General features: G+C 67.3%; 52 protein-coding genes, 1 pseudogene and 1 riboswitch (1 of these 54 cut by a window edge). Of the genes and pseudogenes, 34 read left to right on the top strand and 19 right to left on the bottom strand.

The features are described 5' to 3' along the window. Positions 1-60 carry the 5' end (the start) of a hypothetical protein gene (locus tag AB0N05_RS18215; protein ID WP_364694996.1) on the bottom strand. 2,325 nt of this gene lie to the left of the window's left edge, so 60 of the gene's 2,385 nt are visible here — the first part of the coding sequence; its start codon is at positions 58-60; its stop codon lies off the left edge, out of view. Positions 61-140: 80 nt separating this feature from the next. Here AB0N05_RS18215 and AB0N05_RS18210 point away from each other — a divergent pair, with 80 nt between their 5' ends. Beyond that, positions 141-575, top strand: a complete 435-nt coding sequence (locus tag AB0N05_RS18210) for a DUF3151 domain-containing protein (protein WP_364694993.1) — start codon at positions 141-143, stop codon at positions 573-575. Between the two features lie 35 nt (positions 576-610). Continuing rightward, complete coding sequence (locus AB0N05_RS18205) at positions 611-1,738, top strand: FUSC family protein (protein ID WP_364694990.1); 1,128 nt, start codon at positions 611-613, stop codon at positions 1,736-1,738. 223 nt (positions 1,739-1,961) lie between these two features. Here AB0N05_RS18205 and AB0N05_RS18200 read toward each other — a convergent pair whose 3' ends face one another. Both AB0N05_RS18200 and AB0N05_RS18195 read right to left on the bottom strand, forming a co-directional pair. After that, positions 1,962-2,744, bottom strand: a complete 783-nt coding sequence (locus AB0N05_RS18200; protein ID WP_364694988.1) for a site-2 protease family protein — start codon at positions 2,742-2,744, stop codon at positions 1,962-1,964. A 136-nt stretch (positions 2,745-2,880) separates the two neighbouring features. Then, positions 2,881-3,543, bottom strand: a complete 663-nt coding sequence (locus tag AB0N05_RS18195) for a hypothetical protein (RefSeq protein ID WP_364694985.1) — start codon at positions 3,541-3,543, stop codon at positions 2,881-2,883. A gap of 273 nt (positions 3,544-3,816) precedes the next feature. On the opposite strand from AB0N05_RS18195, the gene AB0N05_RS18190 reads away from it, so the two are divergent. Then, positions 3,817-5,106, top strand: coding sequence for an adenylosuccinate synthase (locus AB0N05_RS18190; RefSeq protein ID WP_364694982.1), 1,290 nt, complete (start codon positions 3,817-3,819; stop codon positions 5,104-5,106). Positions 5,107-5,367: 261 nt separating this feature from the next. Here AB0N05_RS18190 and AB0N05_RS18185 read toward each other — a convergent pair whose 3' ends face one another. After that, the gene (locus AB0N05_RS18185) at positions 5,368-6,867 is read right to left on the bottom strand and encodes a PLP-dependent aminotransferase family protein (RefSeq protein ID WP_364694980.1); all 1,500 of its coding nucleotides are present in this window, start codon (positions 6,865-6,867) and stop codon (positions 5,368-5,370) included. A gap of 61 nt (positions 6,868-6,928) precedes the next feature. On the opposite strand from AB0N05_RS18185, the gene AB0N05_RS18180 reads away from it, so the two are divergent. Both AB0N05_RS18180 and AB0N05_RS18175 read left to right on the top strand, forming a co-directional pair. After that, on the top strand, positions 6,929-7,231 hold the full coding sequence (locus tag AB0N05_RS18180; protein WP_364694977.1) for a hypothetical protein: 303 nt from the start codon (positions 6,929-6,931) through the stop codon (positions 7,229-7,231). A 178-nt stretch (positions 7,232-7,409) separates the two neighbouring features. Continuing rightward, positions 7,410-7,970: a methylated-DNA--[protein]-cysteine S-methyltransferase gene (locus tag AB0N05_RS18175; protein ID WP_364694975.1), complete on the top strand. Its 561-nt coding sequence runs from the start codon at positions 7,410-7,412 to the stop codon at positions 7,968-7,970. Positions 7,971-8,104: 134 nt separating this feature from the next. On the opposite strand, the gene AB0N05_RS18170 is transcribed toward AB0N05_RS18175, so the two are convergent. From AB0N05_RS18170 to AB0N05_RS18150, 5 genes are all read right to left on the bottom strand, one after another. Next, entirely contained in the window at positions 8,105-8,965 is an 861-nt protein-coding gene (locus AB0N05_RS18170; RefSeq protein ID WP_364694973.1) for a hypothetical protein, read from the bottom strand. 329 nt (positions 8,966-9,294) lie between these two features. Continuing rightward, complete coding sequence (locus AB0N05_RS18165; RefSeq protein ID WP_364694970.1) at positions 9,295-9,621, bottom strand: hypothetical protein; 327 nt, start codon at positions 9,619-9,621, stop codon at positions 9,295-9,297. Then, a complete protein-coding gene (locus AB0N05_RS18160) occupies positions 9,618-10,625 on the bottom strand; it encodes a hypothetical protein (RefSeq protein ID WP_364694967.1) in 1,008 nt (335 codons plus the stop codon). The genes AB0N05_RS18165 and AB0N05_RS18160 overlap by 4 nt, the downstream gene beginning before the upstream one ends. 247 nt (positions 10,626-10,872) lie before the next feature. After that, positions 10,873-13,488, bottom strand: coding sequence for a LuxR C-terminal-related transcriptional regulator (locus tag AB0N05_RS18155; protein ID WP_364694964.1), 2,616 nt, complete (start codon positions 13,486-13,488; stop codon positions 10,873-10,875). Between the two features lie 65 nt (positions 13,489-13,553). After that, positions 13,554-14,375, bottom strand: coding sequence for a helix-turn-helix transcriptional regulator (locus AB0N05_RS18150; protein WP_364694961.1), 822 nt, complete (start codon positions 14,373-14,375; stop codon positions 13,554-13,556). Between the two features lie 102 nt (positions 14,376-14,477). Between AB0N05_RS18150 and AB0N05_RS18145 the strand changes: the two genes are divergently transcribed. Next, positions 14,478-15,020, top strand: coding sequence for a YceI family protein (locus AB0N05_RS18145; protein ID WP_364694958.1), 543 nt, complete (start codon positions 14,478-14,480; stop codon positions 15,018-15,020). Positions 15,021-15,124: 104 nt separating this feature from the next. On the opposite strand, the gene AB0N05_RS18140 is transcribed toward AB0N05_RS18145, so the two are convergent. Then, a complete protein-coding gene (locus AB0N05_RS18140; protein WP_364694955.1) occupies positions 15,125-16,222 on the bottom strand; it encodes a CaiB/BaiF CoA-transferase family protein in 1,098 nt (365 codons plus the stop codon). Positions 16,223-16,390: 168 nt separating this feature from the next. Here AB0N05_RS18140 and AB0N05_RS18135 point away from each other — a divergent pair, with 168 nt between their 5' ends. Continuing rightward, a complete protein-coding gene (locus tag AB0N05_RS18135; RefSeq protein WP_364694952.1) occupies positions 16,391-16,873 on the top strand; it encodes a DUF456 domain-containing protein in 483 nt (160 codons plus the stop codon). On the opposite strand, the gene AB0N05_RS18130 is transcribed toward AB0N05_RS18135, so the two are convergent. Beyond that, entirely contained in the window at positions 16,870-17,808 is a 939-nt protein-coding gene (locus AB0N05_RS18130) for an amidohydrolase family protein (protein ID WP_364694949.1), read from the bottom strand. The two genes, AB0N05_RS18135 and AB0N05_RS18130, sit on opposite strands and share 4 nt — an antisense overlap. 80 nt (positions 17,809-17,888) lie before the next feature. Next, positions 17,889-19,304 carry an FAD-dependent oxidoreductase gene (locus tag AB0N05_RS18125; RefSeq protein WP_364694946.1) on the bottom strand — a complete coding sequence of 472 codons (1,416 nt, stop codon included), beginning with the start codon at positions 19,302-19,304 and terminating at the stop codon, positions 17,889-17,891. Positions 19,305-19,597: 293 nt separating this feature from the next. Here AB0N05_RS18125 and AB0N05_RS18120 point away from each other — a divergent pair, with 293 nt between their 5' ends. The 5 genes from AB0N05_RS18120 (at position 19,598) to AB0N05_RS18100 (ending at position 23,207) form a co-directional block, all read left to right on the top strand. Next, complete coding sequence (locus AB0N05_RS18120; protein ID WP_364694943.1) at positions 19,598-20,035, top strand: DUF4878 domain-containing protein; 438 nt, start codon at positions 19,598-19,600, stop codon at positions 20,033-20,035. A 92-nt stretch (positions 20,036-20,127) separates the two neighbouring features. Then, positions 20,128-20,243: riboswitch (SAM riboswitch) on the top strand. A gap of 14 nt (positions 20,244-20,257) precedes the next feature. Beyond that, complete coding sequence (locus tag AB0N05_RS18115) at positions 20,258-20,680, top strand: rhodanese-like domain-containing protein (protein ID WP_364694940.1); 423 nt, start codon at positions 20,258-20,260, stop codon at positions 20,678-20,680. A gap of 55 nt (positions 20,681-20,735) precedes the next feature. Then, the gene (locus tag AB0N05_RS18110) at positions 20,736-21,950 is read left to right on the top strand and encodes an O-succinylhomoserine sulfhydrylase (RefSeq protein WP_364694937.1); all 1,215 of its coding nucleotides are present in this window, start codon (positions 20,736-20,738) and stop codon (positions 21,948-21,950) included. Between the two features lie 119 nt (positions 21,951-22,069). After that, the gene (locus AB0N05_RS18105; protein WP_364694934.1) at positions 22,070-22,714 is read left to right on the top strand and encodes a type 1 glutamine amidotransferase family protein; all 645 of its coding nucleotides are present in this window, start codon (positions 22,070-22,072) and stop codon (positions 22,712-22,714) included. A gap of 46 nt (positions 22,715-22,760) precedes the next feature. Then, positions 22,761-23,207 carry a helix-turn-helix domain-containing protein gene (locus AB0N05_RS18100; protein ID WP_364694931.1) on the top strand — a complete coding sequence of 149 codons (447 nt, stop codon included), beginning with the start codon at positions 22,761-22,763 and terminating at the stop codon, positions 23,205-23,207. 7 nt (positions 23,208-23,214) lie between these two features. Here AB0N05_RS18100 and AB0N05_RS18095 read toward each other — a convergent pair whose 3' ends face one another. Then, on the bottom strand, positions 23,215-23,973 hold the full coding sequence (locus tag AB0N05_RS18095; RefSeq protein ID WP_364696444.1) for an HAD-IIA family hydrolase: 759 nt from the start codon (positions 23,971-23,973) through the stop codon (positions 23,215-23,217). A 320-nt stretch (positions 23,974-24,293) separates the two neighbouring features. On the opposite strand from AB0N05_RS18095, the gene fgd reads away from it, so the two are divergent. The 3 genes from fgd (at position 24,294) to AB0N05_RS18080 (ending at position 28,765) form a co-directional block, all read left to right on the top strand. After that, the gene (fgd, locus tag AB0N05_RS18090) at positions 24,294-25,301 is read left to right on the top strand and encodes a glucose-6-phosphate dehydrogenase (coenzyme-F420) (protein ID WP_364694928.1); all 1,008 of its coding nucleotides are present in this window, start codon (positions 24,294-24,296) and stop codon (positions 25,299-25,301) included. A gap of 186 nt (positions 25,302-25,487) precedes the next feature. Further along, complete coding sequence (gene pta / locus AB0N05_RS18085; RefSeq protein WP_364694925.1) at positions 25,488-27,572, top strand: phosphate acetyltransferase; 2,085 nt, start codon at positions 25,488-25,490, stop codon at positions 27,570-27,572. Beyond that, complete coding sequence (locus AB0N05_RS18080) at positions 27,569-28,765, top strand: acetate kinase (protein WP_364694922.1); 1,197 nt, start codon at positions 27,569-27,571, stop codon at positions 28,763-28,765. The genes pta and AB0N05_RS18080 overlap by 4 nt, the downstream gene beginning before the upstream one ends. A gap of 187 nt (positions 28,766-28,952) precedes the next feature. Here AB0N05_RS18080 and AB0N05_RS18075 read toward each other — a convergent pair whose 3' ends face one another. The 3 genes from AB0N05_RS18075 to AB0N05_RS18065 are packed head-to-tail and all read right to left on the bottom strand — an operon-like array spanning position 28,953 to position 33,956. Next, entirely contained in the window at positions 28,953-31,616 is a 2,664-nt protein-coding gene (locus AB0N05_RS18075; protein ID WP_364694919.1) for a tetratricopeptide repeat protein, read from the bottom strand. A gap of 1 nt (position 31,617) precedes the next feature. Then, positions 31,618-32,628 carry a glutamate ABC transporter substrate-binding protein gene (locus tag AB0N05_RS18070; protein ID WP_364694916.1) on the bottom strand — a complete coding sequence of 337 codons (1,011 nt, stop codon included), beginning with the start codon at positions 32,626-32,628 and terminating at the stop codon, positions 31,618-31,620. Next, complete coding sequence (locus tag AB0N05_RS18065; protein WP_364694913.1) at positions 32,625-33,956, bottom strand: hypothetical protein; 1,332 nt, start codon at positions 33,954-33,956, stop codon at positions 32,625-32,627. Before AB0N05_RS18065 ends, AB0N05_RS18070 begins: the two co-directional genes overlap by 4 nt. A 133-nt stretch (positions 33,957-34,089) precedes the next feature. Between AB0N05_RS18065 and AB0N05_RS18060 the strand changes: the two genes are divergently transcribed. The 3 genes from AB0N05_RS18060 to AB0N05_RS18050 are packed head-to-tail and all read left to right on the top strand — an operon-like array spanning position 34,090 to position 37,441. Further along, on the top strand, positions 34,090-34,785 hold the full coding sequence (locus tag AB0N05_RS18060; RefSeq protein WP_364696441.1) for an NUDIX domain-containing protein: 696 nt from the start codon (positions 34,090-34,092) through the stop codon (positions 34,783-34,785). Between the two features lie 3 nt (positions 34,786-34,788). After that, complete coding sequence (locus AB0N05_RS18055; RefSeq protein WP_364694911.1) at positions 34,789-36,978, top strand: molybdopterin-dependent oxidoreductase; 2,190 nt, start codon at positions 34,789-34,791, stop codon at positions 36,976-36,978. Positions 36,979-37,009: 31 nt separating this feature from the next. Then, complete coding sequence (locus tag AB0N05_RS18050) at positions 37,010-37,441, top strand: SRPBCC family protein (protein WP_364694909.1); 432 nt, start codon at positions 37,010-37,012, stop codon at positions 37,439-37,441. Positions 37,442-37,451: 10 nt separating this feature from the next. Here AB0N05_RS18050 and thiE read toward each other — a convergent pair whose 3' ends face one another. Continuing rightward, positions 37,452-38,156, bottom strand: coding sequence for a thiamine phosphate synthase (gene thiE / locus AB0N05_RS18045; RefSeq protein ID WP_364694906.1), 705 nt, complete (start codon positions 38,154-38,156; stop codon positions 37,452-37,454). A 137-nt stretch (positions 38,157-38,293) separates the two neighbouring features. Between thiE and thiO the strand changes: the two genes are divergently transcribed. The 6 genes from thiO to AB0N05_RS18015 all read left to right on the top strand — a co-directional run bounded on the left by thiO (position 38,294) and on the right by AB0N05_RS18015 (position 43,665). Then, positions 38,294-39,481, top strand: a complete 1,188-nt coding sequence (thiO, locus tag AB0N05_RS18040; RefSeq protein WP_364694903.1) for a glycine oxidase ThiO — start codon at positions 38,294-38,296, stop codon at positions 39,479-39,481. Further along, positions 39,478-39,690 carry a sulfur carrier protein ThiS gene (gene thiS / locus AB0N05_RS18035; RefSeq protein ID WP_364694900.1) on the top strand — a complete coding sequence of 71 codons (213 nt, stop codon included), beginning with the start codon at positions 39,478-39,480 and terminating at the stop codon, positions 39,688-39,690. The genes thiO and thiS overlap by 4 nt, the downstream gene beginning before the upstream one ends. Next, entirely contained in the window at positions 39,683-40,447 is a 765-nt protein-coding gene (locus AB0N05_RS18030; RefSeq protein ID WP_364694897.1) for a thiazole synthase, read from the top strand. The genes thiS and AB0N05_RS18030 overlap by 8 nt, the downstream gene beginning before the upstream one ends. A gap of 124 nt (positions 40,448-40,571) precedes the next feature. Continuing rightward, positions 40,572-41,516 carry an ATP-binding cassette domain-containing protein gene (locus AB0N05_RS18025; protein ID WP_364694894.1) on the top strand — a complete coding sequence of 315 codons (945 nt, stop codon included), beginning with the start codon at positions 40,572-40,574 and terminating at the stop codon, positions 41,514-41,516. Beyond that, on the top strand, positions 41,516-42,277 hold the full coding sequence (locus AB0N05_RS18020; RefSeq protein WP_364694891.1) for an ABC transporter permease: 762 nt from the start codon (positions 41,516-41,518) through the stop codon (positions 42,275-42,277). The genes AB0N05_RS18025 and AB0N05_RS18020 overlap by 1 nt, the downstream gene beginning before the upstream one ends. A 533-nt stretch (positions 42,278-42,810) precedes the next feature. After that, positions 42,811-43,665: an adenylate/guanylate cyclase domain-containing protein gene (locus tag AB0N05_RS18015; protein WP_364696438.1), complete on the top strand. Its 855-nt coding sequence runs from the start codon at positions 42,811-42,813 to the stop codon at positions 43,663-43,665. A 146-nt stretch (positions 43,666-43,811) separates the two neighbouring features. Here the strand turns inward: AB0N05_RS18015 and AB0N05_RS18010 are convergent, their stop codons facing one another. Beyond that, the gene (locus AB0N05_RS18010) at positions 43,812-43,967 is read right to left on the bottom strand and encodes a hypothetical protein (protein WP_364694888.1); all 156 of its coding nucleotides are present in this window, start codon (positions 43,965-43,967) and stop codon (positions 43,812-43,814) included. A gap of 184 nt (positions 43,968-44,151) precedes the next feature. On the opposite strand from AB0N05_RS18010, the gene AB0N05_RS18005 reads away from it, so the two are divergent. From AB0N05_RS18005 to AB0N05_RS17975, 7 genes are all read left to right on the top strand, one after another. Further along, positions 44,152-45,945 carry an acyclic terpene utilization AtuA family protein gene (locus AB0N05_RS18005; RefSeq protein ID WP_364694886.1) on the top strand — a complete coding sequence of 598 codons (1,794 nt, stop codon included), beginning with the start codon at positions 44,152-44,154 and terminating at the stop codon, positions 45,943-45,945. Between the two features lie 11 nt (positions 45,946-45,956). Continuing rightward, complete coding sequence (locus AB0N05_RS18000; RefSeq protein ID WP_364696435.1) at positions 45,957-47,105, top strand: acyl-CoA dehydrogenase family protein; 1,149 nt, start codon at positions 45,957-45,959, stop codon at positions 47,103-47,105. Then, on the top strand, positions 47,102-48,706 hold the full coding sequence (locus tag AB0N05_RS17995) for a carboxyl transferase domain-containing protein (RefSeq protein WP_364694884.1): 1,605 nt from the start codon (positions 47,102-47,104) through the stop codon (positions 48,704-48,706). Before AB0N05_RS18000 ends, AB0N05_RS17995 begins: the two co-directional genes overlap by 4 nt. An 8-nt stretch (positions 48,707-48,714) precedes the next feature. Next, a complete protein-coding gene (locus AB0N05_RS17990; protein WP_364694881.1) occupies positions 48,715-50,712 on the top strand; it encodes a biotin carboxylase N-terminal domain-containing protein in 1,998 nt (665 codons plus the stop codon). A 4-nt stretch (positions 50,713-50,716) separates the two neighbouring features. Continuing rightward, on the top strand, positions 50,717-51,880 hold the full coding sequence (locus AB0N05_RS17985; RefSeq protein ID WP_364694878.1) for an acyl-CoA dehydrogenase family protein: 1,164 nt from the start codon (positions 50,717-50,719) through the stop codon (positions 51,878-51,880). A gap of 224 nt (positions 51,881-52,104) precedes the next feature. Continuing rightward, positions 52,105-52,893 (top strand): enoyl-CoA hydratase family protein, encoded by a 789-nt coding sequence (locus AB0N05_RS17980; RefSeq protein WP_364694875.1) that lies wholly within the window; start codon positions 52,105-52,107, stop codon positions 52,891-52,893. Positions 52,894-52,899: 6 nt separating this feature from the next. Further along, entirely contained in the window at positions 52,900-53,514 is a 615-nt protein-coding gene (locus tag AB0N05_RS17975) for a TetR/AcrR family transcriptional regulator (protein WP_364694872.1), read from the top strand. A gap of 71 nt (positions 53,515-53,585) precedes the next feature. Here AB0N05_RS17975 and AB0N05_RS17970 read toward each other — a convergent pair whose 3' ends face one another. Then, positions 53,586-53,738 (bottom strand): hypothetical protein, encoded by a 153-nt coding sequence (locus tag AB0N05_RS17970; protein WP_364694869.1) that lies wholly within the window; start codon positions 53,736-53,738, stop codon positions 53,586-53,588. A 224-nt stretch (positions 53,739-53,962) separates the two neighbouring features. Here AB0N05_RS17970 and AB0N05_RS17965 point away from each other — a divergent pair, with 224 nt between their 5' ends. The 3 genes and pseudogenes from AB0N05_RS17965 (at position 53,963) to AB0N05_RS17955 (ending at position 57,305) form a co-directional block, all read left to right on the top strand. Further along, a complete protein-coding gene (locus tag AB0N05_RS17965; RefSeq protein WP_364694867.1) occupies positions 53,963-55,438 on the top strand; it encodes a DUF222 domain-containing protein in 1,476 nt (491 codons plus the stop codon). A gap of 653 nt (positions 55,439-56,091) precedes the next feature. Next, positions 56,092-56,235: pseudogene (locus AB0N05_RS17960) on the top strand (IS3 family transposase); the annotation flags it as partial. Beyond that, positions 56,190-57,305, top strand: a complete 1,116-nt coding sequence (locus AB0N05_RS17955; RefSeq protein ID WP_364694863.1) for an IS3 family transposase — start codon at positions 56,190-56,192, stop codon at positions 57,303-57,305. The pseudogene AB0N05_RS17960 and the gene AB0N05_RS17955, both read left to right, overlap by 46 nt. Positions 57,306-57,333: the final 28 nt, after the last annotated feature.

The raw sequence follows: 57,333 nt of genomic DNA, 5'->3' as shown, positions 1-57,333 counted from the left end.
GGCCGGGGTTGCCGGATGGGCAGGGCCCTGTGGCTTCTGGTCGTCGTTCGAGTCGGACACGCGCTACCCCTCGCTTCGGCGGAACTGTATTCGACGGTCAGCCTACTGAGCATTCGGGCGGTCGGTGCAGAATGATCGGCATGACCTCCTTCGGTGATCTGCTCGGACCGCAGCCCGTCTTGCTTCCGGAAAACATCGACGCCGAGGATGCGCTGCTGGAAAAACAAGACCCCGTGCTGGTCGCGGCGGCGCATCCTTCGGCCTCCATCGCCTGGGCGCATCTCGCCGAGGCCGCCTGCGAACGCGGACAGGGCGAGGTCAATCACGACACCATCGCCGCCTACGCGTTCGCCCGCACCGGCTACCACCGCGGCCTGGATCTCTTGCGCCGCAATGGCTGGAAGGGCTTCGGCCCGGTGCCGTGGAGCCACGAACCCAATCAGGGCTTCCTGCGCTGCGTCGCCGTGCTGGCCAAGGCCGCCCGCGCCATCGGCGAAACCGACGAGTACGCGCGCTGCCTCGACCTGCTCGAGGATTGCGATCCCCGCGCCGCCGCCGAACTGGGGCTCGACTGAGCAGCTCGGATTCGACCAGTGGCCTAGGTACGGCCATGGACGCCGCCAGGGAGAGCGGCGTCCAGCGCATGCGCACCGCTGCCCTACGGGTGCGCTCTTCCTTGCTGCCGATCATCCAATGCGCGATCGGTGCGGGCCTGGCCTGGTTCATCGCGCATCACGTGATCGGCCATCCGCAACCGTTCTTCGCACCCATGGCCGCCATGATCTCGATCGGCGTGTCCTTCGGTGCGCGGCTGCGGCGGTCGGTGGAGTTGATCGTCGGCGTGGCGGTCGGCATCGGCATCGGCGACCTGTTCGTCTCCCAGGTCGGCACCGGCGTCTGGCAGATCTCGCTGCTGGTGATCCTGGCCATGAGCACCGCCGTCTTCCTGGACGGCGGCCCGATCATCACCATGCAGGCGGCCAGTTCCGCCGTGCTGGTGGCGACCCTGCTGCCGCCGCACACCGGCGGTGCGGGCCTGCGCATGGTGGACGCGCTGGTCGGCGGTCTGGTGGGAATCGTGGTGGCGGCGGCGATTCCGCTGCATCCGGTGCGTCGCGCCCGCCAGCAGGCGGCCGACATTCTCGGTGTCATGGGCAAGGCGCTCACCGAGACCGCGGACGGCCTGCTCGAACACGATGCGGACAAGATCAAGGAAGCGTTGGAGTCGGCCCGCAATACCCAGGCACCCATCGACTCCCTGCGCAATACCCTCGAGGGCAGCCGGGAGATCATTCGAATCTCCCCGCTGTACTGGAACTCTCGCGCCCGCCTGGACCGGCTGCGCGAGGCCGCCGACCCGCTGGACAATGCCATCCGCAATACCCGTGTCCTGCTGCGCCGCGCCCTCACCTCGGTGCGTGACGACGAGGTGCTCGATCCGCGACTCATTCAAGAGGTCGAGAAGCTCGGGCAGGCAGTGGATGTGGTGCGCCGCATGATGCTCGCCGAACCCGGCGACCAACCCGACGCCGCCGAGGCGACCCGCCAGCTGCGCTCGGTCGGCAAGGCCGCGACCAAGGATCTGGTGGACGGCGCGGGACTGTCCGCGCATGTCGTCTTCGCCCAACTGCGTTCCGTCGTGGTGGATCTCATGCAAGTCTGTGGCGTCCGCCGCCTGTCGGCCATGGCCCTGCTACCGCCGACCGTCCCGCATCCCTACGTGACACCCATCGACTGAGGACGCGCACACTGATCTTCGGGTAGTCCACTACTCGGGTTAATCCGATTGCGCGCCTCTAACGTTCGGAACAGGCCGGGTTCACGAGGGGTAGCCCGGCCCAGGATTCGCAATGATGGGTGGCAAGGGTCACCGCCGTGATTGCGAATGGGGCCGCCCGGGTATTTTCACCGGGTCGTCCGGGCGGCCCACCCAACCCGGAATTCGATTGTCCAGCGGCCTTTCAGAGCCAGAACCGGGTCAGCGTTCCGCCGTAACTCGGCCACCGTGACGGCACACCCGACAGGTCGAAGAGCGAATGGATCGCATCGAAGAACAACCTGTTGACCTCCGGCACGAACAGCAGCGCCACCAGAATCAGAATGCCGTACGGCTTGATCTGATCCACCGACCGCCGCGTCTTATAACTCAGCGACGGCTCCAGAATCCCGTACCCGTCGGTGCCGGGCACCGGGATCAGATTCAGGATGGTCGCCGTGATTTGAAGGAACGCAAGATAACTCAGCCCGTACCAGAACGCGGGATGCGAATACGAGCTGCCGTACACCTTCACGATCACCAGCAGCACGATGGCGCACACCGCATTCACCGCCGGTCCGGCACCGCTCAGAATCCGCTGCGTGCGCGGGCTGAACGAATGCGAATGCACATACACCGCACCACCCGGCAGCGCGAAGCCGCCGAGCGCGATGAACAACACCGGCAATCCGATCGACAGCAGCGGATGACTGTATTTGAGCGGGTTCAGCGTCAGATATCCGCGCACCTCGACTTCATGATCCCCGGCCCGCCACGCCACATACGCATGCGCGAACTCATGCAGGCAGACCGAGACGATCCAGCCCGCCACCACCATCACGAACACGCCGAATTGCGCTTGCCGCGACAGTAGATCGGCGTACCAGGCGAGCAGGCCGCCCGCCACCGTGATCAGCACGACGACCAGGAATATCGGGCTCGGCCGCACCGCCCCGGAGGCACGATCCACCGCGCGTGGGTAACTCACTTCGACAGCTCCAGCACTAGCAGCTCCAATGGCTCGACCGGTTGAACGATTTCGGCGCACCGGCCCGCACGTCCGGGCGTATTCCGGACTGGACGGCGTGGCAGCCGCCTCCATTCTGCGGCAAACCCCACGCCGGTCAGCGCACCAGCAGCCAGGGCTCGTGGTGTCGGTAGAACGTGGAGCGCGGCACGACCTTGTCGGTGGTCACGCCATCGCGGGTGACGACGGCGCCGCGCGTGCCCAATTGCGCCGCCCGCCCCTCGATCCAGCGGCGGCGGCGGAACAATCCGCGCTGCACGGTGGCCTGCAAGCCGGGCATTTCCAGGGTCGGCGAAATATGCAGGGCGGCGACCTTTCCGGTGAACAACCGGGTGTCGTCCACGTACGCCTCGCCCTCGAGCTTCTCCCCGCCCGCCCCGACCAGGGTGGCGCGACCGATCAACACCTTGCCGGTGTCGTCGCGAATCAGCGGCGTCTCCATGGCTTTACCCTCGAGCGCGCGCTTGGCGGCGGCCGAACCGGTGCCGGTCTGATAGGCGCGCGAACCATACGTGCGGTCCACCGGCACGAAACCGATTTCCACGCTGAGCCGTTCGGTGCGCAGCAGGTGGGTGAGCACCGCGGCCAGTCCGGCGTCCTCACCGAGCACGATCAAACGGGGCAAACTGTCGGCGGCCATGACCGGAAGCAGCTCATCCAATTCGGTGCCGGTCGGGATGGCCGCGGTCTGGGTGGTGGGAAGGGAAGCAAGCGCGATGGGTACCGGCGCGCCGTCGCAGCGGAGAACATGGGTACTCAACTGCCGCGCACCCTCCTCTGACCTGACAACACCAATCGCCTCGCTGCGTTTTCGCCGGACCCCCTGCCGGTCCGTACTCCCCGTGCCACCATAACCCCGCCGCAAACCCCACGCCGGTCTCGCTGCTCATCCGTTACTCTGTCCGCTTTGCCGCATGCCCAACCAGGCGGTATCGACAGGCTCCAGTAGACTGTCCCTCCGGCCACCGCCTTCTGACGGCGGGTAGCTGCAGCATCACCGGTGCTGCGCGTCGAACCCGTAGGAGACTTCGAAATGCCGGCAATCGTGCTGATCGGCGCCCAGTGGGGCGACGAGGGCAAGGGCAAAGCGACCGATCTGCTCGGCGACAGGGTCCAGTGGGTGGTGCGATACCAGGGCGGCAACAATGCCGGTCACACCGTCGTGCTGCCGAATGGCGACAGTTTTGCGCTGCACCTGATCCCGTCCGGCATCCTCACACCCGATGTGACCAACGTCATCGGCAATGGCGTCGTGGTCGATCCGGGCGTGCTGCTGGCCGAACTCGCGGGCCTGGAACAGCGCGGCGTGGACACCTCCCGCCTGCTGCTGTCCGCCGACGCGCACCTGATCATGCCGTACCACGTGGCCATCGATAAGGTCACCGAACGCTTCCTCGGCAATAAGAAGATCGGCACCACCGGCCGCGGCATCGGCCCCTGCTACCAGGACAAGGTCGCGCGTGTGGGCGTCCGCGTGGCCGACGTGCTGGACGAGAAGATCCTCACCCAGAAGGTCGAAGCCGCACTGGAATTCAAGAACCAGGTGCTGGTGAAGATCTACAACCGCCGCGCGCTGGATCCGCAGCAGGTGGTCGACGAGGTGCTCGAGAAGGCCGAAGGCTTCAAGCACCGCATCGCCGATTCGCGGCTGCTGCTCAACCAGGCGCTGGAGCGCGACGAGATCGTGCTGCTGGAGGGTTCGCAGGGCACCCTGCTGGACGTCGACCACGGCACCTACCCGTACGTGACCTCCTCCAACCCGACCGCGGGCGGCGCGGCCGTGGGCGCGGGCGTCGGCCCCAGCAAGATCACCACGGTGCTCGGCATCCTGAAGGCGTACACCACCCGTGTCGGCTCCGGCCCGTTCCCGACCGAACTCTTCGACGAGTCCGGCACCTACCTCGCCAAGACCGGCGGCGAGGTCGGTGTCACCACCGGCCGCGCCCGCCGCACCGGCTGGTTCGACGCCGTGATCGCCCGCTACGCCACCCGCGTCAATGGCATCACCGACTACTTCCTCACCAAACTGGACGTGCTCTCCAGCCTGGACACCGTGCCGATCTGCGTCGCCTACGAGGTCGACGGCAAGCGCGTCGAGGAAATGCCCACCACCCAAACCGATTTCCACCACGCCAAGCCGATCTACGAGGAAATGCCCGGCTGGTGGGAAGACATCTCGGGTGCGCGCACCTTCGAGGAACTCCCGATCAACGCCCAGAACTACGTGAAGCGCCTCGAGGAACTCTCCGGCGCCCGCATGTCCTGCATCGGCGTCGGCCCGGGCCGCGACCAGACCATCGTCCGCCACGACATCCTGGCGTAGCCTGCCCCGCTTCACATTTCGCCCCCGCTGCATTCACACGCAGTGGGGGCGAAACCATTTCCGGGGACTTCCCGGTCCTCACCGGGGAAGCCACCACGGAGAACATCGCGCGAATGCCACGTTGAAGGCGAAGGCCCCTCGTAGCCGACCTGGCGCGCGATGGCCGCGATCATTCGCGACGCGGTGAGGGAGCTGTGGTGGCGTGGATTCGGGCAAAATCCCGCCACCAGAGCTCCCTCACCGATGAGGCTCCGTTGTTGGTCAGTAGAGGGGAGCGAGGGGGGCGAGGGGGTCGGCGGCGTGGGGGGTCAGGGCGGCGTAGGTGGCGGCTATTGATTTCACGGCCAGGCGGAGTTCTGGCTCCTCGTGGGTGAAGGGGAGGCGGATGAAGCGTTCGAAGGCGCCCTGGACGCCGAAACGTGGTCCGGCCGCGAGTAATACGCCGTGGTTGGGGGCGGTGGCGGCCAAGGCGGTGGAGACGGGGGCGGGGAGTTGGGCCCAGAGGGACATGCCGCCCGCGCCGGGGGATACGCGCCAGTCGGGGAGGTCTTCGGCCAGGGCGTCCAGGAGGGTGGCTCGGCGGGAACGGAGTTGTTCCTTACGGGTGGTGAGGATTTCGTTCTCGTGCTGGAGCAGGTGGACGGTGGCCAGCTGATCCATGACGGGGGTGCCGAGGTCCACGGTGGAACGGGTGCCGAGCAGTTTGGCGATCAGGTTCTGGTTGGCGCGCACCCAGCCGACGCGCAGGCCACCCCAGAACGACTTCGAGGCCGAACCGATGGTGACGATCTCCGAACCGCGGGCGAAAGACGCTGCGGGAGGCATGGATTCACCCTCGGTGAGGTTCAGGTCCACCATGGATTCGTCGACGATCACGGTCATCCGGGTCTCGCGGGCGATGGCGGCCAGTTCGGCGCGCTCGTCCGCGGACATGAGCAAGCCGGTGGGATTGTTGAAGTCCGGGATCAGATAGGCGACGCTGGCCGCGGTCTGCCTTGCGGCGCTGCGAATTCCGTCCATATCCCAGCCGTCGGGGCGCATCGGCACCGGCACCGGGCGCGCACCCACATCGCGAATGGCCTCGATGGCGTTCGGATAGCTGGGGTGTTCGATGAGCACCCGTTCGGCGGGGGTGGTGAGCACATTGAGCAACAGGCGCAGGCCGTGCTGCGCGCCCAGGGTGATCAGGATCTGATCCGGTGCGGTGGGCACGCCGCGATCGGTGAAGCGGCGGGCCAGCGCCTCGCGGAGCAGGAGTACGCCGACCGGGTCCATGCCGTGCGTGCCGAGATAGGTCGGAAGTCCTTGCAGGGCATAGGAGTACGCCTCGGTCATCTGCGGCGGGGCGGACATGGCCGCGTAGGTGAGGTCGACGGTGGCCACCTCGGGCTGCGCCATCATGGCCAGGATGCTGCGCGCCGGTTTGGTGCCGTCGTGCACGACCGTCGGCGGCAGCGCCACCGTGCTGCGGGAACCCTGCCGGCTGATCAGATAACCGTGCTCGCGCAGCAGCGTGTACGCGGAGGTGACGGTGGTGCGGCTGACCGCCAGGGTGGTGGCCAGATCGCGTTCGCTGGGCAGCGCGACGCCGAGGGGCGCGCGCCCATCGTGAATGAGGAGCCGGATGCTTTCGGCCAATGCCACATACGCGGGGCGGGTGGGGCGCTTGGCGCTGTCGGCCGCGGGCGCGCCGGGCTCGTCGTGCCGCCAGCGGCCCAGGTCGCGGGTGAGACTGGCCGCGCCGATAACTCGTGTCGCCATACAGGCCAGTATCCGGGTACTGGATATTTAATTCAAGTCCAGATCGGTCCAGTATTGAGACATGTTCGCTCTACTCGTTTCCCTGCTGGTTGTAGCCGCTTTCGCCGGACTGGTGTACCGGTTCGCACCCACGTCGGGTGAGCGTTGGGGCATTCTCCTCGACCGCTACCGCCCGAATGCCCCCATGTCGGACTGGTCAGTCGGCGAATATGAAGCCGCGCGCCAGTATTCGGACCTGGCCGCTATCCAGGCGCACCGCGAAGTCCCTGCCCCGCGCAGCTACGCCGAATCGGTCCGCCGCAAGTCCGGCGTCTTCTCCGATCTGGCTAATATCCCCTGCCGAGGAGAGACAGTCCAGTTCTAGGAAACTGGCCCTGAACTTCACAGTCCTATCGAGCCAGGCCACTCCCTCCGGCCTGGCTCGACTGCTGTCCGGACCAACCCCGCCTGGGTTCTGTGTGATGGCCGTAGTCGCACCCGAGGATCCAGGCGGGCTCCTGCCGTCCGACAGGCTTGTCGGTGGCAGGGTGCAAACTGGCCTTATGTCCGCTTCGGATCGTCCGCTCGCGTCGGCGGCGCTCTTCGACACCGCGATCGGCACCTGCGCGATTGCCTGGGGCGCTTCCGGCGTCTTCCGCTTCGCCCTCCCCGACGGCGATCCGGAGTCCACCCGCGCCTACATCCTGCGCCGCCACCGCACGGTCGATATTCGCGAAGCCGACCCCACCCCCGAAATCGCCGAGGTCATCACCCGAATCCGCGCCCACCTCAACGGCGACCTCGACGACCTCCAGTGGATCCCCCTGGACATGGCCGCCCTCAATGACTTCGACCGCGCCGTCTACGCCGTGACCCGAGCCATCGCCCCCGGCCACACTCTCAACTACGGTGCCGTCGCCAACCGCATAGGCGCACCACACGGGGCCCAAGCAGTCGGCCAATCCCTGGGCCGCAACCCCATCCCGCTGATAGTCCCGTGTCACCGAGTCCTGGCCGCCGACAACGCCTTGACCGGCTTCTCCGCCCCCGGCGGCCTCACCACCAAACAGCGCCTCCTCGAAATCGAACGCACCCCCGGCTTCGGCGAACCCACCCTCTTCTGACCCGGCCACCGCGACCACTCGAGAACAACTCCGCACGCCCGCAAGGACGTTCGCGCCAGGTCACCGGCGACAGCCGCCGGGGTACCGGCGGCTGCGGTGGTTATGGTCGGGACCAGGTCGGACTCACTCTCGAGTCAGACGGCACCACCGAAGGCGGCACCGGCGGCACCGCCGATGAGGCCAACGGCCAGGCCACCTGCGATGGCCGCCGGGATGCCGACCAGCGCGGCTCCGGCTCCGGCACCTGTGGCGGCTCCGATGCCCGCCCCGGCCAGGGCGCCCACCACGGCTCCTTCGAGGGAACCCGCACCCGCGGTGGGGATTCCGGTTGCTATCGCGCCGATGGCCCCACCGGCAACAGCACCGATACCGGTGCCGATGACTGCTCCGGGCACCGCGCCGAAGGCCGCGGCGGGAAGTCCTGCAAGCGCTGCGCCCGCGACTGCACCGGTGGCGGCACCAGCGATGGTCAATCCGGCGATCTTGTCGGACCGGCTTGCATTGATACCCAAGGAGTTCAGGCCGGTCGCGATACCCGCTTCGAGTGCGGCGGCGTTCCCATTGATCGGTCCGAGCAGGTTCTCCGGAACGCTATCGGGCACCGGAGACGTGTACGCCCCGATCCGCAGAACCCGTGGTGGCGGCATGATCGGCGCGACCGGGAGCACCGGTGTGGGCGCATGCAGGTGCTGCCAGTCGATGGCGGGCGCTTCGGCATTGGGGATGGGCCGGAATTTATTGGGAGCCAGCAAGTTCGGACTCGTGTCCGGGAGGCGCAGGTCTGGAAGGTGCGGAGCCGGAGGCGTGGTGACGCCGGGCTGAAGCATGCCGGGCCGATTGGGAGTGGGCCGATCGCCCGCCTGCGCGGCGACGCCCGGCTGCGTGGTGCCGGGTGGCAGTTCGGGGCGCGAATCCGCCCGATCCCCGAATGCCGGTTCACCCGGTCCGAAGGACTGCGTCAAAATCGGTTGCTGCGCAGTGGCATTGACCACCACGGGTGTAATCGGAGCAACCGCCCTCCGCGAGGTCGCCCCCGAGCACCCCACCGCCAATACCAGCGGAATCGCCCCCACCGCGAGAGCCCGCCGAGTAGTCCCCGAATGTACTGTCCGATGCCGACGAATCACGTCGAAACACCACCTTCATCAGTATTGAAGCCTTTATCTGCCAACCCGCCGAAGCTCTCTCGACGCTGTTGATCAGGACTTCGACACCACCGATGACCCGGACGACCCCACCCCCGACTTCGCACCGCAACACGCCGAAAAAGGGCGTCCGCACCAACCAGGTTGGTGCGGACGCCCTTTCGATATTCAGCTGGTGGCTACGCGCCCGCCTTGACGATCGGGCCCCAATAATTGAAGGGGAAGCTGGTGCCGGTGCAGAACACCCAGACATCGGAGCCGGGGGCGAAGTGCAGGTAGAGGGGACGTCCCTCCGCCAACCCGGATGCCGGGTCGGACCCGACGAACGGTGCTTGCAGGCTCCAGCCGCCGCAGTTCCACCACTCGCCCGGAACGGTATCCATCCGGATCACGCCGCCCGGTTCCGGCGTAGCGACCGGGGGAGTGGCCGAGGCCAGGCCCGCGCCGAACGTGCCGACCGCGATCAATGCTGTTGCGACAGTGGTCGCCCGGAGCGCCTTCCTCACAGCGCACCGCCGAGGAAGCCGCCGATGGCGCCGCCCGCGATGCCGCCACCGACACCGCCGACGACGGCTGCGGGGATGCCGACGATCGCGGCACCTGCGGCCGCACCGACGCCCGCGCCGATCAGCGCACCGCCGCCGGCGAAGCCCGCGACCTCGGGTCCGGCTGCGGCACTCTGGATGGCCAGCAGGCCCGCGCCGAGGCCGCTGGTCGCCACCGTGCCGACAAGGGCAGCGGCGGTGAGGCCACCGGCCACTCCGACGCCTACGGCCGCGCCGACGCCCAGGCCGACGACCGCGCCGATCGCCGCACCCGGAACGGCGCCGACGACGGCGCCCGGAATGCCGAGGGCCGCAGCGCCGCCGACCGCGCCGAGGGCCGCACCGGCGAGGGTGCCTGCGGCGATCTTGTCAGAGCGGCTCGGGTTGACGCCGATGGAGTTCAGACCGGTGGCGAAGGCTGCTTCGACGTTGGCTGCGCCGACGTTGACCGGGTTGAGGACGGTGTCGGGGACGTCGTCCGGGACGGCGGTGGTGAAGTCGCCGATGCGGAGGGTGCGCGGGGGCGGGGCGATGGGGGCGACCGGGGTGACGACGGTGGGGGCGTGCAGGTCCTGCCAGTTGATGGCGGGGGCCGCCTCGGGGGCGGGGATGGGGCGGAAGTTCTGGGGGGCCGTGTAATCGGGGCGGGGGGTCGGCTGGGTGGTCACGCCGGGCTGGACCGGGCGGGTGCCGTTCGGGCGGTCGGCCGCGGGGGCGGTGACGCCGGGCTGGACCGGGGTGGTGGCGGCGTACGGGCTGGTGCCGGGGATTGCCGGGAGTTTGGGGGCCGCGCTGTCGGCGGTCGGCGGGTTGTCCGTGCCGGGGGTCCGCGGGGTGGTGGGCTGCTCGGTGGAGCGGCCGGCCGCGGGCGTGGCCGGGGCGGCGGCGTTCTGGTCGGTCGTGCTGGAGCAGCCGACGGCGAGGGCCAGCGGGATCGCGCCCGCGATGATGACGCGTCGAGCCACGCCGGTTGTCACTTTGCTATGCCGACGGGACACGTCGAAACACCACCCTCATCAGGATTGAAACTGTCGATCCCCCGAGACCTGCTGGTCACCTGAGTACGGGACCTTGCTTGGTCACCTGAGCAGGGATGTTAACTGAAAGGAAGCTATAACTGACAACTCGATGTGACATGGTGCACATGACGGGACGGTCCGCGCACGCGACTAGAAAACCGCTGGTTGAAGCCTTAACTACATTGTCGCCCGGTCAGATCTCTGATTTGCCGAGAGATGACCCGCCGCGCATCAATTCCGCCAGCGCCTCACGATCGGTGACATCGAGCTTGATGCACGCGCGATAGAGATGCCCCTCCACGGTGCGCACCGACACGGTCAGCCGATCCGCGATCTGACGATTCGACAGCCCCGCTACCACCAGATTGGCGATCTCCCGCTCGCGCGAGGTCAGCGGTAGCGGCTGAGCGGACTGGCGCAGCGCCGGAGTACTGGCCCCGCCACACGCCGCGGCCAGCCGATTCGCCGCGGCCGCGGATTCCAGCAGGCGGCGCCGGTCGCCCGCGCGCTCATGCGCGGACGCGGCCTGAGCGGCCGCATCGGCGGCCGACAACAGCACCCCGATGGATTCGAATTCGGCTGCGGCATTATCCAATCCGGGCCCGTCGTGTGCGGCCGCCGCGACCGCGTGCCGGGCCTGCACCTGCACCAGGCGGCCGTCCACCCGCGCGGCCAGATCGGCCAGTCGGCCCGCCACGGAATGATCGCCGAACCGTGCCGCGGTATGCAGCGCCATGGCCTCGATGGCGTGCTGATGCGAGCGCGCCGCCGCATCGGCCGCGCCGAGGGCGAGCCGGATGGCGGGCGTGGCGGTGCCTTCGGCGGCGGCCTGCCAGGCCTTCGCGATCTCCAACTGCGGTTCGTAGACGGCACTGTGCCGCCCGCCGCGTTCGATCGCGGCGGCAATCGATTCGGCGGCCTCGATGGGGCGGCCGAGCGCCGAATACGCCTCGGCCAGACGCAGTCTCGCGGGGAACATCCAGGCGGCCGCGCCCTCGGTGGCGAGTGCGGCGAGGGCCTGCTCGAGATTGTCGATGCCCTGCGGGAAATGCCCCTGCGCCACGTCCACGGTGCCTTGCAGGATCTTCATCAATCCCCAGGCCAGGTATTGGCCGGGGGAGGAATAGGTGGACGGGCTACCGGCGCAACGCCGTGCGGCCTCGATCTCACCGGTGAAAGTGAGCGCCAAGACTTCCGCGTGCGTGGGCATGAATCGATTGAGCCCGTCGATATGTGTTTCGACCTCGTGCCCGCGGGCCGCATACTGCCGGGCGGCATCGCCACGTCCCATGAGCGCCAATGAGAGTCCACCGCCGAAGGCCGCCCAGTACACCGCCCACGGCGGGGCGTCGTCGGCGGCCATGACGGGTTCGGCGAGCGCGAACGCGTCATCGAGCTTGTTCTCGTTGACCGCGCAGGCCGAGGCCAGCCCGTCGAGGGTGGCGACCACCTTCGGATGCTTCACCCGGCTGCGCACGGACTGCAGTACCTCGTCGGCCCGATCGGCATCGCCCATGGACCACAACAGATTCGAGACCCGGGTGCTGCCCCACCGGGCCAGCTGGACCTCGTCCATCTGATCCGGATCGAATCCGGCGAGGGTGCGTTCGGCCTCGATGCGATGCCCCTGCCACAGCAGTGCGCGCGCCAGCAGGTCGGCCGCCTCGACCCCGCCCCGGCGTTCCACGGCCGCGCGCGCGAACCGTTCGCCCAGTGGCAGATTCGCCAATCCGATGGCATCCGCGGCGGCGGCCAGGAACAGTTCGAGATCCGCGGATTTGTCACTGTCCAAAGCCAATTCGGCCAGCCGTATCCGATCGGACGCGGAGTGGATGGGCCGCTCCTTCAGCGACGTGTACAACTGTCCGCGCAATCGCCGCGCCGAGGCGATGCCAAGTCGCCGCCGGATCACCTCCCCGAACAGCGGATGGTTGTAGCGCACCAACAGCTGATGGCTGTTCTCCATTATCCGTATGACACTGCGGGATTCGGCCGTTTCCACGGCCTCCGCACCGGCCAGTTCGGAGAGCACGTCCAGGTCGATGGGCTCGCAAAAGGTGAGCAGTTCCAGCACTCGCAGCACCGGTTCGGGCAGCTGCTCCACCCGATCCTCCAGCAGCGCAGCCAATTCCGAGGTGACGGCCGCGCGCCCGCGCAACTGCCACACCCCCTTGACCTGCCGCAGCGTGCCCGCCTCCAGCGCGCCTTCGATCAGGTGCCGCAGGAAAAGCGCATTGCCGCCGGAGGATTCCCACATGAGGTTGGCGGTGAACCCCTCCAATTGCCCGCCGAGCATGTTCTCGACCAGTTCCACGCTCTGCTTCTGCGAGAACGGGGACAGGTCGATGCGCAGCAGATGCCCGTCCTTCCACAGCGAGGTGACCGCGTCCGGCACCGGCACCCCGCTGCGCACGGTGGCGACAATGTGCGCGGCCTTGTCGATGGCCAGTTGCAGCAGCAGTGTCGCGGAGAGTTGATCGAGCAGGTGCGCATCGTCGACGCCGATAATGGTGTGCCCGTCCGCGAGCAGGGCTTCGCGCGCCGCGGCCATGAAGGTCACCGGATCGTGCGCCGTGTACACCCCGACCATGTGCGCGAAGACCCCGAGCGGAATGCTGCGGGCGGATTCGGTGCCCGCCACCCAGCGGATATTGCCGCCCACGGCGGCTGTGGCCTGTCTCGCGAGGGTGGTCTTGCCGACGCCCGCGTCACCGGTGAGAACGGCGCCGACGAACTCCCCGCTGGTCAGCGCCGTCTTGATCGTCTCGAGCTCATGTTCCCGTTCGACCATCGGCCAATTCCGAGCCATGGGTCAACTGTAGTTCCCGATCCGCTCGTGAGCAGGGGGAACGAAAGCCCGAGAAGCTGGGGCTTTTATTCGTTGACCAGCCGCAATCCGGGAGTTCTGACCTGGCGGCGATCCACCAGCCACACCATGACGCTCTGATCGGCGGCCGGATCGAGGGTCTCGATTTCCACTTCGACCTCGCCGCGCTGCGGGTGCGCGATGCGCAGGACGAGCGAGCGATGATCGGTAACCCGGTGTTCGCGCCAGCGCTTGTCGAATTCCGGGAAGCCTTGCAGCGTCGTGATCATGGACGTCACGGACGGGTCGTCGGCGAAGTGGGTCTGGGCGGCGCGCAGCGTGGAGGTCACCATATCGGCGGCGTCGTCCCAGTTCAGGAAGTGCTCGCGCGCGTCGGGGTGGGCGAACACGTAGTAGGCGAAATTGCCGTGCGCGGTGTCCTCGAGCAGCCCGATGGGCTCGGCGAAATCCCGCCAGGCCGGGTTCCAGGCCAGCATGTTGAGCCAGCGCCCGGCCACGAACGCGGGTGTCGGGTGCAGTGCGTCGATGACGGCCTGGACGGTTTCGGAGACCTGCTCGCGGGCCTGCCCGCTGGAGGGGCAGCTGGCCTTCTGCTCGAGGCCGAAGGCCAGTTTGCCGAAGTGATGCCGTTCGATCTCATTGAGCCGCAAGGCGTCCGCGAGCGCACCCAGGACCGCGGTGGAGGGATTGGTGTCGCGGCCCTGTTCGAGCCGGGCCAGATAGTCGACACTGACGCCGGCCAGTGCCGCGACTTCCTCGCGGCGCAGTCCGGGGGTACGGCGACGGCGTCCGGCGGGCAAACCGACGGCTTCGGGCTGTAGCTGGCCTCGGCGAGCGATCAGGAACTCGGCGAATTCGGTGCGTGACACTCCTCCATGGTGCCAGGGTCAGGGGTCTGTTATCCCAGCCCTGCCAGTGCCAGGATCAAGACGGTGTGGTTAACCGGACTTCGGTCCGCTTGACTCATATCCATGACGACTTCCGAGCAGACCCTGATCGCCCCCGGCTCCTGGACCCTGGACGCCGCGCACTCCTCCGTCAACTTCACGGTCAAGCACCTGGGCATCTCCAAGGTTCGCGGCCGCTTCAACCGCTTCGAGACCGCGTTCGTGGTGGACAACGACGGCCAGGCCGCCATCGAGGCCACCGTCTACTTCGACTCCTTCGACACCGGCAATGAGTTCCGCGACAACCATGTTCGCAGCGCCGACATCCTGGATGTCGCCAACCTGCCGCACCTGACCTTCCGCGTTCCCGAGGCCGTCAAGATCGCCGAGGAGTTCGAGGTCACCGGCGAGGCCACCATCGGCGGCGTCACCAAGCCGGTCACCCTCGACGTCGAGTGGGGCGGCGTGCAGGTCTTCCCGAACGACGGCAAGAAGCACGCCGGTTTCAATGCCACCGGCACCATCAAGCGCAGCGACTTCAATGTGGCTCCCGGCCTGCCGGTCGCCATGCTGAGCGACAAGATCGCCATCGAGCTCGATATCCAGCTCGTCGAGCCGGAGGCCTAGTCCCCGAACCGGGCATCGGTCTCGCCTCGGACATCGGTCTCGAACTGCGAAGCGGCGGCACCCATTCCGGGTGCCGCCGCTCGTCGTCCGTGCGGGTGATCGGGTCAGTCGGCCCAGACCTGCTCGATCGGGGTGCCCTCGTTCGGCGGCGGAGTCGGGATGCCGCCCGGGGTGCGCGAGAACCGCGGCGCGGGCGCGTGCTGCACGATGCCGTCGATCTCGATCAGTCCGGTGCGCGCCACAATGTGCTCGTTCTGCTCCGCCTCGGTGAAGGTGAGGATCGGCGTGGTGCAGGCGTCGGTGTCCTTGAAGATGGCCCACCACTCGTCGCGGGTCTTGGTCTTGAACTTCTCCGTGAACAGCTTGCGCAGCTCGTCCTGGCCGTTCGGGTCGATCTGGTGTGGCAGGCCCTCCGGCGAGATCTCCAGGCCCTTCAGCAATTCCGCGTAGAACTGCGGCTCGATGCAGCCCACGGCCATGTACTTGCCGTCCGAAGTCTCATAGGTGTCGTAGAAGGCCATGCCGGTATCGAGCAGGTTGGTGCCGCGCTCGTCGGACCACAGGCCCACGCCCTTCATGCCCCAGATCATGTGCGAAAGCGCCAGCGCGCCATCGACCATGGCCGAGTCGATGACCTGACCCTTGCCGGAGGTCTGGCGCTCCACCAGCGCGGCGAGCACACCGAATACCAGGAACATGGACCCGCCACCGAAGTCGCCGACCATGTTCAGCGGCGGCACCGGCCGTTCGCCCTTGCGCCCGATCGCATTGAGCACACCGGTCAGCGAGATGTAGTTGATGTCGTGCCCGGCCCGGTCCGCGAGCGGGCCTTCCTGGCCCCATCCGGTCATGCGGCCGTAGACGAGTCGCGGATTGCGTTCCAGCGCAACGTCCGGACCCAATCCCATGCGCTCGGTGACGCCCGGCCGGAAGCCTTCGAGGAGCACGTCGGCCTTCTCGATCAGCCCGAGCACCTTCTCGATATCGGCCGGATCCTTGAGGTTCGCCTCGACAATCGTGCGGCCACGCCACTGCGGGCGCTCCATGAAGCCCGGCAGCTGATTGGGCCGCTGTACCCGGACCACGTCCGCGCCGAGGTCCGCGAGCAGCAGTGCCGCATGTGGGCCGGGGCCGATTCCGGCCAGTTCAACAACCCGCACGCCCGCGAGCGGGCCCTGCTTGGCGGTGGATGGAGTGCTCACGCCCCTACCTCGGTTCAATCGTCGTCGATCTGGTGCCCCGGCCCACAAGGGCCAGTGTTGACACTATGACAATAAGTGCTGAACCCTCGGCGAGGCACCCCCTGGATAGGCCCCCGGCGAGGCTCCCCGCGGATAGGGTTGCGGAGAACCCGAGGTGGAGGAACCGAAGTGAGCGCATGGGGTGAGGTGCTGGTCGGCCTCGCGATTCTGATCGGCCTGCTGGGCGTCATCGTGCCGATCCTGCCGGGGGTGGTGTTGATCGCCGCCGCGATCCTGGTGTGGGCGATCATGACCGGCGGGGCGTCCGCCTGGATCGCCTTCGCCCTCTGCGCAACGCTTCTGGTGATCAGCGGAGTCATCAAATACACCTGGCCGGGCCGGAAACTGAAGGAAGCGGGCGTCCCGAATCGGTCGCTGCTGCTCGGCGCGCTGCTCGGGATCATCGGGTTCTTCGTGATTCCGGTGGTCGGGCTGTTCCTGGGATTCGTACTGGGCGTGTACCTTTCGGAATTCCAGCGGATCAAACAGCATCAAGCCGCGTGGCAGTCGACGGTGCACGCACTCAAAGGCGTCGGCCTGTCCATGCTGATCGAGCTGCTGGGCGCACTGCTCGCGTCCGGCGTCTGGCTGATCGCGGCGCTCGCGATCTAGCCGAAACGATTGCGGCGGTGCTGATCCCGAGTATCGCGGGGTGGACGCGGCTTGCCTGGCTTGATGACCGGCAAGGGGAGTGTGTCCGGGGGCGGCTTGGGTAGTTCCGAGCGGTGCAGCCGCAGGGTAGGTGCCTCGACGGACGGCTGTGCCCGGAACATGGGCAGCGTCGGATGCGGGTCTTCGAAGGTGCGTTCCTTGACGGGGAGGCCATAATAGGCGCGCGCATTGTCCTCGAGGACCTTGTGCAGATCTCCACCCACGGCATCGGCGATCACATCGATATCGGCGTCCTGGAACGGGCGTCCCGCGCGCGTGCCGGGCAGGTCGGAGCCGAACATGAGGGCTTCGGGATTCACGGTGTGGATCTTGCGCAGGGCGAGACCGACATCCATGGAGACCCGGCCGAAGCCGGAGGCCTTCACCTTGGCCCCGCGATCGACCAGGTTCAGCAGGTAGGGCAGGCAGTCGTCGCTCATGCCCATGTGGTCGATGGCGAGGGTCGGGAGTTTGGTGATGACGGGTTCGAGGGAGCCCAGCATGGATCCGTCGATATAGAGCTCCACATGCCAGCGGGCCAGTTCGTAGGCGCGCAGGGCCAGCATGGTGAGGCCGACGATATCGCCGCCGCCGCGCTTGAGATTGAACCGCAGCGCGCGCACGCCCGCCCGGTGCAGGTCCATGATCTCGGCGTCGGAGGCGTCCACATGCAGATTGGTGACGCCGACCCAGCCCTCGCCCAATTCGGCGAGGGCGGCCTTGAGCCAGGTCTGATCGGTGCCCTGGAAGGACCCGCTGACCACCGCACCACCGTCGATATGGAAGCGCCGCATGCGCCGCCGATAGTCGGCGATGGTGAAGGGGTCGGGCAGGTAACCCTCATTCTCGATCAGCGGGAACCGCGGATCGAGAATGTGGACATGGGCATCGAACACGTGATCTAGCATGCCTCACAACGGTGACAAGTGTGGATGGCCTTGTCCGCCTGGTGGATTCGGCCAGGTCAGGTGGGGTGTTAAACCTTGTCCGGTTCGCTCGCGCGGAGCATGTCCTCGCGCTCGACGACCTTGACCCGCTCGCGGCCCTCCGGCTCGCCCAGGGCGCGCTCGTGCGCGTCGAGGCGGTACCAACCGGCCCAGGTGGTGAACGGGACGCCCTTCGCCTCGAGGAACGCGGTGACGGCGTCGAGTTCCGGGTTGGCGGCCGGGGTGAAGTTCGCGGCGTCATCGAGCAGGCAGGCCACGGTCTCGTTGGCGTCGCCCTTGGTGTGGCCGATGAGGCCGACCGGGCCGCGCTTGATCCAGCCGGTGACGTAGGTCTGCGGCAGGTAGCGGTCCGCGCCGTCGGCGTCCTCGTTCGCGAGCACGCGTCCGGCCTCGTTGGGCACGGTCCCCGCCTGCTCGTCGAAGGGCAGGGAGGGGATGTTCTGCGACAGGTAGCCGACCGCGCGGTACACAGCCTGCACGTCCCAGTCCTTGAATTCGCCGGTGCCCTTGACGTTTCCGGTGCCATCCAGGGAGGTGCGCTCGGTGCGCAGGCCGATGACCTTGCCGTCCTCATTGCCCAGCAGTTCGGCCGGGTTCTCGAAGAAGTGCAGGTACAGCTTGTGCGGGCGGTTGCCGACGTCGCGAATTGCCCACTGCTCGAGGGTGTTGCAGATCATGTCGACCTGCTTCGAATGACGGCGTGCCGCTTCGGAGCCCTCGTCGTAGTCGATGTCCTCGGGGTCGACAATGACCTCGATGGTCGGCGAGTGGTCGAGTTCGCGCAGCTCGAGGGGCGTGAACTTGGCTTGAGCGGGACCGCGGCGGCCGAATACGTGCACTTCGAGGGCCTTATTGCCCCGGAGGCCTTCGTAGACGTTCGGCGGGATCTCGGTGGGGAGCAGTTCGTCGCCGGTCTTGGCGAGCACGCGGGCCACATCGAGCGCGACATTGCCGACGCCCAGGACCGCGACCTTCTCGGCCTCGAGGGGCCAGTTGCGCGGCACGTCCGGGTGGCCGTCGTACCAGGAGACGAAGTCGGCGGCGCCGTAGCTGCCGTCGAGGTCGATGCCCTTGATCTCCAGCGCGCGGTCCGCATTGGCACCGGTGGAGAAGATGACCGCGTCGTAGAAGCCGCGCAGGTCTTCGAGGGTGATGTCGACGCCGTAGTCGATATTGCCGAGCAGGCGGACCTGCGGCTTGTCGAGGACCTTGTGCAGGGCGGTGATGATGCCCTTGATGCGCGGGTGATCCGGTGCGACGCCGTAGCGGATGAGACCGAACGGTGCGGGCATCCGCTCGTAGAGGTCGATGCTCACGTCGGCATCGGACTTCATCAACGCATCGGCGGCGTAGATACCGGCCGGGCCTGCGCCCACGATCGCAATGCGGAGCGGGCGGGTCGCTGCACCGTTGTGCTGATCGGAGACTGCACTCTGTTCGGTCATTCTTACGCGCACCCTTTGGGTCGAAACTACTTGTCGTCGTACTCAGCCGTCGTTTCTTAGCTTAGGCTAAGTTGACGCCCTCGCCTCGGGGTGGTGCTCCGGAGCCGGAACCCCCGACGCTGCAGCGTTGCTGCACGGTATGGCTATTCCCGCTTCCGCGCGGGAATTGTGCCGATTCTATCGGTGAGGTGGACACCCGCCCGCGCCGAGTAGGTGAACTGTGCGACTGCCCATCTCCGGCGCAAGCCGGTGTCGGCCTCTTTACACCCGCGCCGACCAGGCATGATCTACCCATGAGCGACGTCGAGGAGAAGCCGGAACGGATCGACCAGGGCGAAACCCGGACCATGTTGCCGTTTCTGGTGGCGGCGGGCGTCATCGTGCTGGTGGTCATCGGAATCGTGATCGCCGCGCTGGTGTCACCGGCTGAGAAGAATCTCACAGATTCCAATCGACTGGCCATCGCCGCCCGCAACTTCACCGAGTCCGGCAGCGGCACCGACAGATTCGACAAGGCCACCGCGTGTCCCGGGTTCGACGACAAGCGCTCGCCGCTGAATATCCCGGATCAGACCGGCCAGAAGTTCGACCTCGTCAAGGTCACCGACACCACCATCGACGGCGATAAGGCCACCGCCGCGGTCACCGTCCGCGCCGACGGCCGGGAAAACACCTCGACCTGGCACTTCACCAAGACCGACAACACCTGGCTGGTCTGCAATGCCGGGTAGCCCCGCTCCGGCCTGATCGTGCCCGCGCGCGCGTTCCAGGGTCTGGGAGAAGGGTTTGACACCGGGGCCCCCGCTCGGTCAATCTCAACCCAGGTCATGAGTACCAGTGGCAAGCCCCGGCTCGCTGGTCGGCAACCCTCCTCCGCGGTGGGGTGCTCCGGGTGACGACCTGGCCACGCATCGAACAGCGATGCGGCAAGTGCGGATTCACAGGAGGTACAAGTGAGCTACGCGGGTGACCTGACGCCGAAGCAGGCGTGGGAACTGTTGCGCGACAATCCGGATGCGGTGCTGGTCGATGTGCGCACCGAAGCCGAATGGCGTTTCGTCGGCGTGCCCGACACCAGCGGCATCGGCCGGCCCACCGCCCTCATCGAATGGGTGGACACCACCGGCACCCCCAATGCCCGATTCGCCGACCAGTTGAAGCAGGCGCTGACCGACCGCGATGCCGGTTCGGACGCGCCCGTCATCTTCATCTGCCGCTCCGGCCAGCGATCCATCGGCGCGGCCACCGCCGCGACGGCCGTCGGCTTCGCGCCGTCGTTCAATGTGGTCGAGGGCTTCGAAGGCGCACTGGACGCGCAGGGGCATCGCGGCAGCACCGGCTGGCGAGCGGACGGCCTGCCCTGGCGGCAGTCGTGAGCGCGCACGGCTCTGGCTCGAACGCGCACAGCCCTAGCTCGAATTGGAGGCAGTCATGATCACCGGTGGCGCATTCGACAAGCCGCTTCCCGAGGGTGTCGGCCCGGCGACTCAGGCCGTGCGTGGCGGCCTGCGGCGTTCCGGCTTCGAGGAGACCTCCGAGGCCCTCTACCTGTCTTCCGGCTTCGTCTACGAAAGTGCCGAGGCGGCCGAGGCTTCCTTCACCGGCGATATCGAGCATTTCGTCTACTCCCGCTACGGGAATCCGACGGTCGCCATGTTCGAGGAGCGGCTGCGCCTGATCGATGGCGCGGAGGCTTGCTTCGCCACGGCGAGTGGCATGTCCGCGGTGTTCACCGCGCTGGCCGCTCTGCTCGGCACCGGTGATCGCCTGGTCGCGGCGCGCAGCCTGTTCGGCTCCTGCTTCGTGGTCTGCAATGAGATCCTGCCGCGCTGGGGCGTGGAGACCGTCTTCGTCGACGGCGAGAACCTGGACGAGTGGGAAGCGGCGCTGTCCGTCCCCACTCAGGCCGTGTTCTTCGAGACCCCGTCCAACCCGATGCAGTCCCTGGTGGATGTCCGCCGGGTCACCGAGCTCGCGCATGCCGCGGGCGCGAAGGTGGTGCTGGACAATGTCTTCGCCACCCCGCTGCTGCAGCGCGGCTTCGACCTCGGCGCGGATGTTCTGGTCTACTCGGGCACCAAGCACATCGACGGTCAGGGCCGAGTCCTCGGCGGCGCGATCCTCGGCTCGCAGGAGTACATCGACGGCCCGGTGAAAAACCTTATGCGCCATACGGGTCCGGCCTTGAGCCCCTTCAATGCCTGGACGCTACTCAAGGGTTTGGAGACCATGCCGTTGCGCGTGCGTCAATCCAACGAGTCCGCGCTGAAGGTCGCCGAGTTCCTGGAACAGCACCCGGCGGTGTCGTGGGTGAAGTACCCGTTCCTGAAGTCGCATCCGCAGTATGACCTTGCGCAGCAGCAGATGTCGGGCGGCGGCACCGTGGTCACCTTCGAGCTGAAGGCGGCCCCGGACGAGGCCAAGAAGCGCGCCTTCGAGGTGCTCAATGGTCTCCGAATCATCGATATCTCCAACAACCTTGGTGATTCGAAGACCCTGATCACTCATCCTGCCACCACCACCCACCGCGCCATGGGCCCGGAAGGCCGTGCGGCCGTGGGTATTACGGATGGCGTGGTCCGCATCTCGATCGGCCTGGAAGACATCGAGGACCTGCTCGGCGACCTCGCGGGTGCGCTGAGCTGAATTCATGACGACCCCTGCGGGGCCGGACCGTCATCGACGGTTCCGGCCCCGTTGTCGTATCCGGGAAGGGGTCTGGACTGTCATTGACAGCATGCTGTCAAATATGACAGGATGCTGTCATGATGAAAACAGTGCACCTGGCCATCTTCGACACCTACTCCGACTGGGAGGTCGGCTACGCGACGGCCTACATCCATCGCCGACTGTGGCAGCGTGAGCTGGGAAACTGGCAGGTCAAAACGGTTGGCATCAGCGCGGATCCGGTGACTTCGATGGGCGGCCTGCGGGTCGCGACGGATGTTCTGCTCGATGAACTGTCGCCCGCCGACAGCGCCATGCTGATCTTGCCGGGCGCGGACACCTGGGAGAGCGGCGAATTGGCCCCGTTCGCCCGCAAGGCCGAGGGATTCCTCGCGGCCGGGGTGCCGGTGGCCGCCATCTGCGGCGCGACCTTCGGTCTCGCGAAGGCGGGTCTGCTGGACGATCGCTCGCACACCAGCAATGCGGCGGAATACCTTGCCTTCAGCGGATATTCGGGCGGCGAAAAGTTCGTGTACGAGCCTGCGGTCACCGACGGTGACCTGATCACCGGCAGCGGCACCATGCCGGTCGAGTTCGCGCGCGAGATCTTCGCCAAGCTGGACATGTACGAACCGCACGTGCTCGAGGCCTGGTACCGCCTGTACGGGCACAACGATCCCGCCGGTTTCTACGCGCTCGACGAGTACGAGAAGAAGCGGGCGGCGGAGTCCGGCGAGCAATGAGGGAGAATCGCTCGCAGTATGCGGGCCTCGGCGCACAGGAGGTGAGATGACCCGCACCGAACCGGAGTTGTTCAGCACGGCCGCTATCACCTCGTTCAAGTTGAACGGCCAGTTCCTCGCGATCGCAGAGGAACTGGCGCGCCCCGCCGGTATCACCGCGGCTTGGTGGCAGGTGCTCGGGGCGGTGCTGCGCGAGCCACTGCCGGTGGCCGGTGTCGCCCGCGAGATGGGCATTACCCGTCAGAGCGTGCAGCGCATCGCGGATCTGCTGGTGGACAAGGGATTAGCCGAATACCGCCCGAACCCGGCGCATAAGCGCGCCAAGCTGGTGGCCATCACCGAGGCCGGTCACGACGCGCTCCGGCGCATCGATCCGCAGCACGCCGAGATGGCCGCGAAACTCACGGCGAAGCTCGGCATCGAACGGCTCGCGCGCTTCGCGGATGCGCTGACCGAATTGTCGGCCGCGCTGGAGGCGATCGAATCCGTTTGAGCGCGGGCTATTCGGCGAACGGGTCCTTGGTCCGGCCGACGAGTTCGGCGACCGATTGCAGGACGCGGGTGGGGCGGTAGGGGTACTGCTCCATGGTGGCCTGGGTGGAGATGCCGGTGGTGACCAGGATGGTGCGCATGCCGGCCTCCAGACCGGAGATGACGTCGGTGTCCATGCGGTCGCCGATCATGACGGTGGACTGCGAGTGCGCACCGATGCGGCGCAGGGCCGAGCGCATCATGAGCGGGTTCGGCTTGCCCACGTAGTACGGGTCCTTGCCGGTGGCACGGGTGATGAGCGCGGCGACGGAGCCGGTGGCGGGGAGGATGCCTTCACGGGAGGGGCCGGTGGCGTCCGGGTTGGTGGCGATGAAGCGCGCGCCCGCCGAAATGAGCCGGATGGCGGTGGTGATGGCCTCGAAGGAGTAGGTGCGGGTTTCGCCGAGCACCACGTAGTCGGGGTTGCTGTCGGTGAGTACGTAGCCGATTTCGTGCAGGGCGGTGGTGAGCCCGGATTCGCCCACGACATAGGCGGTTCCATTGGGTCGCTGGTCCCGCAGGAAGGTGGCGGTCGCGAGCGCCGAGGTCCAGATGGAGTCGACGGGGATGTCGAGGCCGGTGTGCTTGAGCCGGGCCTGCAGATCGCGTGCGGTGTAGATGGAGTTATTGGTGAGCACCAGGAACGGGATCTCGTTATCGCGCAGTTCGGCGAGGAATTGGTCGGCCCCGGGCACCAGGTGGTTCTCGTGCACCAGGACGCCGTCCATATCGGTCAGGTAGGACAGAACCGGTGTTTCGCTGGAGGTGGTCACGGGCCAATTGTCCGCTATCAGGTGCCGGAACGGGCTCGGACGTTCACACAAACTCGAGCGGGTGACCAGTCACGTGGAATAACAGCATGTGGAATACCCGGTCGCGACCCTCGGTTCGATGTTTTTGATGTGACCCCTGCCGCACCGCCGTGCGCCGCTGACTATCGTGCGAAGTGGACCAATCCGGCGATGCGGTACCCCGCAGATCGGACGGTCGGGCGGGTGGCTCGGCCCCCGTACGACACAGCGCAACAGAGGCGACAGGAGTGGCGCAGGTGAAGGACCTCAAGCTCGGATACAAGGCATCCGCGGAACAGTTCGGCCCACGGGAACTGGTGGAGATCGCGGTCGCGGCCGAGGAGCACGGCCTCGACAGTGCCACGGTGAGCGACCACTTCCAGCCGTGGCGGCACAATGGCGGGCACGCCCCCTTCTCGCTGGCCTGGATGGCCGCGGTCGGCGAGCGCACCCAGCGCATCCAACTCGGCACGTCGGTGCTGACCCCGACCTTCCGCTACAACCCGGCGGTCATCGCGCAGGCCTTCGCCACCATGGGCTGCCTGTACCCCGACCGCATCATGCTGGGCGTCGGCTCCGGTGAGGCGCTGAACGAGATCGCCACCGGATTCCGTGGCGACTGGCCGGAATTCAAGGAGCGTTTCGCCCGTCTGCGCGAATCGGTGGATCTCATGCGCGCCCTGTGGACCGGCGAGCGCGTCGACTTCGACGGCGAGTACTACAAGACCGTCGGCGCCTCCATCTACGACGTGCCCAAGGACGGAATTCCCGTCTACATCGCGGCGGGCGGTCCCCTGGTGGCGCGCTACGCGGGCCGCGCCGGTGACGGTTTCATCTGCACTTCCGGCAAGGGCATGGACCTCTACACCGAGAAGCTCATGCCCGCCGTCGCCGAGGGCGCGGCCAAGGTCGGCCGCGCCGTCGACGATATCGACCGCATGATCGAGATCAAGATCTCCTACGACACCGATCCCGAACTGGCGCTGGAGAACACGCGCTTCTGGGCCCCACTCTCGCTGACCCCCGAGCAGAAGCACTCGATCACCGACCCGATCGAAATGGAAGCCGCCGCCGACGCGCTGCCCATCGAGCAGATCGCCAAGCGCTGGATCGTCGCCGCCGATCCCGACCAGGCCGTCGAGCTGATCAAGCCCTACCTGGACGCGGGCCTCAACCACCTGGTCTTCCACGCCCCCGGCCACGACCAGCGCCGCTTCCTCGAACTGTTCCAGCGCGACCTGGGCCCCCGCCTCCGCGCTCTCTGACCTGCGAATCCTTCACCCCGCGCCGCCTATTGAGGCGCGGGGTGTCGTATCTCTGAGGTGAGGGAGCGATGGTGGTGGTATTTCGTCCGTATTCCCGCCACCATCGCTCCCTCGCGCGTAGTGATAAATGCTACGAAGGTGCGGGTGGGCGGGGGTTAGTGCATAACGGTCGGTAGGCTTCCGATCATGGCTGCCGCACCGGTTTCCAGTGTGTACATCGCGTCCCCCGAGGGGGACACCGGTAAGTCGACTGTGGCGCTCGGCGTGCTGCAAGCGCTGGCCGCGACCACCCCGCGAGTGGGGGTGTTCCGGCCCATCACGCGGTCCGCCCACGGGCGGGACTACATCGTGGAGTTGCTGCTCGAGCACTCCACCGCCGATGTGGATTACGACGAGGCCATCGGCGTCACCTATGAACAGGTGCACGAGGACTCGGACGCCGCGATCAGCGAGATCGTCATGCGGTATCACGCGGTCGCCAAGCAGTGCGATGCCGTGCTCATCCTGGGCAGTGATTACACGGATGTGGCCAGCCCCAGCGAGCTGCGCTACAACGCGCGCATCGCGGTGAATCTGGGTGCGCCCGTGCTGTTGTGTGTGCGTGGCATGGGCCGCACCCCGGAGGAACTGGTTCAGCTGGTCGAGCTGTGCCGCAGTGAACTTGTCGCCGAGCACGCCAAGCTGGTCGCCGTGATCGCCAATCGCTGCGAACCCGACCAGCTGGACGCCGACGTCGACGCGTTGAAGCGGGCGGCCGCGGTGCCGTCCTGGGCGTTGCCGGAGGTGCCGTTGTTGCAGGCCCCCACCATGGAGGAGCTGTGCCAGGCCATCGGCGGCGAAATCTACAGTGGCGACCCGGAACTCATGCACCGCGAGGCCCTCGAGGTGATCGTCGGCAGCATGACCATCGAGCACATTCTGGAGCGGCTCACCGACGGTGTCGCCGTCATCGCGCCGGGCGATCGCTCCGATGTGCTGCTGGCCATGGTGAACGCACATGAGGCGGAAGGGTTTCCGTCGCTGTCCGGCATTCTCATGAACGGCGGCATGGAGCCCGAGCCGTCCATTGCCCGGCTCATCCAGGGTCTGAAGCCCCGCTTGCCGATCATCTCCACCTCGCTGGGCACCTTCGAAACGGCCAAGGCCGCCGCCAATACGCGTGGCCGGGTATCGCTGTCCAGCATGCGCAAGGTGGATACCGCGCTCGCGCTCATGGAGGAGCGAGTGGATCCGCGGGAACTCTTGCAGCAGATCGAGATTCCGATCCCGGATGTCCTCACCCCGCAGATGTTCGAATACCAGCTGATCGAACGGGCCCGCTCGGACCGCAAGCGCATCGTGCTGCCCGAGGGCGACGACGACCGCATCCTGCGCGCCGCCGGGCGCGTGCTGCAACGCAAGATCGCCGACCTCACCATCCTGGGCGACGAGACCGCGATCCGGGGCCGGGCCGCCGAACTCGGCGTCGATATCGCCGCCGCCGAGGTCCTGGATCCGCAAACCTGCCCGCTGCGTGACGAATTTGCCGAGGAGTACGCGCGACTGCGCGCCAAGAAGGGCATGACGGTCGATCGCGCCCGCGAATTCATGAGCAACATCTCCTATTTCGGCACCATGATGGTGCACATGGGCGTCGCGGACGGCATGGTCTCGGGTGCGGCGCACACCACCGCGCACACCATCCGCCCCGCCTTCGAGATCATCAAGACCATCCCCGGTGTGAAGACCGTGTCCAGCGTGTTCCTGATGGCGCTGTCCGATCGCGTCCTGGTGTACGGCGACGGTGCGGTGGTGCCGGATCCGACCTCCGATCAGCTGGCCGATATCGCGATCTCCTCGGCGCGCACCGCCGCGCAGTTCGGCATCGAACCGCGGGTCGCCATGCTGTCCTATTCGACCGGCGAGTCCGGGACCGGCGCGGATGTGGACAAGGTGCGCGAGGCCACCAAACTCGTGCACGAGCGGGCCCCGGAACTGTTGGTGGAGGGCCCGATTCAGTATGACGCGGCGATCGAGCCGTCGGTGGCGCTGACCAAGCTGCCGGGTTCGAAGGTGGCCGGGCAGGCGACGGTATTCATCTTCCCGGACCTCAATACCGGCAATAACACCTACAAGGCCGTGCAGCGCAGCGCGGGCGCGGTGGCCATCGGCCCGGTGCTGCAAGGCCTGCGCAAGCCGGTCAATGACCTGTCGCGCGGTGCGCTCGTCGCCGACATCGTGAATACCGTTGCCATCACCGCGATTCAGGCCCAGCAGGAGGCGCAGCAGTGAAGGTCCTGGTGATCAATTCCGGATCCTCGTCCATCAAATACCAGCTGCTGGACCCGGATTCGGGCGATGTGGTGGCCTCGGGCGTGGTGCAGCGCATCGGCGAACCGGTCGCAGACGGCACGCCCACCATCGAACACTCCAGTGGCGGAAAGACTTACGAGCACGACGGCGTGGTCCTCGATCACGCGGCCGGGCTGCAGCTGGTGTTCGATCTGTTCGCCGAGAGCGGGCATGATCTGGCCGAGGAGGGCCTGCGCGCGGTCGGGCATCGCGTGGTGCACGGCGGCGAGGTGTTCTTCGAACCCACCTTGATCACCGACGCGGTCGTGCGGACCATCTCCGACCTGTCCTCGCTTGCGCCGCTGCACAATCCGGCCAATGTGGTGGGCATCGAGAGCGCCCGCAAACTGCTGCCGGAGGTGCCGCAGGTGGCGGTCTTCGACACCGCCTTCTTCCATCACATGCCCGCCGCCGCCAAGACCTACGCGATCGATACAAAAATCGCGGCGGCGAACGGTGTCCGGCGCTACGGCTTCCACGGCACCTCGCACGAGTACGTGTCCGGCCAGGTGGCGGATTTCCTGGAACGTGACCGCACCGACCTCAATCAGATTGTGCTGCACCTGGGTAATGGCGCGTCCGCCTCGGCCATTCGCGGCGGTCGGGCCGTGGACACCACCATGGGCCTGACCCCACTCGAGGGCCTGGTCATGGGCACCCGCTCCGGCGATCTCGACCCGGGCATCATCTTCCATCTCATCCGCACCGCCGATATGAATGTCGACGATGTGGACGCCCTGCTGAACCGGCAGTCCGGCATCAAGGGCCTGTCCGGCGTCAATGACTTCCGTGAACTCGGCCGTCTCATCGAAACCGGTGACGCCGCGGCGACATTGGCGTTCGAGGTCTACATTCACCGGCTGCGCCGCTATATCGGCGCGTACCTGGTGGAGCTGGGACGGGTGGACGCCATCACCTTCACGGCCGGTGTCGGCGAGAACGACGCGAAGGTCCGTGCCGCCGCCCTGGCAGGTCTGGAGCGCTACGGCATCGCGGTGGACGAGGCCCGCAATACCGCGAAGAGCCGCACCGCCCGCTACATCTCGCCCGAGGGGGCCGAGGTCGCGGTGCTGGTGGTGCCGACCAATGAGGAACTCGCCATCGCGCGTGCCTCGGCCCGCCTGGTCGGCTGACTTCACGAAATCATCACGATCCGCTTGGCATCGTGTTGTTCGTACCGGGGTTCCTCCGGTCCACCGGAACCCGTGTCGCTTTACGCACAACCGCGGTTTGGGGCTGTTCACTCCCTCGCCAGCCCCTCCTCGGCCTTTCGGCTGCCCCCGGAGGTCGCCGCGGTGGCGGCACGGGTCTCTTCCGGTGTCAGAACCAGGATTTGGCGCGGACGGCGTTCGCGAGATCGACCAGCGCGTAGCGGTGCGAGCGGCCGGGAGCCGTTCGGGCGAGCGCGCGCAGGCCGGTTTCGATGCCGCGCCGCAGATCTCGTTCATTGAAGGGTGCGCCCAGGAGTCGGGCGTCCGGCGATTTCGGCAAGCGTCCGGCTTGTAACCAGCCGAGGGCGACGCCGTGCACCAGGACCCGGAGTTGGGCGGTGCGGCCTTCGCCCGGCGGCAGGGCTTGGAGGCGGGCCGCCGCCACATGCAGCGTAGATTCGTCGAGTTCGGTGACGGGCGCGCAGGTCAGCAGCATGAGGATGGCCGTCATACGGGCTTCCGCGTAATGCCTTGAAGCGGGCGGCACTTCGTCCAGGGCGTGCACCGCGGCCGTGATGTCCCCGGCCGCGGCGAGTTGCCGGGCCAGGCCGAAGGCCGCGCTGACCACGCCACGGTCGGTGCGCCACACGGTGGCGTAATAGCTTTCGGCGTAGGCGCGCCACTGTTCCGGATCCGGTGAATCCCAGTGTTGCAGTATGAGTTCCGCGGTGGCTGCCAGGGCCAGCTTGGGCGCGATCTCGCCGGGCAGCGCCTGGAGCACGGCGTCGAAGCGGGCGAAGGCGCGCTCGAAGTCGAGTTCGAGGAGTTCGGTCATGCCCAGATACCAGTCGATCCGCCAATCCGGCGACGGCGGTTCCGGCTTGTCGGACAGGCGTTGCAACAGCACTCGCGCGGCCGCGGGCTGAAGCAGATCGAGGTGGGCGCGGGCCTCGGTCAGGGTCACTTCCAGCTCGAAAGTGTCCGGCGCACCGCCGGGTTCGGCCGCGGCGCGCTGGCGGGCATGGCGGAGTTCGTCGAGGGCGTGCTCGGGTTCGGGGTGCGCCGCGCCCGCCAATAGCGGTGCGGACGGATCGGTGGGGTCGATGATCGGCACCGGGAGCGCGGCCACCACGTCCTGGGGCCGCAGCAGGGTGCTGCGGGTGATGCCGTCGACTATGCCGTCGGTCTGCGCGATCTGTTCCGCCGTACCGAAACTGGTGCGCGGCGGGCTGAAAAGCGTAGACAGCTGCGGATGTTCATTGCCGGTCTCGACCGCCAGGATCTCGCGCAGCACACCGGTGAGCTGACTGGCGAACACGCGCGCGGAACCGAAACGGCGATCCGGGTCCGGGTCGGTGGCGCGCAGCAATAGTCGGTGCAGGAATTCGTGCCGGGCCAGCACCGGCTGGTCCTTCGGATCGGGGATGCCGTCGCAGTAGGCGCCCTTCTGCATCGGCATGTTCAGGATGAGCACGGCCAGGGTGCGGCCCACCGTGTAGATGTCCGAGGCCACGGTCGGCCCGGTGTGGGCGATCTCCGGAGCCTGGAATCCCCTGGTGCCGTACAGGTTTCCGTACGCCTCGAACTGTGCCACCGCGCCCAGGTCGATGAGTTCCACCCGGTCGCTGGTGACCATGATGTTGTCGGGCTTGAGATCGTTGTAGGCCAGCCCGACCGAATGCAGATAGTCCAGTGCCGGAAGCACTTCCAGCACATAGGCGATGGCCTCGGTGACCGGCATGCGCTCGGGTCGGGTGTACTGGTCGAGCAGGTCGCGCAGCGAATGCCCGCCCACGTACTCCATCACGATGTAGCCGATCGGCGATCCGTCCGGCCCGGGATGCTCCACGAAATTGTGGATCTTCACGATGCTCGGATGCGCCACCTCGGCCAGGAACTGTCGCTCCGCCACCGCGACCGCCTGCGCCTCGGCGTCACCGGCGTGCAGCAGGCCCTTGAGCACTACCCAGCGGTCGCTCACATTGCGGTCGATGGCGAGATAGATCCAGCCGAGTCCGCCGTGCGCGATACAGCCCTGAATCTCGTACTGTCCCGCCACCCGGTCCCCGGTGTGCAGCGACGGCCGGAAATCGTATGGCGCGCCGCAGGTATCACAGGTTCCGGCGGTGCGAGCGGGCCGCGTGGCGGTGGCCCGGCCGACGGGTTTGCCGCAGCGCCAGCAGTAGCGCCGCCCCTCGGCCACCATGGCGTCGGGCAGCACGGCCTGCTCGGGATCGATCGGCTCCACTGCGGGGATCGACACCAGTCCGGCACCGAGCCGTCGCACCAGCGGCCGTGGCCGTGTCATGCGGGCCGTGCGCTGGGAAGGCCGTGTCGGCGTACGGATTTCGCCCGACTCCGAACCGGACCCATCACCGGACCCGGCCTGCGCCGTCGCTTCCGTGTGCGGCGTCATCTCCGTGCGAGTCGTCGCCTCGGTGCGGGGCGTCATCTCGGTGCGGGGCGTCATCTCGGTCCGTGTGGTCGCCTCGGCGCGAGTGGTTGCTTCGGTCTGGGGCGTCGTCACGGCGCGCGTGGTCGCCTCGGTCCGCGGCGTCATCTCAGCGCGGGTGGTCGCCTCGGTTGGGGGCGTCACTTCGGTGCGGGCCGTCGCCTCGGTGGACGGCGGCGGTTCGGTGGGTGGCGAAGGCTCGGCGTGCACGGTCGGCGCGGTGCGCGGGAAATCGGCTGTCTCGCTGGCGAAGATCTCCGCCTCGTCGCCGAATTCGGTGGTCTCGTCGCTGTCGTCGCGTTCGGTGGCGCGCGTCGGCGGGCCCTCGTCGGCGAATTCGCGCGGTTCGGGTTCGGGTTCGGGTGCTTCCGATTCGCTCATATCAGTCCTGGTACCTCGGGAGGGGAGGCACGGCCGCGTCGCTCAGTTCGCCGGCCAGCCAGCGGCGGTAGAGGCGGTTCCAGGTGCCGTCGTTCCGAATGCGTTCCAGGGTGCCGTTGACCTGTCGCACCAGATCGTCGGAACCCTTGGACATGCCGATGCCGTACTGCTCGGTACTGAGGTTGGGGCCGACCACCTCGGCCATCGGGTCCTGGACGGCGAGTCCGGCCAGCACGGTGTCGTCGGTGCTGACGGCGTCGACCTGGCGCTGCTGCAGGACGACCAGGCAGTCGGCCCAGCTCGGCACGGTGAGGATGGAGGCGGCGGGCTGTTCCCTGCGGATCCGGTCCAGCGAGGTGGTGCCGCCCACGATGCACACCCGCTTGCCCGCCAGATTGGCGAGGCTGCCGATACCGGAATTGCGGACGGTCAGTATGCGCTGATGCGCCTGCAGGTACGAGGTGGAGAAGGTAACCCGTTGCCGCCGTTCACAAGTGATGGTCATGGTCTTCACGACCACGTCCACGGTGTGCTCCTGCAGCGCGCGTTCCCGGTCGGCCGAGCCGAGAATGCGGTAGTCGATGGCGTCCGGATTACCGAGCAGATCACGCGCCACTTCCCGGGCGATGTCGACATCGAATCCGGTCAGTGTCCCGGTGGTCGGATCGCGGAAGCTGAACAGATTGCTGCCCGGGTCGAGTCCGACCAGGAGCCGCCCGCGGGCGCGAATGGCGTCGACATTCGGCCCGGACCCGCTGCCGTCGGGGCGCAGGCTGGCGGTCGGGTCCCCGCAGGTGTCGCTCTCGGGCGGGAGCGCCGCATGTGATTGCGCCGCAACGGCTCCCGAGGGCATGGGCGGTTCGATATAGCTGGGCACGTGGGTGGATTGCGGTGCGGCGCCGGAGTCGTCGCACGCCGCCGTCAAGGCCACCGCCGCGATCGCGAGGATGGCGGCCGTGGTCTGCCGGATCCGGTGCGGGCCGGTGCGTTTCACGTCGGGTCTGCGGCTCATCGGTACTCCCGTAGTCGGGGCCAGAGGCCGACCGCGACGAAGATCGCCGCCGCCGTGCTCAGCACCAGCGCGCCCGGCGTCAGCAGGTCCAGCGTGCGGGCGGCGCGAGAAGTATTGCTGCGCAAGGTGCTCCGGGTATCGCCGATGCCGTCGGCGAGCGCGCGATCCAGGGCGTCCACCTGCGCGGTCGCCTCGTTCGCGCCGGGGCCGGTGGCCACCGCGCCCGCACCGTTGAAATCGCCGCGGAACAGCGCGTCGTTCATCCGCTGATGCGCGGCCGTCCACAGGTCGAGGGCGCCGATGGCGGTGCCGATATTGTGCGAGCCGGGTGAGTCCGTGGTGTAGGCGTTCAGAATGCTGCGCAGCTTGCCGGTGGCCTGGTCGTAGGTCTTGTCGTATTCGGCGCTGGTATCGCGGCGCACCAGCTTGAGGGTTTCGGCGGTGCGGGCCTGCTGGGCCAGAATTCGGCTCTCGGTCAGGGCCGCGCCGGGAATGCTGCCGTGATCGCGGGAATCGGTGGTGGCGATCGCGGAGATGACACCGGCGATCACCGTCCAGGACAGCAGCACCACCATGGTCCCGCTGGCCAGCAGCAGGCCGAGATTCAGCACGCGATTCCAGCGCCGGAACAGGAACAGTTGCGCCGACACCAGGGCGGCCACCGCGAGCAGCGGCAGCACGATGGCGGGCCACGGCGGTCGCACGTGATTGCGCTGCGTGGCGGTGATCGCCGCGGACCGATGTTCCTGGAGTTCCTGCGCCATGGGCAGCACGGTCCCCTGCATGAGGTTGGACGCCTCACTGAGATAGGCCGCGCCCACCGGCAATCCGCTGCGATTATCTGCTCGCGCGGTCTCGACTATGCCGCTGTACACCGGCAACCCGGTGGCGATCCCGGAGCGCAGATGGGTGTCCGCATCGCCCTCGCTGCGATTGGACTGTGTCACCAGTTCGGCCGCGGCCTCGCCGACGGCCTGGTTGTAGCGGTCCCGCACCGGTTTGGGTTCCAGCCCGCCCGCGATGAACGCGGTGCCCGCGGAGGCGTCGGCGACCGAGAGCGAGGTGTAGAGCCGCTGCGCCGAGTAGGCATCCGGCTCGGCCTGATCCAGCAGCACGTCGAGGGCGTGTTGCCGATTGTTCACCGCCGTGGCCGTGACCGCGCCCGCCGCCAGGCACATGCCCAGCAGCATCAATCCGACCGCGATCAACTTGGCCGGTGACGACTGCGCGAACATGCGCATTTCCGTGGTTGCGAGGCGTTCGCGCCAGGCCGCCGCGGCGGCGCGCGGGGACAGCTCGTCGAACCGCAACTGCGCGGTGCGAGCCATGTTCACCTCCCACTGACCGAAACCGAACGACCGACTACCTGATGTCGGATGAGCTTATTGTGGACTTATCGGTGCCGTGACGCGGGAACACCCGCCGGTGCTCGCGGTGCGGACCGAGGATGGGATGTGGAATATGCGTGGTGACGGTGACGGGTGGGCGGAAAGTCCCGATGGCACGCGCCAATGGGGTCGATTCGGTGCTGCCGGACTGTTGCTGCGTGCCCCGCTCTCGGGTGGAGGTTCGGCGGTTCTGCTCCAGCATCGGGCCGCCTGGAGTCATCAGGGCGGCACCTGGGCCCTGCCCGGCGGGGCGCGCGACAGTCACGAGACCAGCGTGCACGCCGCGGTCCGCGAGGCCGAGGAGGAAGCGGGCATAGCCGCGCATGCCATCCGGGTGCGCGGTTCCCGGCTGACGGCGACCGCGCTCAGCGGCTGGACCTACACCACGGTCATCGCCGATGCCGCCGCTCCCTTGGTCACCCGCGGCAATCCGGAGAGCAAGGAATTGGCGTGGGTGCCCGAGGATGAGGTGGACGATCGTCCACTGCATCCGGGTTTCGCCGTCGCCTGGCCCGCCCTGCGTGCCACCCCGACCCGATTGCGCCTGGACGGCCTGCCCGATCCGGAGGCGGTGGCGGCCGCGTTGCCGCGCACCCTGGATCTGGCCGAGGCGGGCTTCCTGTGGTTGCAGGCCCAGGGCAATGGCCACGGCCGCACCGCCCGGATCGGCGGGCCGGGAGAGCCCCCGGAGGTCGCCGAGAAACCGGCCGACGAGCCTGATTTGGCCGGAAATGTGTTGTTCCTCACTCTGGCGCAGGTGTTGTCTTGAACCGTGACGACGCATGAGCTGCCCACGTACTGCCGGATCTGCGAACCCCTCTGCGGGCTGATCGCCACCGTCGAGGACGGGAAACTGGTGCAGTTGCGCGCCGATAAGGAGCATCCGCTCTCACGTGGCAATGCGTGTCCCAAGGGGATCGCCTTCACCGAGATCCAGAACGATCCGGATCGCGTGCTGTATCCGCTGCGGCGTACTCCGGACGGGGAATTCGAGCGGGTGTCCTGGGACGAGGCCCTCGACGGCATCGGCGAACGCCTGCGGGACATCATTCGCGACCATGGGCGGGAAAGCCTCGGCTGGTATTTCGGCAACCCGTCCTCGTTCTCCTATTCACATACGTTGTGGCTGGTCGGGTTCCAGCTCGCCGCCGGGTTGCGGCACGTGTACTCGGCGGGTTCGCAGGATGTGAACAATCGCTTCGTCGCCAGTCAGCTGCTGTACGGCTCGCTGACATCGGTCCCGGTGCCCGACCTGGACCGCACTGATTTCCTGCTCATGCTCGGTGCGAATCCCGTTGTCTCGCACGGCAGTGTGGTGAGCGCACCGCGTATCCGCGAGAAGCTCACGGCCATCACCAAGCGCGGCGGCCGGGTCGTGGTGGTCGACCCGCGCCACACCGAGACGGCCCGGCTCTTCGAACACGTCGGCATCCGCCCCGACGGCGATGCCTGGCTGCTCGCCTCGCTGCTTCAGGTGATCTTCGCCGAAGGCCTCGACGACGGCCGGGCCCTGCGCCGCCAGGCCGCCGGTATTCGCGAATTGCGGGACGCGGTAAGCCGATTCACCCCCGAAAGCACCGCCGAGGTGACCGGCCTCGAGCTCGACCGGATCCGTGCACTGGCCCGCGACCTGGCCCACGCCAAGTCGGCCGCCGTCTACGGCCGCACCGGCACCTGCCTCGGCCGCCACGCCACCCTCGTGGCCTTCCTGATCGATGCCCTCGCCCTGGTGACCGGCAATCTCGACGCCCCCGGCGGCTCGGTCTTCGGCAAGGAACTGGTGGCCGCCTCCAAGCTCAATGCCCGCCTCGGCCTTATCGGCTACGGCAAGAACCGTTCCCGCATAGGCGATTTCCCCGATGTCCTGGGCACTTTCCCCGCGGCCATCATGGCCAAGGAGATCACCACGCCCGGTCCCGGCCAACTCCGCGCCCTGTTCACCTCGGCGGGCAATCCGGTCTCCTCGGTCCCGAACGGACGCGAATTGGCTTCGGCCATCGAGCAACTCGACCTGTTCGTCTCCATCGACCTCTACGTCACCGACACCAATCGCACCGCCGACTACATCCTCCCGGCCACCACTTTCCTGGAACGCGACGACATTCCGCTCCCCTTCACCGCCCTCTCGCCGACCCCGTACACCCAATACACCGAGCGAGTCCTCGAGCCGTACGGCGAGGCGCGCGAGGAATGGCGGATCATCGACGACATCGCCCTGCGAATCGGCGTGCAGCCCTTCGCCGCCGGTCCGGCCAGTGCCCTCGGAGGCCTCATCACCGGTCTGCGCCGCCGCATCCCCGGCGGCCGCGCGGTCCGCCCCACTCCGCCGGTGCTCGCCGATCTGGCGCTACGGACCGGCCCCTACGGCGATCTCTTCGGTCTCCGCCGCGGCGGCCTGAGCCTGCGCATGCTGCGCCGCCACCCGCACGGCGTGATCCTGGCCGACAGCATCACCACCGGGGTTCTCTCGGAAGTGGTGCAGCACAAGGGTGGTCGCGTGAACCTCGCCCCCGGCGAGATCATCGCCGAACTCCACGCCCTCGCCGCCCCGGTGCTCGACCCCACCTACCCTCTCCGGGTAATCGGCATGCGCGAGTTGAAGTCCCACAACTCCTGGATGCACAACGTGGAACCGCTCATGCGCGGCGATCGGGAACACGCCGCCCGGATCAACCCCAAAGATGCTGCGGTAGTGGGCCTCTCGGACGGCAATCGCTGCCGGGTGACCTCCGCTCACGGCTCCATCGAGGTCATGGTCCGCATTACCGATGAAATGACCGAGGGCACCGTGGCCATTCCGCACGGCTGGGGTCATCGCGGTGGCTGGCGTCGCGCGAACGCCGCGGGTGGAGCCAATGTGAATGACCTGATGTCCACGGACCTCGCCGATGTCGAACCCCTGGCGGGCATGGCCAATCTCAATGGTGTCCCGATTCGTCTGGATCCCGTGCCCGCTGATTAGCGCTACACCGCGTAACGGTTACCATCCGCTGGTGGCAAAGCTGAAGGTTTCCGTAGACGTCCCGATCGCCCCCGCCGATGCGTGGGCGCACGCCTCCAACCTCCCCGAACTGGGCGACTGGCTGATCCTGCACGAGGGCTGGCGTGGCACGGTTCCCGAGGGCCTGACTCCCGGCACGCGCCTGATCGGCGTGGCCACCGTCAAGGGCTTCCGTAATCGGGTCACCTGGACCGTCAAGACCGCCGAGCCCCCGAATCGCCTGGTGCTCAATGGCACCGGCATCGGTGGCACCAAATTCGGCATCGAGCTGCGCGTGGCCCCGGCCCCGGCGGGCTCGAAGGTCACCGCGGATATCGACCTGGGTGGCGCACCCCTGTTCGGCCCGATCGGCTCGGTCGTCGCCAAGGCCCTGCGCGGCGATATCGAGCGTTCCCTCGACCGCTTCGTGCAGCTGTACTCCTGACCGGAAACGGTCAGGAGGCGTCGTTGTCGAGGACCCGCTGCTTGAGGGAGCGCGCGGCGGCCTCGGGGTCGCGGGCGGCGGTAATGGCGCGCACCACGACGATTCGAGTCGCACCGGCCGCGAGGACTTCGGGGAGGCGTTCGGCGTCGATGCCGCCGATGGCGAACCACGGCCGGTGCGGATGGGCATCGGCGGTGGAGCGGACCAGTTCCAGTCCCGACGGCTGGCGGCCGGGCTTGGTCGGCGTGGCATAGACCGGCCCGGTGCAGAAGTAGTCGATGTGCTCGTCGATGGCGGCGAGACCGGCCTGATTGCGGTTATTGGTGGACCGGCCGATCACCACATCGGGTCCGAGGATCTTGCGGGCGTACCAAGGCGGCAGGTCGTTCTGGCCCAGGTGCAGCACGTCCACGCCCGCGGCCAGCGCGATATCGGCGCGATCATTGCACGCGACCAGTGCGCCGTGCCTGCGGGCGGCGGCCTTCAGTTCGGCGAGCGCACCCAGTTCGGCCTTGGCCTCGAGCGGCCCGAACTGCTGCTCGCCCGCCGACCCCTTGTCCCGGAGTTGGATGATGTCCACGCCGCCCGCGAAGGCGGCCTCGGCGAAGGCGGCCAGGTCGCCCGTGTCCCGCCGGGCATCGGTGCACAGATAGAGCCGTGCGGCGGCCAAGCGCTCCCGTGGAGATATGGGCCGGTTCGGGTGGGAGGGTTGCACCTGCTCGACGGTAGTCGCCTACCGTGGGTAGGTGAAACGGGCGGCGCATACGACCCCGCCCGGCCGGGTCTCGACCAGCGCCGAAGGTGACGCGAGCGGGCGGTTCCGGGAGCACTCGGGCTAGTGAGGTGGAAGTAATGCGGACTCTGGCCGTCGTCGGCGGCGGTGTGATGGGGCTTTCGGTGGCCTGGCGGGCCGCCGAATCCGGTTGGACCGTCACATTGTTCGACCCGGCGATCGGATCGGGGGCCTCTTGGGTGGCCGGCGGCATGCTGGCCCCGCTGTCGGAGGGCTGGCCCGGTGAGGACGAGGCGCTCGAATTCGGGGCCGCCTCGCTGGCGCGCTGGCCCGAATTCGCGGCCCGCCTGCAGGCCGCCACGGGGGTGGATGTCTTCACCGCCGAGCAGACCATGACCGTCGCGCTGGATGCCGCCGATGCCGCCGACCTGCGCACCATCGCCGACTGGGTGAATGCGCGGGGGCATCACCTCGAATTGCTGGACCGCGCCGGTGTGCGAGACCACGAACCAGGTCTGGGCCGCGTCGTCCGCGCCGGTCTGCTGGCCTCGGCCGAACCCGCCGTCGACAATCGCCGCCTGGTGAACGCCCTGCGTGCCGCCTGCGCGACCGCCGGTGTGGAGATGCGCGCCGAGAAGGTGATTCCGGCATCGTCCGCACCGGTCGAGGCACAGGATCAGTCGCCGGATACTCACCTCGAGGGCGTGGCCGGTTGGGCCGAATTGCCGACCCAGATTTTCGAGGATCTCCCGCACGATCGGATCGTCCTCGCCGCCGGTGCCGCCTCGGCCGAATTGTGGCCGGGCCTCCCGGTCCGCCCGGTGAAGGGTGAGATCCTGCGCTTGCGCCGCCGCCCCAGCGCTCCGGTCGCGCCGTCTCGGGTGATCCGGGCTCGCGTGCACGGCCGTCCTATATATCTTGTGCCGCGTGGTGACGGAATCGTCCTGGGCGCGACACAATACGAGGCAGGGTTCGATACGGCCGTCACGGTCGGCGGAGTCCGGGACCTGATCACCGATGCCGAGGCGGTCTTTCCCGGTATCGGCGAGTACGAGTTCGCCGAGGCCAGCGCGGGTTCCCGTCCGGGCTCGCCGGATAACCTGCCGCTCATCGGCCATCTCGATGAGCGGGTGATCGCCGCGACCGGTCACGGCCGCAATGGAATTCTCGGTGTGCCGGTCACCGCCGATGCCGTGCTGGCGCTGCTGGCGGGCACCGAGCTCGACGCGGCCCGCGCGGCGAGCCCCGGTCGCTTCGCATCGCAGTCCGGTACCGCCGCACTGTTTTCCCCAGGAGGAGTTCGATGACCGCAATCCCGGTCGGCGTCACCGTCAATGGTGAGGACCATGTGTTTCCCGAGGCCCCCTCGGTGCGTGAGCTGCTGGCGCGGCTGAATCTGCCGTCGCAGGGTGTGGCGGTGGCGGTGGACGGCGGGTTGTTCCCCAAGTCGCGCTGGGACGAGCCGGTCGAACGTGGCTGGGAGATCGAGGTTCTGACGGCGGTGCAGGGTGGCTAGCCCGGTCGAGCCGCTGGTGATCGCGGGTCGCGAGTTCGGTTCGCGGCTGATCATGGGCACCGGCGGCGCGGATAATCTGGCGGTCCTCGAGGAGGCACTGGTCGCCTCGGGCACCGAGCTCACCACGGTCGCCATGCGCCGGGTGGATGTCGCGGGCGGCACCGGCGTGCTGGATCTGCTCAAGCGCCTGGAGATCGCCCCGCTGCCGAATACCGCGGGCTGCCGCACCGCCGCCGAGGCCGTGCTCACCGCGCGCCTGGCCCGCGAGGCCCTGGAAACCGAGTGGGTGAAGCTGGAGGTCATCGCCGACGAGCGCACCCTGCTCCCCGATGCCATCGAATTGGTCAGCGCCGCAGAGCAGTTGGTGGACGACGGTTTCATCGTGCTGCCCTACACCACCGACGATCCGGTGCTGGCCCGTCGCCTGGAGGACATCGGCTGCGCCGCGGTCATGCCGCTCGGTGCCCCGATCGGCACCGGCCTGGGTATCGGCAATCCGCACAATATCGAGATGATCGTGGCCGACGCCAAGGTCCCGGTGATCCTGGATGCCGGTATCGGCACGGCCAGCGATGCCGCCCTCGCCATGGAGCTGGGCTGCTCGGCCGTCCTGCTGGCCACCGCGGTCACCCGCGCCCGGCAGCCCGCCCTGATGGCGTCTGCCATGGCGCACGCCGTCGAAGCGGGCTGGCTCGCACGCCGCGCGGGCCGCATCCCCAAGCGTTTCTGGGCGCAGGCCTCGTCTCCCGACCTCTGACAACCTGGTTTCAAGCGCTTTTTGAACCCAGGGGATGGTCGGGGACGTAGTCATCCTCGAGGATGAGCGACGCGCGACCTCGGATCTATAGTGCGCGCCGCGCACTTGGGGAAGACTGGTCGTCATGATCGAACTGAGGGGCCTGACCAAACATTACGGCCAGACCGTCGCGGTGTCGGATCTGTCGTTCACGGTCCGTCCGGGACAGGTGACCGGCTTTCTCGGCCCGAACGGGGCGGGTAAGTCGACCACCATGCGGATGATTCTGGGACTGGACGAACCGACCTCCGGCACCGCGCTCATCGACGGTAAGCCGTACAAGGAACTGACGCGCCCGCTCACGGCGGTGGGTTCGCTATTGGATGCCAAGTGGGTGCATCCGAATCGTTCGGCGCGCTCGCATCTGCGCTGGATGGCGGCGTCCAATGACATTCCCGCCGCCCGCGTGGAGGAGGTGCTGCGACTGGTCGGCCTCGCCGAGGTGGCCAATAAGAATGCCGGTGGGTTCTCCCTCGGCATGTCGCAGCGGCTCGGCCTGGCGGGTGCGCTGCTGGGTGATCCGAAGGTGCTGCTGTTCGACGAGCCGGTGAACGGGCTGGACCCGGAGGGCATTCTCTGGATCCGCCGCTTCATGCAGCGGCTGGCCGCGGAGGGCCGCACCGTGCTGGTGTCGAGCCATCTGCTGTCGGAGATGGCACAGACCGCCGAGCATCTGGTGGTCATCGGCCGGGGACGTCTGATCTCCGATACCACCACCAAGGATTTCATCGAGAAGGCGTCGGAACAGTCTGTGCGCGTGCGCAGTCCGCAGCTGGATCAATTGCGCAGCCTGCTCACCTCGAACGGTATGACGGTGCGCGAGGAGGCCGCGGATTCGTCCGGTCCGGCCCTGGTGGTCGCCGGTGTCACGAGTGACGCGGTCGGAAAACTGGCCGGCACCAACGACATCACGCTCTTCGAGCTGTCTCCGCAGCGCGCGTCGCTGGAGGAGGCGTTCATGCGGATGACCGGTGGTGCGGTGCAGTACCACGGCGAAGGCTTCGACCAGGTGATGGGAGGTGCGCTCTGATGGGCGTATTGGCAGCGGAACGTATCAAACTCACCTCGACCCGGTCGCCGTGGTGGTGCTCGGCCATCGTGGTCGCGCTCGGCCTGGGGTTCGCGGCGCTGATCGCGAGCGTATCCCGTTCCAGCAAGGGCAATCCGGACGGTCAGACCGTGAATGTCGCCTCGGCGGTGGTGGGTGTCAGCGGGTTCGGCGTGCTGGTGCTCATGATCATGGCGACCCTGTCCGTGACCAGTGAATACCGGTTCGGCATTATTCGCACGACCTTCCTGGCGACGCCGCAGCGGTCCAAGGTCATCGGCGTGAAGACCGCCCTGCTCGCCGTGTACGCGGCCGTGCTGACGGCCGTGCTGTGCGTGCTCGCGTACGGCCTCACGCGGGCCATCTACGGTTCCGGCCCCGGCCTGGCGCTGTCCACGTCGGAGGAATGGCGGGCGCTGCTCGGCGTGCCGGTGTACGCCCTGCTGGCGGTCGCGTTCGCGATCGGTGTCGGTGTGCTGCTGAGGCAGTCGGCGGCCGCGATCTCGCTGATTGTATTGTGGCCGTTGGTAATCGAGCCGCTGCTGGGCGCGTTCGGTGGCTTCGGCCGGAATGTGGGTCCGCTGCTGCCGTTCCAGAACGGTCAGCGCTTCTTCTCTCAGACGATTTCGGAGTCGTCGTCGAATTGGCACTGGGGCCCGTGGGGCAGCCTGGTGTACTTCGCGGTCTTCGTCGGGATCATTTTCACCGCCGCGCTGGTTGTGCTGAACAAGCGCGACGCCTAGACCCTGCCCGGGGATCGTCGGCCACTGCCCGGTCGACGATGCGCATCGGCCCGATACGGATTTCCGTATCGGGCCGATGTCTTATCGGTGGGGTTTCTCTGGCTGAAAAACCGCTCTGTGTAAAGCAACAGGCCGTAACGATAAGAGTTTGTGAAGACTCTCGCTTCCGCCCGGAAATACCTGGCCAGCAAAACTAACGGTCGGTAGCATCGCCTCAGCAACCAAACACTCGAGCATCGGCGGGCCCAACGTTGTGGCCGCTAGGACCGATAGGCAGGTGTCAGGTGGCAATCATTAATCCACTCGAAGACCAAGGGCTGGGATACGCTCTGGGCGTGAGCGAACGACCCTCCGACGGCGGTGACTCTGCCCCCGGCAGACCCAGCGCCGAAGGGTCTCGCGGGGCCCGAGACGGGTCCCGGGAGTCCCGCACCGAAGGATTGGGAACAGATCGCAGCCGGTCGAAGGACGGAAACGCGTCGAAGGCCGGGAACGGCGGCCCGCGCGAACCCTTCATCGACCCCGATCTGGTGATCCCGCTGGTCCCCGCCGATCTCGACGATTCCGACGGCGAAGCCGACCAGGGCCGCCGCCGCTTCCCCCGCGGCCAGATTTCCGCGCTCGTGAACGCCGCCAATCAGCGCGGTGATCTCATCGGTGTGATTCGCAAGGCCCGCGAGAACCTCCCGGGCGATCCCGCCTTCGGTGATCCGCTCTCGGTCTCCGGCCCCGGTGGCGTGCGCGCGGTGGCCCGGGCCGCCGACAAACTGGTCGGTGACTCGCCCAGCGCCGCAAAAGAATTGGGTCTCGGTGCCCTCCAGGTCTGGCAGGCCATGCTGGAACGAATGGGCAAGGGTCGCGGCAATGCCGAGATCACCATCATGTTCACCGACCTGGTCGCCTTCTCCAGCTGGTCCCTGGCCGCCGGTGACGAACGGACCCTGGAACTCCTGCGCCGGGTGGCCAAGGCCATCGAACCGCCCATCGTGGACCGCGGCGGCCAGGTCGTGAAGCGCATGGGCGACGGCGTCATGGCGGTCTTCCCGTCCGCCGACCGCGCCGTCCGCGCCGCGGTGGCCGCCAAGGAGAACCTGACCGCTGTCGCCATCGACGGCTACCGCCCGCAGATGCGCATGGGCCTGCACACCGGTACCCCGCGCGAGATCGGCGGCGACTGGCTCGGCGTGGATGTCACGATCGCGGCGCGAATGATGGAAGCGGGCGGCAATGGCAACACCATGCTCTCCGGAGCCACCCTCGACTCCCTGCATCCGGAGACCCTCGAAGAACTCGGCTTCGGCGTGAAGTCCTACCGCCGCAGCTTCTTCGCAGCGCCTCTCAGCGGTGTCCCCGAGGACCTGCGCATCTTCCGCCTAGAGGCGGAATAACGAGGACTTCGGGGGCGGAGAGTCCCAGGGAGTTCGGGGCGAAGCCCCGAGACTCCGCGTCAGCGGTCCCCCTTCACCGGGGTGTGGGGCGGAGCTCCCACGATCCCAAGGGGTTTCAGGGGCGAAGCCCCTGAGAGCTCTGAGAGTTAGACAAACCAGAGGATCGACCCGGCCGCTGCGAGCACGCCACATACGGCGAGTGCGATGGCGAGTCGGCGCGACGTCTTCCAGGTGGAGTACGCGCCACCGAACAGGAACCCGGCAATCGCCAGCAGAATGATCACAGGTACGTCGCTCGACACCTGAACAGTGTGCCTTTCGCCCGACTCGGGTAGCTGTCCGGGGCGTCTTCAGCCAGTCGCTGGCAATTAACAAGCACGCAGGCTTGATTTTTTTCTGGGGTGATGTGACCCTGTACGAGACCGCAGCGAAGACGCTGCGCCGGCTGTGCTCATTGCAGCGCAGGTGCACCCAGGAGGCCCAGTAATGAGTCAGCTCGGCGACGACCCGGAACTCATTCGGATCGGCAACTGTTCCGGCTTCTACGGTGACCGCATGTCCGCCATGCGCGAGATGCTCGAGGGCGGGCAGCTCGATGTGCTCACCGGCGACTATCTGGCCGAGCTCACCATGCTGATCCTGGGGCGGGATCGCATGAAGGATGCCAGCCTCGGTTACGCCAAGACCTTCGTGAAGCAGTTGGAGAACAGCCTCGGGCTGGCTCTCGAGTCCGGGGTGCGGATTGTTGCCAATGCGGGCGGGCTGAATCCGGCCGGGCTGGCGCAGCGGGTGCGGGAGGTTTCCGAGAAGCTCGGGCTCGCAACAAAAGTCGCGTATGTCGCGGGAGATGACCTGCTGGCGCGGGCGGGCGAACTGGGGCTCGGATCGCCGCTGACGGCCAATGCCTACCTGGGTGCCTGGGGTATCGCGGAGGCGCTGAACGCGGGCGCGGATGTGGTGGTGACCGGTCGGGTCACCGATGCCGCCTTGGTGGTCGGACCGGCCGCCGCGCACTTCGGCTGGGGCCGTGCGGATTACGACGCGCTGGCCGGTGCGGTGGTGGCCGGGCATGTCATCGAATGCTCGACGCAGGCCACCGGCGGTAATTTCGCCTTCTTCACCGAGATCGCCGATCTGGGGCGTCCGGGCTTCCCGATCGCCGAGGTGCGGCGCGATGGCAGCAGCGTGATCACCAAGCATGCGGGCACCGGCGGCGCGGTTACCGTGGACACGGTGGAAGCGCAGCTCATGTACGAGATCCAGGGTGCGCGCTACGCCGGACCGGATGTGACCACGCGGCTCGACAGCATTCGGCTGTCCCAAGAGGGGCCGGATCGGGTGCTGATCAGCGGTGTCGCCGGTGAAGCACCGCCGCCTCAGCTGAAGGTGTCGCTCAATACTCTCGGCGGCTTCCGCAATGAGATGGAATTCGTGCTCACCGGTCTCGATATCGAGGCCAAAGCCGAACTGGTGCAACGACAGCTGGAAAGTTGGCTGCCGGTGCGGCCCGCTGAACTGGAGTGGACCCTGGCCCGGCTGGACCGGCCGGACGCCGATACCGAGGAACAGGCCAGTGCGCTGCTGCGGTGCGTGGTCCGGGATGCGGACCCGAACAAGGTGGGGCGCGGATTCTCCAGTGTCGCGGTGGAATTGGCTCTGGCCAGCTTCCCCGGCTTCTCGCTGACCTCACTGCCCGGCAATGGCAGTCCGTATGGTGTGTTCACGCCGGGGTTCGTTGCCGCGCAGGAGGTTCCGCACACGGCCGTCCTGCCCGATGGCAGTGAGGTCGCGATCGCCCCGGCCGCCGAGACCCTCGAACTTGCCGAGGTGGCGGAACCCGCACTGCCGCAACCGCTTCCGCAGGGTGAGACCAAGCGCGTGCCGCTGGGCACCATCGCGCTGGCTCGCAGTGGCGACAAGGGCGGCAATGCCAATATCGGCGTCTGGGTGCGCACCGAGGAGCAGTATCGCTGGCTGGTGCACGCGCTGACCGTCGACGAGCTGCGCCTGCTGCTGCCGGAGACGGCGAAACTGCCGGTCACCCGGCATGTGCTGCCCAATCTGCGGGCGGTCAATTTCATTGTGGAGGGTCTGCTGGGTGCGGGCGTGGCCTATCAGGCGCGCTTCGATCCGCAGGCCAAGGGGCTCGGGGAATGGCTCCGGGCCCGGCATATCGATATCCCCGTGGAGCTCCTGGGCGCGAACAGTCAGGGGCCGGAGGCGGTAGCGCAGCGTAACCACGCAGGCCCCCTGTTCGCGCCCGAGAGGACACAGCCATGAGCACCGGATACGTGAATCCCTGGACTACGCCGGAGCGGAATGCCTTGCGCGCCACGGTGCGCGGTTTCGCCGAGCGCGAGGTGCTGCCGTACCTGAACGATTGGGAGCGCGACGGCGAGATCCCGCGCGAGCTGCACAAGAAGGCCGGTGCGCTGGGGCTCTTGGGTATCCAGTTCCCGGAGTCGGTCGGCGGTTCCGGCGGAGACGGCATCGACGCGGCCATCGTGTGCGAGGAAATGCATTACGCAGGGTGCTCGGGCGGGCTGTTCGCCTCCCTGTTCACCTGCGGTATAGCGGTGCCGCATATTGCGGCGTCGGGCAATCCGGAGCACATCGAGCGCTGGGTGAAGCCGACCCTGGTGGGCGAGAAGATCGGGTCGCTGGCGATCACCGAGCCCGGCGGTGGCTCCGATGTCGGGCATTTGCGGACCACCGCGGTGCGCGAGGGCGACGAGTTCATCGTCAATGGTTCGAAGACGTTCATCACCTCCGGTGTGCGCGCCGACTACGTGGTGACGGCGGTGCGCACGGGTGGCCCCGGCGCGGCCGGTGTGTCGCTGCTGGTGGTGGAGAAGGGCACGCCCGGTTTCACGGTCAGCCGCAAGCTGGAGAAGATGGGCTGGCTGGCCTCCGATACCGCCGAGCTCTCGTATGTGGATGTGCGCGTGCCGGTCTCGAATCTGGTGGGCCCGGAGAACTCCGGGTTCTCGCAGATCGCCATGGCTTTTGTGAGCGAGCGGGTGGGTCTGGCCGCGCAGGCGTACGGGCATGCCCAGCGCTGCCTGGACCTCACCCTGCAGTGGTGCCGCGATCGCGAGACCTTCGGCCGTCCGCTGATCAGCAGGCAGGCCGTACAGAACACCTTGTCGGAGATGGCGCGTCGCATAGATGTGGCCCGCGTCTACACCCACCATGTGGTGGAGCGCGCCTCGCACGGTGAGACCGATCTGATCGCCGAGGTGTGTTTCGCCAAGAACACCGCGGTGGAGACGGCCGAATGGGTGGCGCATCAGTCGGTGCAATTGTTCGGCGGGCTCGGCTATATGCGTGAGTCCGAGGTGGAGCGCCATTACCGGGATGTCCGCATTCTCGGTATCGGCGGCGGCACCAACGAGATCCTGACCGCCCTGGCGGCAAAGCGATTGGGGTTCCAGTCTTGAGCATTCTGCGCACGTCCGTAGACCCGAAGTCGGCGGATTATCAGGCCGCCGCCGAGGCGATGACGGCCAAACTCACCGAGGTCGAGGGCGAATACGCCAAGAACATCGCGGGCGGCGGCCCGGACAAGATGGCGCGGCATCGCAAGCGCGGCAAGCTGACCGCGCGCGAACGCATCGAACTGCTCCTGGACGAGGATTCACCGTTCCTGGAGCTGGCACCCCTGGCCGCCTGGGGCAGTGACTTCCATGTGGGCGCGAGCGTGATCGCGGGCATCGGCATTGTGGAGGGCGTCGAATGCATGATCGTCGCGCCCGATCCGACCGTGCGCGGCGGCACCTCGAACCCGTGGACGCTGCGGAAGAACCTGCGCATGAACGATATCGCGATGGAGAACCGGCTCCCGGTCATCGGCCTGGTGGAGTCGGGTGGCGCGGATCTGCCCACGCAGAAAGAGGTCTTCGTTCCCGGCGGGCGCATGTTCCGGGATCTGACCCGGCTGTCGGCGGCCGGAATCCCTACCATCGCACTGGTTTTCGGAAATTCGACGGCCGGTGGCGCGTACATCCCCGGCATGTCCGACTACACGGTCATGATCAAGGAACGCTCCAAGGTGTTCCTCGGCGGCCCGCCGCTGGTGAAGATGGCGACCGGTGAGGAGTCCGACGACGAATCCCTCGGCGGTGCCGAAATGCACGCTCGCGTCTCGGGTTTGGCCGATTACCTGGCCGTCGACGAGCAGGACGCGATCCGCCTGGGCCGCTCCATCGTCAAGCGTCTGAACTGGCAGAAGAAGGGTCCGGCGGCGCGACCGCTGACCGAGGTCATCGAGCCGCTGTACGACTCCGAGGAACTGCTCGGCATCGTGCCGGGCGACCTCAAGATCCCGTTCGACCCGCGCGAGGTCATTGCCCGCGTGGTGGACGGCTCCGATTTCGACGAGTTCAAACCGCTGTACGGTTCCAGCCTGGTCACCGGCTGGGCCGAGCTGCACGGCTATCCGGTCGGCATTCTCGCCAATGCGCGCGGCGTGCTGTTCTCGGAGGAGGCGCAGAAGGCGGCCCAGTTCATTCAGCTGGCCAATCAGTCGAATACGCCACTTCTGTTCCTGCACAACACCACCGGGTACATGGTCGGCAAGGAGTACGAGCAGAAGGGCATCATCAAGCACGGCGCGATGATGATCAATGCGGTCTCCAATTCGAAGGTGCCGCATATTTCGCTGCTCATGGGCGCGTCCTACGGTGCGGGCCACTACGGCATGTGTGGCCGCGCGTACGACCCGAGGTTCGTGTTCGCCTGGCCGAGTGCGAAATCCGCCGTCATGGGTGGTGCGCAGCTGGCGGGCGTCATCTCCATTGTCGGCCGGGCCGCGAACGAGGCCCGCGGCATCCCGTTCAACGAGGAGCAGGACGCCGGATTGCGCGCCATGATCGAGGCGCAGATCGAGGCCGAATCGCTGCCCATGTTCATGTCGGGTCGCCTGTACGACGACGGCGTCATCGACCCGCGCGACACCCGCACGGTATTGGGAATGGCCTTGTCCGCCATCCACAATGCCCCGATCAAGGGCGCTGAGGGCTTCGGCGTCTTCCGGATGTGAGATACGGCATGGAGATCACCAACGTTCTGGTCGCCAACCGTGGCGAAATCGCCCGGCGGGTGTTCGCGACCTGTCGGCGGATGGGAATCGGCACTGTCGCGGTGTATTCCGACGCTGACGCCGCGTCCCCGCATGTGGCGGAGGCCGACGCGGCCATCCGGCTGCCCGGCAATACGCCCGGCGAGACCTACCTGCGTGCCGAACTGATCATCGAGGCGGCCCTCGCGGCCGGTGCCGATGCGATTCACCCCGGCTACGGATTCCTTTCCGAGAACGCCGATTTCGCGCGGCTCGTGCAGGAGGCCGGTCTGGTGTGGATCGGCCCGCCGGTGAGCGCCATAGAGCAGATGGGCTCCAAGGTCGAGTCCAAGAAGATGATGGACGCCGCCGGTGTCCCGGTCTTGGCCGAGCTGGATCCGGCCGAGGTCACCGAGGCGCACCTGCCCGTGCTGATCAAGGCGTCCGCCGGTGGTGGCGGTCGCGGCATGCGTGTGGTGCGTGAGCTGGCGGACCTGCCCGGTCAGCTGGAAGCCGCACGGCGCGAATCGGAATCGGCCTTCGGCGATCCGACCGTGTTCTGTGAGCGCTACCTGGAGACCGGCCGCCATATCGAGGTGCAGGTTATGGCCGACACCCATGGTGTGGTGTGGGCGGTCGGTGAGCGTGAGTGCTCGATCCAGCGTCGTCACCAGAAGGTGGTGGAGGAGGCTCCGTCGCCGCTGGTGGAGCGCGTCGGCGGGATGCGTGAGCGCCTGTTCGAGGCGGCGCGCCTGGCCACCGAGGCCATCGGCTACGAGGGTGCGGGCACCGTCGAATTCCTGGCCGACGAGAAGGGTGACTTCTTCTTCCTGGAGATGAATACCCGTCTGCAGGTGGAACATCCGGTCACCGAGCAGGTCACCGGGTTGGATCTGGTGCGCCTGCAATTGCAGGTCGCGGCGGGACGTCCGCTGCCCGCGAAGCAGCCTGGAATGCGCGGCCACTCCATCGAGGTCCGGCTCTACGCCGAAGATCCGGCGCATGACTGGCAGCCGCAGAGCGGCACCGTGCACCGCATCGAAATCCCGGGCACCATCGGCGAATTCACCGTGCTGGACCAGCCGGGCGTGCGCCTGGATACGGGTGTCGTGGACGGCTCCGTGGTCGGCGTGCACTACGACCCGATGCTGTCGAAGGTCATCTCCTTCGCCGAAACCCGGGACGAGGCGGCGCATCTGCTGGCTTCCGCCTTGCAGCGCGCGAAGATTCACGGGCTTGTGACGAATCGCGACCTGCTGGTGCGCGTGCTTCGGCATCCCGCGTTCCTCGCGGGCGATACCGATACCGCCTTCTTCGCCACGCACGGACTGGAAAACCTTTCCGCACCACTGGTTTCCGACGATGACGAGAAGCTGGCCATCGTTGCGGCCGCGCTATCGGACTCGGCTGCCAATCGCGCGAAGGCCAAGGTCAGCGCGGGCATTCCGACCGGCTGGCGGAACCTGCCGTCGGTGGCACAGACCAAGTCCTATGAGAGCCGGATCAGCGGCAAGCATGAGGTGCGCTACCGGATCACCCGGACCGGCCTGGATATCGAGGGCCTGGACGGCCTCGAATTGGTCGAGGCCACACCGGATTCGGTGATTCTGTTGGTGCCGTGGGAGCGGGGCCGGGTGCGCCGCCGCTTCGAGATCGCCCGCTACGGCGATCTGGTCGCGGTGGATTCCCCGCTCGGCCCGGTGGCCCTGCGCCGCCTCCCGCGTTTCGAGGATCCGGCCGATCAGGTGGCCGAGGGCTCGCTGCTGGCCCCCATGCCGGGTGCGGTCATTCGCGTCGGCGCGGAGGTCGGCGCGCGGGTGGAGAAGGGTCAGCCGATTCTGTGGCTGGAGGCGATGAAGATGGAGCACACCATCGCAGCGCCCGCCGCGGGCATTCTCACCGAACTCAATGTCACGGCCGGCCAGCAGGTCGAAGTGGGCGCTGTGCTCGCCGTCGTGCATTCCGATGACAACGAAGGTCAGGAGTAGTCACATGGGTTTCATCGAAACCGACGAGCAGAAGGCGCTGCGGGCGGCGGTGTCCAAGCTGGCCGACAAGTACAACTTCCGTGACTACGCCGGACCCAAGGCGCGCAAGGGCGAACCCTTCGACGAATTATGGGATGAGGCAGGCAAACTCGGCTTCCTCGGCGTGAACCTGCCGGAGGAGTACGGCGGCGGCGGGGCGGGTATCTACGAGCTCGCGCTGGTGCAGGAGGAATTGGCGGCCAAGGGCTGCGGGCTGCTGCTCATGGTGGTGTCCCCGGCCATCTGCGGCACCATTATCGGCAAGTACGGCACCGAGGATCAGAAGCGGTACTGGCTGACCAGGCTGGCCGACGGCTCCTCGAAGATGGTTTTCGGCATTACCGAGCCGGATGCGGGATCGAACTCGCACAAGATCACCACGACGGCCCGCCGCGATGGCGAGGACTGGATCCTGACCGGCCGCAAGATCTTCATCTCCGGTGTGGATCAGGCCGAGGCCGTGCTCATTGTGGCGCGCACCGAGAACGCCAAGACCGGCAATCTCCAGCCCGCCCTGTTCATCGTCCCGGTGGATGCCCCCGGCTTCGTGAAGACGAAGCAGGAGATGGACATTATCGAGCCGGACAATCAGTTCACGCTGTTCCTGGACGAGGTGCGGCTGCCCGCGACCGCGCTGGTCGGCAAGGAGGACGCCGCCATCGCGCAGCTGTTCGCCGGGCTGAACCCGGAGCGCATCATGGGTGCGGCCATGGCGGTCGGCATGGGCCGGTACGCCATCGATCGGGCGGTCGCGTACGCCAAGGAGCGTGCGGTCTGGAAGGGCACGCCGATCGGTGCGCACCAAGGCATTTCGCATCCCCTCGCCCAGGTGAAGATCGAGCTGGAACTGGCCAAACTGATGATGCAGAAGGCCGCCACCCTCTACGACCAGGGCGACGACTTCGGTGCCGCCGAGGCCGCCAATATGTCGAAATACGCTGCGGCCGAAGCCAGTATCAAGGCGCTCGACCAGGCCATCCAGACGCACGGCGGCGCGGGCTTGACCTCCGACGTGGGTCTGGCGGGCATGCTGGCCGCGGCCCGCATCGGCCGGGTGGCCCCGGTCAGCCGCGAGATGATCCTCAACTTCGTCTCCCAGCATTCCCTCGGCCTGCCCAGGTCCTACTGATGCGAGGCACTGCCACCTCGGCGCGGGCAGGGAGCCGGGCGCGGAGCGCGGATCGCCTCCGGCGCACCGTTCCGCTCCGAGGTGGCGTGGGGCGAAAGGCTTGGGTAACAACAGCTTTCGGGAGGTTCGATGAGCGATAACAGTGTGGATCGCCTCCGGCACACCGGTCCGCTCCAAGGTGGTGGGGCGAAGGTCTTGGTTGACAACAGCTTTCGGGAGGTTCGATGAGCGACACCAGTTCCGATGCGCCGTTCGTGCGCTACCAGGTCCAGGACGATGGCTTCGCCGTCCTGACACTGGATTCCCCGCACAATCGCAATGCCCTGTCCGCGCGCCTGGTCACCGAGCTGCTCGCGGGCCTGGAGCGGGCGGCGGGGGACGAGGCGGTGCGCGGGGTGGTGCTCACCCACACCGGCAATACCTTCTGTGCGGGGGCCGATCTCAAGGAAGCGGTGGACGCCGACCCGGCGGCCGCCGCCGATATCCGCACCCGCTGGATGATCTCGGTGCTGCGCGACATTCTCAGCATGCCAAAACCGGTGCTGGCACAGGTGAACGGCAATGTGCGGGCGGGCGGCATGGGCATTATCGCGGCCTGTGATCTGGTGGTCGCCGGGCGGGACAGCAGTTTCGGGCTGACCGAGGTGCGGATCGGGCTGGCCCCGTTCATGATCTCGCTGACCCTGCTGCCGCGCATGACCGGGCGGTCGGCCGCCCGCTACTTCCAGACCGGCGAGACCTTCGACGCGGCCGAAGCCGAGCGCATCGGACTCATCACCGTGGCCGTCGACGATCCGGCTGCCGAGGTGGCGCGCCTGCGCGGGGAACTGCGCAAGGGCTCCCCGCAAGGCCTGGCCGAGAGCAAGCGGCTCGTCAATGGCGACCTGCTCACCGCCTTCGATCGCTCCTCCGAGGAGTTGGCCAAGCGTTCGGCGAGCTTTTTCGGCACCGCCGAGGTGATCGAGGGCATAACGGCCTTCATTCAGCGCCGTCCACCCGCCTGGGCAGAATAGACAACCATGGCGACACCCCACGAACCCAAGCAGGACCGCAGCCGGGCCACCCGGCAGCGGCTGCTGGAGGCGACCATCGACTGCCTGGCCGAGACGGGCTGGGCGGCGGCGACGGTCGCCGTGGTGGCCGAGCGGGCCGGGGTGTCGCGGGGTGCGGCGCAACATCACTTCCCCACCCGGGAAGAACTGATCACCGCGGCCCTCGAGTACATGTTCGACACCCGCATGGATCAGGCCAAGGCCGACGCGTTGTCGCACGCCGAGGTCGCCCAGGGCGCGGCCCGCACCGAAGCGGTGGTGGCGCGCCTGGTGGAGTCCTACACCAGCCCCCTGTTCAAGGCGGCACTCCAGGTGTGGACCCACGCCGCCGCCGACTCGGCGCTACGGGAACGCATCGTCCCCCTCGAAGCCCGGTTCGGCCGCATCTCGCACCGCATGGCCGTCGAGGCGCTCGGCGTCGACGACTCCGATCCGGTGGCGCACCACCTGGTCCAGGCGACCCTCGATATGGCGCGCGGCCTCGGCCTCGCGGACGTGCTCACCGATGACTCGTTGCGCCGCAAGGACATCGTGCAGCAGTGGGCGGCAACACTTCACGCCGTGCTGCGCACCCCGCGCTGACTACTCCCGGGGTTTCAGGGGGCGAAGCCCCGGCGCAGGGAGGTGGAGCCCGCGAGTCCCGAGAGTTGGTATCACCAGCCGAAGATTTCGGCCATCTCGATGGATTCGTCGTCCCAGCGTTCTTCTATGACCTCCCGCTCGTGTGCGGGAAGGTCGGGGGACCAGCCGACTCTGCGCCAGAAGGCTTCCCGATGGTCATCGGCTAGCGGGTGGGGATAACTCATGGCGATCATCCCTGAGATGTGCTGGCGGGGAACCTATTCAGGGTAGGGCCGGGATGTCCATGATCGGAACCGGTTTCGCGAACCTCGGTTGCAGAGAAGCAGACAAACACCTCGAATGGCTGTGGATTGATCGCGGGGGTGTGAACAACTGGAACGTCTGAATATCCGCAGTTCAGATAGCGTTTTCCCTTCTCTGCGTTGATCATTCGCGGTAGAATTAGCACATGAGTTCGAGCAGCGAAGCGTTCACCACGGTGGGGGCCAGTGACCTGGCCGCCGCGGTGAACGCCCTGCTCGAAACCTCCCTCACGGCCGTGCCGGAATCCGGGATCACCGCGCTGCTGCGCGAGATCGAAACCAGCACCCGCCGATTGGCGGCCGTCGGACATCGCCTGATCGTCGAAGCGTGCGAGCGCTCGATCCCGCAACGGGTCGGCGCGGGCAGCCCGGTGCGGTACCTGGAGGAAACCCTGCGGCTTTCGCATGCTGATGCGGTGGCGCGGGTGAAGGCCGCCAAGGCGCTGGGCACCTGGCACGATGTCGGTGGTCAGGCATTGGAGGCGATGCTGGCGCACACGGCGAAAGCTCAAGCCGCCGGGGAGATCTCCGCTGACCACGCGCGGGTGATCGCGAAGATCACCGACCGGATCCCGCGTGGGGTATCGCGCGAGGATCGGGAGGCGGCCGAGCAGATCCTGGTCGAGTTGGCGCGGTCCGCGACTCCCGACGACCTGCCCAAGGCGGGTGAGCGCATCATCGCGCACCTGGACCCGGACGGGACGCTCACCGACGACACCGATCGCGCGCGGATGCGCGGTGTCGTGCTCGGTCGCCAGCGTGCCGATGGCATGTCCCCGATCAAGGGCGAGATCACCCCGATGTTGCGGGCGTTGCTGGATCCGGTGCTGGCCAAGCTGGCACGCCCGGGCATGTGCAACCCCGACGATCCGCAAAGCCCTTGGGTGGCTGATGATTCGGTGCCGCGCGAGCAGGTCGAGGAGGCCGCCGCGCGGGACAGTCGCAGTGCCGCGCAACGCAATCATGATGCGCTGCTGGGGTTCCTGCGCCCGGAGATGGGCCCGAGCGCACTGGGTTCGCATCGCGGGCTGCCGGTGTCGGCGGTGTTCACCATGAGTGTGGCCGAGTTGGAGCAGGCCGCCGGGGTGGTCACCACCGCATCCGGGGGTACGGTGTCGATCCCGCAGGCGTTGCAGCTTGCGGAGCGGGCGATGCCGTTCCTGGCGTTGTTCGATCACACCGGGATGCCCCTGTACCTGGGGCGCGGACAGCGGTTGGCCAACCCCGCGCAGCGTTTGGCGTTGATCGCGGCCGAGCGGGGCTGCACCCGCCCGGGCTGCAATGCCCCGGCCACCTTGACTGCGGTGCACCATGTTTCGGAGTGGGCCGAGGGCGGCAACACCGACATCGACAACCTCACGCTCGCGTGCGATCACTGCCACGCCCTGGTCAATGACGGCCCGGGTGGCTGGAAGACGGTGAAGCTGGGCGCGACCTCGCAGTTCCCCGGTCGGACGGGCTGGATCGCACCGGCGCATATCGATCCGACCGGTACGCCCCGAGTGAACCATCGCCACCACGCCAAAGAGTTGCTCGCCCAAGCACAATCACGCATCCGTGCGCGTAATGAACGCGCGGCGTCGTGCCACCGCCAATGGCTGGGGCAACGCACCACCGCCTGAACATACGTCACCGCCCGTGACGCCGACACCTCCTGTCGGCGGCACGGGCGTTGGTGTGTGCTGGGTCGGCTCGGCCTGCGGCCATCGCTGTCATTTACCGCACCGGTCAAAACCAGCGTCTCGGCCGCTCGTGCCTCCAGCGCACGGCAGTACGGATATCGCGTGGTCGCCTCGCCTGCTGTACCCGGCTTTGGCTCCCCAGCCCGGAGCCGTCATCTCTCGTTCCGGCCTGGCTGGAAGGTTGTGGTCCCGTTCCGGGACCAACAACCAAAGAACAAGAGAGACAAGAACAAAAGACACGAGCGCCTGGACGAGAAAGAGAAGAAAAGACTCGAGAAGCAAGACTCGAGACACTCCAGCCGGGGCCGGTGGTCACGGGCCAGGGCCGAGTATCAGCGTGTCGCGGCGTGTCGGCCCGGTCTGTTCATCGAGGGGGACATGAGCCGGGGTTTTGTCCGGTTAGACCAGCCTCATGTCCCCACTGAACGTGTTCTAGCCCGATATGCGCAGCGGTGGGGGACATTTGGGGCCTCCACGGCTGCTCGTTGGTCTGAGTCCCCCCGGTGAGTCCGGGGACTTCATCTTCTGTGAAGGATGGAGTCGTGTCGTCGAGGAAGAAGTACCCGGTCGAGCTGCGTGAGCGGGCGGTGCGGATGTATGCCGAGATCAGGGAGCAGCACGAGTCGGAATGGGCGGCAATGCGTGCGGTCGCCGAGCTGCTGGGAGTCGGAACACCGGAAACGGTCCGCAAGTGGATCCGGCAAGGACAGATCGATGTGGGGGTCCGCCCGGGCGTCACCACCGACGAGTCCGACGAGTTGAAGCGACTGCGGCGCGAGAACGCAGAACTCAAGCGCGCCAACGCAATTCTGAAATCGGCGTCGATTTTCTTCGCGGCCGAACTGGACCGGCCCCAGCGCTGACCGTCAAATACATCAGCGAACATCAGGGCCATCGTGTCGACGGTGGCCTGCGATGGGGTGTCGAGTCGATCTGCGCCGTGCTCACCGAGCTGGGCGTCAAGATCGCCCCATCGACCTATTACGAACACCGGAATCGGACCGCGACAGCGCGAGAGAACCGGGACGAGGAACTGAAGGTAATGATCGCGCGGGTGCACTCACAGAACTTCGGGGTCTACGGCGCGAGAAAGGTGTGGCTGCAACTGAATCGGGAACGAATCCGGGTCGCCCGCTGCACCGTGGAGCGATTGATGCGCGAGCTGGGACTGCGCGGGGCGGTGCGTGGGCGGGTCAAACGCACCACGATCGCCGATCCGGCCGCGGCGCGGCCGGCGGATCTGGTGCAACGAAGATTCGCGCCCGCGGCACCGAATCGGTTGTGGGTAGCCGACATAACCTATGTCCGGACGTGGTCTGGGTGGGTGTATGTCGCGTTCGTGATCGATGCTTATGCCCGTCGCATCCTGGGCTGGCGCACCGGCACGTCGATGAGCACCGCGTTGGTGCTCGATGCGATCGAGCACGCGATCTGGACCCGTGAACGTGACGGTTGGGACGTGAAAGATGTTGTGCACCATACCGATAGGGGGTCGCAATACACATCCATTGCGCTCAGCGAACGACTCGCCGACGCCGGGATCCAACCCTCGGTCGGGGCGGTCGGATCCTCCTACGACAACGCCCTGGCAGAGACGATCAACGGTCTCTACAAGACCGAACTGATCAAACCACGCGGTCCCTGGCGCACGGTCGATCACGTCGAGCTGGCCACCGCCGAATGGGTGGATTGGTTCAATCACCGGCGGCTCTATCAACACTGCGGTGACATGCCGCCCGCCGAGATGGAGACCGCCTACTACGCTCAACAACCAGCCCAGCAAACCGCTGAGCTGTCACACCCGTAAGTCTCCGGACTTACCGGGGGGATTCAGT

The organism is Nocardia sp. NPDC051030, assembly GCF_040683015.1.
Taxonomy (GTDB): domain Bacteria; phylum Actinomycetota; class Actinomycetes; order Mycobacteriales; family Mycobacteriaceae; genus Nocardia.
The sequence above is the reverse complement of the archived record's forward strand: the minus strand, read 5'-3'. Positions and strand labels throughout refer to the sequence as shown.

What these genes read in the sequence shown, in the direction of transcription:
- AB0N05_RS18210 (WP_364694993.1), top strand. Translation starts at nt 141, where the DNA reads ATGACCTCCTTCGGTGATCTGCTCGGACCGCAGCCCGTCTTGCTTCCG.
- AB0N05_RS18205 (WP_364694990.1), top strand. Translation starts at nt 611, where the DNA reads ATGGACGCCGCCAGGGAGAGCGGCGTCCAGCGCATGCGCACCGCTGCC.
- AB0N05_RS18190 (WP_364694982.1), top strand. Translation starts at nt 3,817, where the DNA reads ATGCCGGCAATCGTGCTGATCGGCGCCCAGTGGGGCGACGAGGGCAAG.
- AB0N05_RS18185 (WP_364694980.1), bottom strand. Translation starts at nt 6,867, where the DNA reads ATGGCGACACGAGTTATCGGCGCGGCCAGTCTCACCCGCGACCTGGGC.
- AB0N05_RS18180 (WP_364694977.1), top strand. Translation starts at nt 6,929, where the DNA reads ATGTTCGCTCTACTCGTTTCCCTGCTGGTTGTAGCCGCTTTCGCCGGA.
- AB0N05_RS18175 (WP_364694975.1), top strand. Translation starts at nt 7,410, where the DNA reads ATGTCCGCTTCGGATCGTCCGCTCGCGTCGGCGGCGCTCTTCGACACC.
- AB0N05_RS18155 (WP_364694964.1), bottom strand. Translation starts at nt 13,488, where the DNA reads ATGGCTCGGAATTGGCCGATGGTCGAACGGGAACATGAGCTCGAGACG.
- AB0N05_RS18145 (WP_364694958.1), top strand. Translation starts at nt 14,478, where the DNA reads ATGACGACTTCCGAGCAGACCCTGATCGCCCCCGGCTCCTGGACCCTG.
- AB0N05_RS18125 (WP_364694946.1), bottom strand. Translation starts at nt 19,304, where the DNA reads ATGACCGAACAGAGTGCAGTCTCCGATCAGCACAACGGTGCAGCGACC.
- AB0N05_RS18120 (WP_364694943.1), top strand. Translation starts at nt 19,598, where the DNA reads ATGAGCGACGTCGAGGAGAAGCCGGAACGGATCGACCAGGGCGAAACC.
- AB0N05_RS18110 (WP_364694937.1), top strand. Translation starts at nt 20,736, where the DNA reads ATGATCACCGGTGGCGCATTCGACAAGCCGCTTCCCGAGGGTGTCGGC.
- AB0N05_RS18105 (WP_364694934.1), top strand. Translation starts at nt 22,070, where the DNA reads ATGATGAAAACAGTGCACCTGGCCATCTTCGACACCTACTCCGACTGG.
- AB0N05_RS18100 (WP_364694931.1), top strand. Translation starts at nt 22,761, where the DNA reads ATGACCCGCACCGAACCGGAGTTGTTCAGCACGGCCGCTATCACCTCG.
- AB0N05_RS18095 (WP_364696444.1), bottom strand. Translation starts at nt 23,973, where the DNA reads ATGGACGGCGTCCTGGTGCACGAGAACCACCTGGTGCCCGGGGCCGAC.
- pta (WP_364694925.1), top strand. Translation starts at nt 25,488, where the DNA reads ATGGCTGCCGCACCGGTTTCCAGTGTGTACATCGCGTCCCCCGAGGGG.
- AB0N05_RS18075 (WP_364694919.1), bottom strand. Translation starts at nt 31,616, where the DNA reads ATGAGCGAATCGGAAGCACCCGAACCCGAACCCGAACCGCGCGAATTC.
- AB0N05_RS18070 (WP_364694916.1), bottom strand. Translation starts at nt 32,628, where the DNA reads ATGAGCCGCAGACCCGACGTGAAACGCACCGGCCCGCACCGGATCCGG.
- AB0N05_RS18065 (WP_364694913.1), bottom strand. Translation starts at nt 33,956, where the DNA reads ATGGCTCGCACCGCGCAGTTGCGGTTCGACGAGCTGTCCCCGCGCGCC.
- AB0N05_RS18060 (WP_364696441.1), top strand. Translation starts at nt 34,090, where the DNA reads ATGCGTGGTGACGGTGACGGGTGGGCGGAAAGTCCCGATGGCACGCGC.
- thiO (WP_364694903.1), top strand. Translation starts at nt 38,294, where the DNA reads ATGCGGACTCTGGCCGTCGTCGGCGGCGGTGTGATGGGGCTTTCGGTG.
- thiS (WP_364694900.1), top strand. Translation starts at nt 39,478, where the DNA reads ATGACCGCAATCCCGGTCGGCGTCACCGTCAATGGTGAGGACCATGTG.
- AB0N05_RS18025 (WP_364694894.1), top strand. Translation starts at nt 40,572, where the DNA reads ATGATCGAACTGAGGGGCCTGACCAAACATTACGGCCAGACCGTCGCG.
- AB0N05_RS18020 (WP_364694891.1), top strand. Translation starts at nt 41,516, where the DNA reads ATGGGCGTATTGGCAGCGGAACGTATCAAACTCACCTCGACCCGGTCG.
- AB0N05_RS18005 (WP_364694886.1), top strand. Translation starts at nt 44,152, where the DNA reads ATGAGTCAGCTCGGCGACGACCCGGAACTCATTCGGATCGGCAACTGT.
- AB0N05_RS17990 (WP_364694881.1), top strand. Translation starts at nt 48,715, where the DNA reads ATGGAGATCACCAACGTTCTGGTCGCCAACCGTGGCGAAATCGCCCGG.
- AB0N05_RS17985 (WP_364694878.1), top strand. Translation starts at nt 50,717, where the DNA reads ATGGGTTTCATCGAAACCGACGAGCAGAAGGCGCTGCGGGCGGCGGTG.
- AB0N05_RS17980 (WP_364694875.1), top strand. Translation starts at nt 52,105, where the DNA reads ATGAGCGACACCAGTTCCGATGCGCCGTTCGTGCGCTACCAGGTCCAG.
- AB0N05_RS17975 (WP_364694872.1), top strand. Translation starts at nt 52,900, where the DNA reads ATGGCGACACCCCACGAACCCAAGCAGGACCGCAGCCGGGCCACCCGG.
- AB0N05_RS17970 (WP_364694869.1), bottom strand. Translation starts at nt 53,738, where the DNA reads ATGAGTTATCCCCACCCGCTAGCCGATGACCATCGGGAAGCCTTCTGG.
- AB0N05_RS17965 (WP_364694867.1), top strand. Translation starts at nt 53,963, where the DNA reads ATGAGTTCGAGCAGCGAAGCGTTCACCACGGTGGGGGCCAGTGACCTG.